Here is a 57,236-nt window from a genome sequence, read left to right as displayed (position 1 = left end):
TGAGGCACGCCACATCAGTGCCTCGGACAGTGCTCGACATTTCGAAGTATTTCGGCACCCCTCGACATCGGACGATCCCCCGATGTCGCAAGACGCCGCTCGAAAACCCCTCGATGCCAGGAGGTGCTTGTCATGACGGTCCAAGAGCTGCCCGGCGCGGCCGCTTACCGGCCCACGCCGCCCCCGGCCTGGAAGCCGCTCACCGATCCCGCGCCGCTGCTCCCGGACCCCGAGCCGTACCGCGTGCTCGGTACGGATGCCGTGGCCGATGCCGACCCCGAACTGCTGCTGCGGCTCTACACGGAGCTGGTGCGCGGACGGCGGTACAACGCGCAGGCCACTGCTCTCACCAAGCAGGGCCGGCTCGCTGTCTACCCGTCGAGCACGGGGCAGGAGGCCTGCGAGATAGCGGCCGCGCTGGTGCTGGAGGAGCGGGACTGGCTCTTTCCCAGCTATCGCGACACGCTGGCGGCCGTGGCACGCGGCCTGGACCCGGTCGAGGCACTGACGCTGCTGCGCGGCGACCGGCACACCGGTTACGACCCGCACGAGCACCGCATCGCTCCGCTCTGCACCCCCCTCGCCACCCAGCTGCCGCACGCGGTGGGGCTGGCACACGCGGCGCGCCTCAAGGGCGACGACGTGGTGGCGCTGGCCATGGTCGGTGACGGCGGGACCAGTGAGGGTGATTTCCACGAGGCGCTGAATTTCGCGGCCGTCTGGCGGGCCCCGGTGGTCTTCCTCGTACAGAACAACGGCTTCGCGATCTCCGTACCGCTGGCCAAGCAGACCGCCGCTCCGTCCCTGGCGCACAAGGCCGTGGGATACGGGATGCCGGGCCGGCTGGTGGACGGCAATGACGCGGCCGCCGTGCACCAAGTTCTCGGTGAGGCGGTCGCGCGGGCCCGGAGCGGTGGCGGTCCTACGCTCGTCGAGGCGGTGACGTACCGCATGGACGCCCATACGAACGCCGACGACGCCACGCGCTACCGGGTCGACAGCGAAGTGGAGGCGTGGCGTGCACACGATCCCATTCAGCTCCTGGAGCGGGAGCTGACCGGACGGGGGCTGCTCGGCGACGACGGGATCGAGGAGGCGCGCGTGGCCGCGGAGCGGATGGCTGCCGCTCTGCGCGAGCGGATGAACGCCGATCCGGTGCTCGACCCGATGGATCTCTTCGCCCATGTCTACGTGGAGCAGACCACGCAGCTACGCGAACAGGCCGCCCGATTGCGTGTCGAGCTGGAGGCCGAGCAGGGCCGGCACGGCCACAACGACCTGGAGGAAGGGCGATGACCACCGCAGCGGCGCCGGCCGGAGAGCGGACGGCGAAGGCCAAACCCGCCACCATGGCGCAGGCGCTCGGGCGAGCACTGCGCGACTCGATGGCCGAGGACCCGACGGTGCATGTCCTCGGCGAGGACGTCGGCACGCTCGGTGGGGTCTTCCGGATCACCGACGGTCTGGCGAAGGAGTTCGGCGAGGACCGTTGCACGGACACCCCGCTGGCCGAGGCGGGCATCCTCGGCGCGGCAGTCGGCATGGCTATGTACGGGCTGCGGCCCGTGGTGGAGATGCAGTTCGACGCCTTTGCCTACCCGGCGTTCGAGCAGCTCATCAGCCATGTCGCAAAGATGCGGAACCGGACGGCCGGTGCCATGCCGTTGCCGATCACGGTCCGGGTGCCGTACGGCGGCGGGATCGGCGGGGTCGAGCATCACAGCGACTCCTCGGAGGCGTACTACATGGCGACGCCCGGCCTCCATGTCGTCACGCCTGCCACAGTCGAGGACGCGTACGGGCTGCTGAGGGCCTCGATCGCCTCCGACGATCCTGTGGTCTTCCTGGAGCCGAAGCGGCTCTACTGGTCGAAGGCGGACTGGTCGCCCGAGGCGCCGGTGGCCGTGGAACCGATCGGACGGGCTGTCGTCCGCCGGCCCGGGCGCAGCGCGACGCTGATCACGTACGGGCCATCGCTGCCGGTCTGTATGGAGGCTGCGGAAGCGGCCGTCGAAGAGGGCTGGGATCTCGAAGTCGTCGATCTGCGCTCATTGGTGCCGTTCGACGACGAGACCGTCGCCGCTTCCGTGCGACGTACGGGGCGCGCCGTCGTCGTCCATGAGTCCTCCGGTTTCGGCGGTCCGGGCGGCGAGATCGCGGCCCGGGTCACCGAGCGCTGTTTCCACCATCTGGAGGCGCCGGTGCTGCGGGTCTCCGGGTTCGACATTCCGTATCCGCCGCCGATGCAGGAGCGGCACCATCTGCCGGGCGTGGACCGGGTGCTCGACGCGGTCGCCCGCCTGCAGTGGGAGGCGGAGAGCTGATGCCCCAGGTATTCGAGTTCAAGCTGCCGGACCTCGGCGAGGGGCTCACCGAGGCGGAGATCGTGCGCTGGCTGGTGGAGGTCGGCGATGTCGTCGCCATCGACCAGCCGGTCGTCGAGGTCGAGACGGCCAAGGCGATGGTGGAGGTGCCGTGCCCTTACGGGGGCGTGGTGACCGCGCGGTTCGGTGAGGAGGGAACGGAACTTCCGGTCGGGGCGCCGCTGTTGACAGTGGCGGTGGGGTCCGAGGGGGCCTTGGGATCAGTGGGACCGGCGGACGCTGGGGCGGGCTCGGGCTCGGGCTCGGGCTCGGGCACTGGGGCTGGGGCTGGGCCGGTGGTATCGGCTGTGGGATCGGGGACCGTTTCAGGCGGGGCGGGTTCCGGGTCCGGTGAGGCGGAGGCGTCCGGCAATGTGCTGGTCGGGTACGGGACGGGCGCACCGGTTGCGCGCCGTCGACGAGTCCGTCCCGAGGCGATGGCGGCGACTGTTGCCGCACATGTGACGGCTGCGGCTGCGGTTTCTGCGGCTGTTCCGGACGCGGTGCAGGGGCCGGTGGCCGTCGTCTCCCCACTGGTGCGGAAGCTGGCGCGACAGCATGATCTTGATCTGCGGCAGCTGGCGGGTTCCGGGCCCGACGGGCTGATCCTTCGGGCCGATGTCGAATCCGCCATCAGGGCAATCACAGAGGGGGCGGCCGCTCCCACGCCGGCCTCGGCCGCGGTCTCGGTGCCGGAGTCGGTTTCGGAGCCGACGTCGCTGCCTCCGGTACAGCCGTCGGTGCCTCGTATGCAGCCGTCGGTGGCGCAGCCGGCTGCGGGTCCGGCCGTGGAGCGGATTCCGTTGCGCGGTGTACGGGGCGCGGTCGCCGACAAGTTGGCGCGCAGTCGACGGGAGATCCCCGATGCCACGTGCTGGGTCGACGCCGACGCCACCGAGCTGATGGCGGCCAGATCCGCGATGAACAGCGCCGGTGGCCCGGCCGCCGGGCCAAAGGTGTCGGTGCTCGCCCTGCTGGCGCGTATCTGCACCGCTGCGCTGGCCCGGTTCCCCGAGCTCAACTCCACGGTGGACCTGGAGGCGCGGGAGATCGTGCGGCTGCCGGAGGTCCACCTCGGGTTCGCGGCCCAGACCGAGCGGGGCCTGGTTGTCCCCGTTGTACGGGACGCGCAGGTCCGGAACGCGGAGTCGATCGGGGCCGAGATCGCCCGGCTGACCGAGGCGGCCCGGACCGGGAGGCTGACCCCGGCGGAGCTGACGGGCGGCACGTTCACGCTGAACAACTACGGGGTGTTCGGAGTCGACGGTTCGACTCCGATCATCAACCACCCGGAGGCGGCGATGCTGGGTGTCGGCCGGATTGTGCCCAAGCCGTGGGTGCACGAGGGCGCGCTGGCCGTACGCCAGGTCGTCCAGCTCTCGCTGACCTTCGACCACCGGGTCTGCGACGGCGGTACGGCGGGTGGCTTCCTGCGCTACGTGGCCGATTGCGTGGAGCAACCGGCGGTGCTGCTGCGCACGTTGTAGGCGTAAAGGGGCGCGCGGGCTCCCGTCGATCCTCCCCTCACTGATCCACTGGATTGCGGACGGGGAGGATCGACGGGATGCTGCGGCCCGCATACTCGGATGCATGACCGCGTATGACGCCATCGTCCTTGCCGGAGGGGCCGCCAAGCGGCTCGGCGGCGCCGACAAGCCCGGAATCCGGGTCGGTGGCCGTGCGCTGCTCGACCGGGTGCTGGCGGCCTGCGCCGATGCTTCGACCACCGTGGTGGTGGGCGGGCGGCGGCCCACCGTGCGCGCAGTGACCTGGACGCGGGAGGAACCACAGGGCGGCGGCCCGTTGGCCGCGCTCGATGCCGGGGTCCGGCGCACCGCGGCGGACTGGGTTCTCGTACTCTCCGCCGATCTGCCGTTCCTCGGGGAGAGCACGGTCGGAGCGCTGCTGGCCGCCGCCGGTGAGGGGCAGCAGGAGGGGGCCCTGTGCACCGATCAGGGCGGTCGTGACCAGCCCCTCGTCGCCGTGTACCGTGCCGAACCGCTGCGCCGCGAGCTCGCCCTGCTCGCCACCGAGCACGGCAGTCTGTCCGGACTCCCCTTGCGGTTGCTGACGAATGAACTCGACCTTGCCCGGGTGGAGGCCGGCCCGCTCGCCTCCTTCGACTGCGACACCTGGGAGGACATCGCGTCGGCCCGGGCCCGTATCAGAGAGCATGGGACCGTGCTGGACGAATGGATCAACGCAGTCAAGAACGAACTGGGCATCGAACTCGAAGTCGACACCGACGTCCTGCTCGATCTCGCCCGTGACGCCGCCCACGGCGTCGCCCGGCCCGCCGCGCCCCTGACGACCTTCCTGGTCGGGTACGCGGCGGCGAAGGCGAGCAGCGATGGCGACGGACCGGCGACGGTGGCCGAGGCCGCCCGCAAGGCTGCCGCGCTCGCACTTCGGTGGGCGGACGAGAACGAGACGCAATGACAGCCCATAACGGCAGGTCCGACCCACCTCCGGCGGCCGACGTCGCGTCGATGGACGTCGGGCCCCCGGCGGGCGTAGCGCCCTCGGCAGGTGCCGGGCCTTCGGCCCGTGACCATCCGGCGTCGATCGACCGAGGGCTGGATGTGGGCGATCGGTCGTCGGCCACCAACTCATCCTCGACGGTCAGTCCGTCTTCGGCGGCCAACCTGTCGTCAGGGGACAATCTGCCCTCGGCGAGCGACCGTCCCGCAACAGCGGGTCGGGGCCCGACTCCGGAGGAGCTGCGGGCTGCCGAGGAGGACCGGGCTGTTGAACAGGCCCTCGCTCTGGTCGGGCGCCAGTCGTCGGGTGAGCCCCACCCCGCACGTCGACCTCAGTCCGCGGATCAGCTCCACTTCGCGAATTCGGATCAGCTCCACTTCATGGACTCCGGCTCCTCGGGGCAGCCGAACGCCAAGGACCGGCCCGCGGAAAGATCTGCGTCCGCATCCCAGTTCCCGTCCCCGAACCGGGGCACCGGCCGGCCCCACGAGCGTGACCGGCACAGGCGGGCTGCACCCTGGCGGGAGGCGCGCGCCCTCGCCGCACGGTCGGGCCGGAACGCTCCCGCCCACGTCCGGCGACTGCCCCTCGACCAGGCGCTCGGACACGTACTCGCCGAGCCGCTCGTCGCGCTCACCGATCTGCCGTCCTTCGACACCTCCGCCATGGACGGCTGGGTCGTCACCGGACCGGGTCCGTGGACCATTCGCGAGGTCGAAGAAGCAGGAAAGGAGAAGGGTTGCGGGGACACGGGTGTGGGTCCGCGCCCTGGTCAGGATCTGGGCATCCTTGCCGGGCACAGCACCCCCGCCACGCTCCCCGACGGTGATGCCGTACGGATCGCCACCGGCGCACGCATCCCGGCGGATGCCAACGCCGTGATCCGCAGCGAACACGCTCACGTGGACGAGGCCAAGGGGCTGCTCCATGCGAAGCAGCGGGTGCTCCCCGGACAGGACATCAGGCCTCGTGGTCAGGAATGCCGTTCCGGCGATCAGCTCCTGCCCGCCGGGGCCCTGGTGACGCCCGCTGTCCTCGGTCTGGCCGCCGCCGCCGGATACGACGAGCTCGTCGCTGTCCCCCGCCCGCGCGTCGATGTCCTCGTCCTCGGTGACGAACTGCTGACCAGCGGTCTGCCGCACGACGGGTTGATCCGCGACGCGCTGGGCCCGATGATCGGCCCCTGGGTGCGAGCGCTGGGCGCCGAGGTCTCCGCCCCGCAGCGCCTCGGCGACGACGCGTCGGCCCTTCGGCGCGTCCTCACCACCTCGGACGCCGATCTGGTCATCACCACCGGCGGTACCGCCTCGGGCCCTGTCGACCACGTCCACCCGGTCCTTGCCGAGATCGGGGCCGAGTTGCTGGTCGACGGCGTCGCGGTCCGCCCCGGTCACCCGATGCTGCTGGCCAGGCTCAAGACGGAGGGCTCAGGCGGGGGCCGGTATTCAGACGGGGGCCGGTATCTCGTCGGACTGCCCGGCAATCCCCTGGCCGCCGTCTCGGGGCTCCTCACGCTCGCTGAACCGCTGCTCCGCGGGCTGGCCGGCCTTGCGCCGGAGGCGCCGTACCGGGTCGTCGTACGCGACGAGGTGCACGGGCACCCGCACGACACCCGTCTGGTGCCTGTTGTCCACCGCACAGGCAGCACCGGCGACAGCGCCGGCTGCCTCGGCGACGCGGGAACCGGCAGCGGTGCCGAGCACGTCATACCGCTGCACTACAACGGTCCGGCGATGCTCCGGGGAATTGCCGCGGCGGACGGACTGGCCGTCGTACCACCGGGCGGGGTACGGTCCGGCACCGAGGTGGAGATCCTCGACTTGCCGTGGGCCTCGGCGACGCCGTGGACGGAAGGGTGTTTCACGTGAAACTTCCCGGCCATGATGCGATGGCCAGGCGCGCCGACGAGCATGTCGTGCCCACGCGGGTGCAGCTCCCGCGCAGGGTCGTCCACGGACCGGCGCGGCAGGTCGCCAAGCGGCTGATGATGGCGTTGATAGTGCTTGCCGCCACCGTGCTGATCGTCTGGCTCGACCGCAGTGGATATCACGACGCCGCCGATGGCAACGTCGACCTGCTGGACGCGGTGTACTACGCGACGGTCACCCTCTCCACCACCGGCTACGGCGACATCACCCCGTACGGAGACAGCGCCCGGCTCACCAATGTGGTGCTCGTGACACCGCTGCGGGTGCTCTTCCTGATCATCCTGGTCGGCACCACTCTCGAGGTCCTTACGGAACGGACCCGGGAGGACTTTCGGCTGAAGCGTTGGAGAACCAACTTGCGTGACCACACCGTTGTCGTCGGCTTCGGCACGAAGGGCCGTTCGGCCGTCCAGACCTTGCGGGCCACCGGCCTGAAGAAGGAACAGATCGTCATCGTCGACCCGGCGACCAAGGTGATCGAGATCGCCAACGCCGAAGGGTTCGTGGGTGTGGTCGGCGACGCGACGCGCAGTGAGGTGCTGTTGCGGGCCGAGCTCCAGAAGGCGCGTCAGATCATCATCGCCACCCAGCGCGACGATACGGCGGTACTGGTGGCGTTGACGGCGCGGCAGCTCAACCGCGGCGCGAAGATCGTGGCCGCGGTGCGCGAGGAGGAAAACGCTCCGCTGCTCCGGCAGTCCGGCGCCGATGCTGTGATCACCAGCGCCAGCGCGGCGGGCCGGCTGCTCGGCCTCTCCGTCCTCAGCCCCAGCGCGGGCACGGTGATGGAGGACCTGATCCAACAGGGCAGCGGTCTCGATCTCGTCGAACGGCCGGTGATAAAGGCCGAGGTGGGCAAGAGCGTCCGGGAGACCGACGACCTTGTGGTCAGCGTGTTGCGGGGGCATCGGTTGATCGGATACGACGATCCGGCTGCCAGCCCGCTGCAGTTGACGGACCGTTTGATCACCATCGTGCGTGCCTCCAACGAACCACCGCTGAGCAACCCGGCTACGGGCAAGCCGCGTCCGTAGCGGGCCTCGCGCCGCGTCCGTGGCCCAGGCATCGTGCCGGCACGGTTCGCTTCCGTCGGCCCCGCCTGCCACGGTGCTGCCCGGCCCGCCGCCCAAGGCATCGCCCGGCCAGTCCATATGGTGTCGCCCGGCCTCCCGGAGCCATGGCGTCGCCCGGCCCGCGCCACGGAGTAGCCTCGCCGCCATGTATGCGATCACGATCCCCGAACCCGGTGGCCCCGAAGCGCTCGTATGGGCCGAGGTGCCAGATCCGGTGGCCGGCGAGGGCGAGGTTCTCGTTGATGTCGTGTCCAGCGCGGTCAATCGCGCCGACGTGCTGCAGCGGCAGGGGTTCTACGAACCGCCGCCCGGCGCCTCCCCGTACCCGGGCCTGGAGTGCGCGGGCCGCATCTCGGTGATCGGTCCCGGTGTCATCGGCTGGTCGGTCGGTGACGAGGTCTGTGCGCTGCTCGCAGGCGGCGGTTATGCGGAGAAGGCCGCCGTGCCTGCCGGGCAACTGCTGCCCGTACCGGACGGAATCGACCTGACTCTGGCCGCGGCACTGCCCGAGGTGACGGCCACGGTCTGGTCGAACGTGTTCATGGTGGCCCATCTGCGCCCCGGCGAGACGCTGTTGGTGCACGGCGGGTCCAGTGGCATCGGCACGATGGCGATCCAGCTCGGCAAGGCGGTGGGCGCAACGGTCGCGGTGACGGCGGGCGGACCGGAGAAGCTCGCGCGCTGTGCGGAGCTCGGGGCCGACATCCTGATCGACTACCGGGAGCAGGACTTCGTCGAGGAGCTGCGCAAGGCGACGGGCGGGGGCGGTGCGGATGTCATTCTCGACATCGTCGGTGCGAAGTACCTGGACCGGAACGTGAAGGCCCTCGCCGTCAACGGTCGTCTTGCCATCATCGGCCTCCAGGGCGGCGTCAAGGGCGAGCTGAATCTGAACGCACTCCTGCACAAGCGGGCCGCCATCACCGCGACCTCGCTGCGTGGCCGTCCGCTCGACGAGAAGGCCGCCATCGTCGCTGCCGTACGCGAGCACGTCTGGCCGCTGATCGCCGACGGTGTCGTCCGGCCGATCGTGCACTGCACGCTGCCTATGCCCGATGCCGCCGAGGCTCACCGGGTGCTGGAGTCCAGCGCACACATCGGCAAGGTGCTTCTGCAGACCCCCGCGGGCTGACACGCGCCCCGCCACCGAGCACACGCAACGGGGCCCGGCACACAGGTCGTCGACCATGTGCGCCGGGCCTCGGTGTTGCTACGTGATCGAGGTGTACGAACCAATTGCGATGTACGGGCTAGAGATACGGGCCCGACCGGATGGCCCCGTGGTGGTCCCCGCTGCCGTCCTCGTCCTCGTGCCCGCTGCCCGGCGGAAGGGCGCGGCGCATCTGCTCCAGCTGGGCCCGCGCCGCCATCTGCTGGGCGAACAGCGCCGTCTGGATGCCGTGGAAGAGGCCCTCCAGCCAGCCCACCAACTGGGCCTGTGCAATCCGGAGTTCCGCCTCGGAGGGCACCGACTCCTCGGTGAACGGCAGGGAGAGCCGCTCCAGCTCCTCCACCAGCTCCGGTGCGAGGCCGTCCTCCAGCTCCTTCACGGAGCTTGCGTGGATCTCCTTGAGCCTGACTCGGCTCGCCTCGTCGAGAGGAGCCGCCCTGACCTCCTCCAGGAGCTGCTTGATCATGCTGCCGATGCGCATGACCTTCGCGGGCTGTTCGACCATCTCCGTCACCGGGACCTCACGCGATTCGTCGTCAGTGCCACCGCCGCCGATCGCCATGCCGTCCTGCCCCACCACGAGGACTTGGGGGTGCTCCTGCGACCGTTCATTCCTCGGCATCTCCATGGCGCCATTGTCTCGCACACCTGCCGTACAACACGGTGGTGCCCCCGTAAACGGTTGATCCACCGTTTTCGAGGGCACCAAATCAGCCGGTCAGGCCACTGACCGCACCGCCCGCGTCATCATCCGGCCCGTCGTGCCAGCGCCAGGCGCGAGCGCGTGAGCGCCGCCGCGAGCACCCCGGCCAGCAGCGGAATGCACACGACGAGCAGACCGATGGTCGTCCAGGGCAGCACGATCGGCGTGTACGCCGACTGCGTGGGATCGAGCCGCATCGTCTTCAGCGCTTCCCGCAGGTCGACGAGGCGCAGCGCCACCGCGGGCACCAGGCCTGCCAGCGTGCCGAGAACCACACCCGTGAGCGCCACCACCACGCACTGGAAGCCGGACAGCTTCCGCCGCACGCCCGGTGGCGCGCCCACCGCGCTCAGGGTGTTGAGGTCGGCCTCCGCGTCCGCCTTGGCGAGGCCCGTCGTGATCGCGGCCGCGCCCAGGGTCACCACCCCGGCGAACAGGGTCAGGATCAGCAGTACGGTGTTGTCCTGCCGGCCGGGGCCGTGATCGGACTGCACCCACATTCCGCCGCCGGCCTGCGCGATGGCACCGGAAACCCGCTGGTCCTCGGCGTTCGTCGGGGCATGGGCGACGGCATACACGCTTCCGGCCGCCCTGGTGTGCAGGCCGAGCCGCGCCGCGGTCCGCTTCGGAAGAATCATGCGGATTCCGGGGGTGGCGGCGTACTTGGCGGGGGCCACGTACACCTTCAGCTTGTCCACGGTGGTCCGCGCCTTGCCCGGGTGCTGCTTCCAGTTCTTCTTGTCCTTCTCGCTGTATTGGTGGACCGCCTTGACGGTGACCTCGCCGTTCTCCGCGTACACCGGGTTGAGCAGTACCGGTGTGCCCGCGGCCAGCGCCTCGGCGGCCGCGGGGTCGTCGAGCTTCACATACGTGTCGAGCAGGGCCGCGTCCGCGACGACGATGTTGCTCTCGTCCGTGTTGAAGAGACCCGATGTCATCCGGTCGTTCAGGCAGGCGGGGGAACGCATCAGCTTCTTGTGTTCGTCGGCGGAGAGTCGCGCGGCAAGTTCCTTGGCCCCCTTGCGGGTGAGCGGACAACTGTGTGCTTTGCCGCCGGGCTTGATCAGTTCCAGCGTGCCGCAGTGGTTCTCCTCGTAGGAGTTGCAGTCGCTGCCCGCCCAGACCCGTCGGAAGTCCGCGTGTCCGCCGGTGACGGCCATGTTCCGCTCCACGGCCGTCCGAGCCAGCGGGAGCCGCTCGGCCGACTCCTCGTCGAAGGACGAGACGACGATGGTTCCCTCGGTGAGCGAGGGGGCGTAGTTGTACTCGTACTCGGCCGAGTAGCTGGACATGTAGGTGGCGATGCCCACCGAACCCGCGACGGCCGCCATCACCGCGGCGACGGCGGGAGCGGTACGACCGCGGTTGCGGGCCGCGTCGCGCAGCGCCATCCGGGGCGAGAGAGGCAGCCTCCTGCCGAGCCGCCCGAGGAAGCCGACGATCACCGGGATGCAGGCGAGCAGCCCGAGTTCGGCGACCATCGAGCCGCCGGCGACCAGTGTCGAATTCCCGCTGGTGCCCCCGTAGAGGGCGATCGCGGCACCGAAGGCCAGCACGCAGGCGCCCAGGACGGGCAGCACCCGTGAGGAGCGGCGGACGCCGCGTCGTCCGGTGAGCGACTCCAGTACGGACTGCCGACTCGCCACGATCGCCGGGGCGAACGCTGCCAGCAAACCGGTGATCAGGCCGATCGCGGCGATGAGCAGCAACTCCAGCGGCGGCATCGAGAGAGAGCCGAACCGGTGTCCGGCCCAGTTCTCGATCAGGGGCTGGAGGGCCGCGGTGAGCCCGAGGCCGACCGCGACACCCGCCACCGCTCCGATGCCACCGAGCACCAGACCGCCACCGAGCACCACGGCCCTGATGTGGCGCCTGTCTCCGCCGCAGGTGCCGAGAAGGCCGAGCTGGCGGCGGGAACGGCGTGCGCCGACCGCGAAGGCCGGCCCGGCGAGCAGCACGATCTCCAGGACCGCCATGGCGATCACGGTGACGAGTGCAGTGCTGAGCTCTCCGGAGCCGCTGTCGGCGATCTGCGGGTTCCTGGCCATCAGCGGGACCTCGGAGTCCGGCGGCGGGTCGAGGGCGACCTGCCGGGACGTGACGAGCACGCCCGACTTGTTGGCCTCCATGATGTGCGGCCAGGTCACACCCACCCCTGCGGGGCCTTTGACCAGCCAGTCCGTGGACCCGGCGTTCGGCGGAAGCACCTTCTTGTCGCGGTCGGCGCTGTCCTTCCATGGCGCGATGACCGCACCGGGGTCGGCGTAGAGAGCCTCGGTCTTCAGCTCGCTGGGCAGCTCGACCACACCGGTGATGGTGTATGTCCGGCCGGAGTTGCGCACGGTGGTGGTCGAGCCGACGTGCAGTCCGGTCGCCTTCAGGAACGGCCCGGTGGCGGCCATCTCGCCCTTGCCGTGCGGGTAGGCGCCGCGCACGAGGTCGATCTTGCCGCGGGCCATCGTGTCCGACGTCCGGATCTCGACGATGTCGGTGTTCGTGACGCCGTACCGGGTGGTGACACTCGCCGGGACGGACTGGATGCTGATCGCCCGCGAACCCTTGGGGAACGTCGTCCTGATGTCGAGCGGGTCGCCGTCTTCCACGGGCGGTGCGTCGTCCACGCCCATGTAGATGTGGCTCACCGCTCCATCGGGGAGTTGCTCGATGGGCCCCATCATCTCGTCGCTGAACAGTGCGTCGGCGGAGCCCATATTGCTGGTCAGCTGCTCGGCGACGGTCGGCGCCATGCTGCGGTACGTCACATCGAGGGCCGTGACGCCGAGCACCGGTATCGCGATCATCGCGACCACCAGGGCGCTACGGCCCTTGGCGCGCATCGCGTCGCGCCTGGCTATGCGGAGGGAGGCGCGCCAGCCCGTGAAGAGGCTCACTTGGCGCCCTCGGCGGCCAGCAGTGAGTCGGCGCCGTCGGTGAGCGACTGGTCGACGATCGAACCGTCCCGGAGGAACACGACCCGGTCCGCCCAGGCGGCGTACCGCGGCTCGTGTGTCACCATCACCCCGGCCGCACCCTGGTCGCACCGGTTGCGCAGCAGGGCGAGGACGGCCTCACCGGTCTCGGAGTCGAGTGCCCCGGTCGGTTCGTCGGCGAGCACCAGGCGCCGGTCCCCCACCAGCGCGCGGGCGATCGCGACGCGCTGCTGCTGGCCGCCGGACATCTCGTCCGGGAACCGGTCGGCGATCTCCAGGAGCTTCAACTCCTCCAGCGCCGCCCGCGCCTCCTTGCGGGCCTTGCGCACGGAGACCCCGTCGAGCTCGCGCGGCAGGGCGATGTTCTCGGCCGCGGTCAGCGCCGGGATCAGGTTGTAGTCCTGGAAGACATAGCCGACGCTGCGGCGGCGCAGCGCGGCGACGCCCTTGCGGCCGAGGCCGGCGATGTCCTGGCCCTCGATGATGACCTGGCCGCTGGTCGCGGTGTCGAGACCGCCCGCGATGGTCAGCAGGGTGGACTTGCCGGAGCCGGAGGGGCCCATCACGGCGACGAGTTCCCCCGTGTGCACGGAGAGGTCGATGCCACGCAGGGCGTGCACCTCGGCGATGCCGGTGCCGTGGGTGCGGGTGAGCGCTCGGAGTTCGAGCACCGGTGCGTCGACCGGCAGCGGCGAACCGGACGAGGACGCGGATCGGGACGGGGCGCGCGAGGACATGGTGGGTGGTTCCCCCTTGGAACGGGTCTGTGGGACCGGCGCCGGACACCGAAGCGGTTCGTGGCCGGTGCCGGGTGCGTACGCGGCAGTCCGTCGTCGGCGCCCGGTGCGCACGTGGATTGTCTGAGGGCAGTGCCGGTTTCCGGGTGGTCGGTGGTCAGCGCCGGGTGCGTGGGCGGGCGGTACGGGCCGGGGCGCGGCTGGCCGTACGTACCTCGGGCTCCGGCTCCGTGGCGGCGGCCTCGGCGAGGCGGACCAGCCGGGACTCGCAGTGATCCAGCCAGCGGGCCTCGGCCTCCGCCTGGAAGATCAGCTGCTCGACTACGAGCAGCCAGGCGACCTCGTCGCGGTTGGCCGGGACATCGGCGAGGGCCTGCGCCTTGAGGCGGGTGTAGTCCTGCATCGCCTTCACGGTGTGGCGGCGCTGGGACTGGATGACGGCCCGGATGTCGACCCCGGGCGCGCCGACCGCCATGGCGAGCTTGATGGCCAGCTCGTCGCGGGGCGGGTTGCTGCGGTCGACGGGCGTCTCGAACCAGTTCCGCAGCTCGGTGCGGCCGTCGTCGGTGATCGCGTAGAGGGCGTGCCCCTGGTCGTCCTCGTCGTCCTGGGCGACCAGGCCGTCGCGCTCCAGCCGGCTCAGCGTCGTGTACACCTGGCCGACGTTGAGCGGCCAGGTGGAGCCGGTGCGCGACTCGAATTCGGTACGGAGCTGGGAGCCGTATCGGGGCCCCCGCTCCAGTAGGGCCAGTAGCCCGTGGCGGATCGACATACTGAGTATGTATACCGAGTATGTTGTTCGATGCAAGCCTCGGCCGGAGCGTGTGGGAGCTGGTGGGAGGTCTGCGGGTCGTCTCAGTTCGGGCGGCGTAAACGGAATGCCAGGAAGCCCAGCCCCAGTCCTATCAGTGCGATTCCCGCGCCCAGCGACACCCGCTGCACCCGCTGTACCCGCTGCACGGACGGCCCGTCGAGGGCCTGTGGAGCGAGCCGGCCGGCCTCGGGGGACGTGCTCGCCGCCGGTGTCGCGGCGTTCACCGGCGCCGGGTCGGTCGCCGCAGGCCGCGCGTCGGGCTCGTCGAACGAACTGTCCGCGGGGGTGAGCTCCGACGACGGGAGCTGCCGCCCGGGCCGCAGCCGCCCCTCCCCGGCCTCGCGCCCGGCGAGCGGGGGCTGCGCTTCGGGAGGCGGCGACCCGGCGTTCGCGGCGGCGGAGGGGGGCGAGGCCGAGGGGGAGCCGGAGGCCTGGGAGGAGGGCGGAGAGGACGCCGGAGGGGATGCCGGAGGTGCGGGGGCGGCCGAAGCACTCCCCGAGGGAATGGTCGTCGGTACGGTCGAAGCACTCCCCGAGGAAGTGGTCGTCGGTACGGTCGAAGCACTCCCCGAGGGAGTGGTCGTCGGTACGGCCGAAGGAGTGGCCGAACCCTTGCCTGACGGTTCGACACGGGGGGTGGTGGAAGGCGGGGCGGAAGGTCCGGCCGATGCGGTCGTGGGCGGCGTCACCGAGGCGCTCACCGCCCCCGGCGTCCTGCCGGGGGCGCGCCGGTCCGCGTGCGCCACGCCAGTTGCGCCCCCCAGTGCCGCGCCCGCCGTCAATATGAAGCAGGCCGCACACCTTGTGGACCGTGAGGGGAGAAGTCCTTGAGCCATGCGGTCAGCGTCACATGTGACGATATGTCCGGCATCTCGGATGTGTGGTGACCCCAGGAGGTGCCGTCACGCGTATGAGGGCCGGGCAGCCCGCCCTCACATGTACCGGGCCGTCACTTCCGTGTACCCGCGTACGCCTCGGGTCAGGCCGGATCGCCCGTCGCGATGCGCAGCTCGAAGTGGGCGCCCTTCTGGTCCACGGCCGTTCCGGAGGTGGGGAACTGGTCGATGACCTGGTCCTCCGCGTAGGCGTTTCCCGGCACCTTGATCGGCTTGATGGTCCAGCCCGCCGCGTCCGCGCACGCCTTCGCCGAGAGGATGTCCTTGTAGAGGAAGCTCGGTGCGGTGACCTTGCTCGGGTCGTCGCTGTCCTCTATCGGGTCCGTGCAGTCCTCGGTCTTCATCGTCCGGTTCCGCTCCGGATCCTTGTGCTCGCTCGCGGCCGGCGATTCACTCGCGGAGTTGTTGTCGTCCGTACCCGGGTCGTCCTTCAGCGAGAGCACCGTGATCAGCCCGCCGATCGCGATCAGCGCGACCACGATCGAGCCCACGATCACCGGCATGTTCCGCTTGGAGCCGCCCGCGCCGGAGCCGGAGTGCGTCTGCGGCGCGATCGTGTAGGGCGGCGGCGTCTGCTGCTGCATCGGGGACATCGGCGCCTGGCTCTGGTACGCCGGAGCCGACTGCGGATAGCCGTACGACGGAGCGGGCGCCGGGGTCGGCGGACCGTACGGCCCCGACTGGGCGCCCGACTGGTACGGGCCCGGCTGGTACGGCGTCTGGACGTTCTGCGGCGCCGGGGTGGACTGGTCGACCGGCGGGAAGACCGCCGAGCCGACGCCCGATCCGCTGTTCGACGGTGCGCCGCCGCCCGCGACGATCACCGGGGCGCCCGTCTGCCCGCTCGCGTTCAGCACGCGCGCAATCTCGTCCTGCATCGCCGCGGCGCTCGGGAAGCGCTCGTTCGGGTTCTTCTTCAGTGCGCGGGCGACGAGTGCGTCCATCGCCGGGGTGATCGACCGGTTGATGGTGGAGGGCGCGACAGGCTCCTCCTGGACGTGCGCGTACGCGATGGCGAGCGGCGAGTCCGCGTCGAACGGGATGCGTCCGGTCAGCAGCTGGAACAGCATGATGCCGACCGAGTACAGGTCGGAGCGCGCGTCCACCCCGCGGCCCAGGGCCTGCTCGGGGGAGAGGTACTGCGGGGTGCCGACGACCATGCCGGTCTGCGTCATCGATGTGACGCCCGACTGCATGGCGCGGGCGATGCCGAAGTCCATGACCTTCACGACACCGCGCTTGGTCACCATCACGTTGCCGGGCTTGATGTCGCGGTGGACCAGGCCCATCTCGTGGCTGGTGTCCAGCGCGGCCAGTACGTCGGACGTCACCTTGAGCGCCCTGTCGGCCGGCATCGCACCGTAATTCCGGATGTCCGCCTGGAGCACGGAGCCGAGCGGCTGCCCCTCCACGTACTCCATGACGATGTACGGCATCAGCGCTCCGCCGAGCTCGTCCTCGCCGGTGTCGAAGACCGAGACGATGTTGGTGTGCTGCAATTTGGCAACGGCCTGCGCCTCGCGCCGGAACCGCTCACGGAAGGACTGCTCGCGGCCCAGCTCCGTGTGCAGCGTCTTGATCGCGACCTGGCGGTCCAGTGCGGAGTCGTACGCCAGATATACGGACGCCATCCCGCCCTCGCCGAGCAGGTCGCGAAGCTGGTACCGGCCGCCGGCGACCGAACCGCCCGCATAGCGCCCCTGAGCGCCGTGTGCGCCGTCCTGGCTCATGACTTGCTTCCCCCTCGGCGCGCGACTGACGCGATGATCCCTATTTACGCGCCAAGTCTGCCCGAGGGGTACGACACGTCAAGCCAGGTGCCCGTTCCGTGACCCTACGCACAAGAAGCGTCTCGGAAGCGTTACAGGAACCGCATGGAATTTGCGCGCGCGGCACGCCGGCCGGTTGGATGACCCGTCCCTCTCGGAAACGGTGTGTCCGGCAAAGGCTGTAGCGTGACGTGGCAATGCAGCTAGACACCGTGAGAACCCGCGGACGCGCGGACAGATACGACGGCGAGGACTGATGGCACCCGATTCCGAAGCAAACGGCGGCGGAGTTTCGGATGGCACCGACTCCTGGGGCATCGGCGGCGTCGTCGGTGACGGACGCTACCGGATGACCCACCGGCTCGGCCGGGGCGGCATGGCGGAGGTCTTCGCGGCCGAGGACGTAAGGCTGGGACGTACGGTCGCGGTCAAGCTCCTGCGTTCCGATCTCGCCGAGGACCCGGTCTCCAAGGCCCGGTTCACGCGCGAGGCACAGTCGGTCGCGGGCCTCAACCACCATGCGATCGTCGCCGTGTACGACTCCGGCGAGGACGTCGTGGGCGGCCAGACCGTCCCCTACATCGTGATGGAGCTCGTCGAGGGCCGCACCATCCGCGATCTGCTGCTCAATGCCGAGGCCCCGCCGCCCGAGCAGGCGCTGATCATCGTCTCGGGGGTACTGGAAGCCCTCGCGTACTCGCACCAGCACGGCATCGTGCACCGTGACATCAAGCCCGCCAACGTGATCATCACGGACTCGGGTGCGGTCAAGGTGATGGACTTCGGCATCGCCCGTGCGCTGCACGGCGCGCAGTCGACGATGACGCAGACCGGCATGGTCATGGGCACGCCGCAGTACCTCTCCCCCGAGCAGGCGCTGGGCAAGGCCGTCGACCACCGCTCCGACCTCTACGCCACCGGCTGCCTGCTGTACGAACTCCTCGCGCTGCGGCCCCCGTTCACGGGTGAGACGCCGCTCTCCGTGGTGTATCAGCACGTACAGGACATTCCGGTCCCGCCGTCCGAGGTCCTGGACGCGGTGCCGCCGGAGCTGGACGGGCTGGTCATGCGCTCGCTCGCGAAGGACCCGGACGACCGGTTCCAGAGCGCCGAGGAGATGCGCGGCCTCATCCAGTACGGCCTGCAGATGCTTCAGGTGCAGGGCGGCCACACGGGTACGTGGAACACCGGCCCGGTCGCGATGCACGAACGCGGACACACCCCGGCCATGGGCATCGCCGGGGGCACGATGGCGATGGGCCACCCGCAGCACGGGGACACCTCGCAGGGCCCGATCCTGCCGCCGATGAACCCCGACGACGGTGGCTACGAAGGCGGACACCAGGGCGGTGGCGGCCGCGGCAAGCTGTGGCTGTTCGTCGTGCTCGCGCTGATCGCGATCGGGGCCGGTGTCGCCATCGCCGTCAGCGCGGCGAACAGCAACGACAACCAGCAGGAGAAGACGCCCACGAAGACCTCCAGCTCGCCGTCCGAGTCGGAGAGTTCGCCCTCGCCGAGCGACGAGCAGAGCGAGCAGAGCCAGGAGCCGGAGAACTCCACCGGCAACCAGCAGGACACCCCGCCGCAGCAGCCCTACACCCCGCCGGTCGAACCGAGCAAGTCGTCCGAGCCGCCGCCGACCAAGCCGTCCACACCGGCCACAGGCGGCAGCACCGACGCAGGCACGGGTGCGGCCGACGGCGGTACGGGTGCGGCCGATGGCGGTACGGGTGCGGCCGATGGCGGTACGGGTGCGGCCGATGGCGGTACGGGTGCGGCCGATGGCGGTACGGGTGCGGCCGATGGCGGTACCGGTGGCGCCGCCACCGGGGCCACCACCGGCACGTCCGCGGGGGCCGGGGCCACCACGGCGGGCACCCCTTAACCCGGACGGCCCGCACGGGGCGGCCTCACCCTGTGAACGCCTCGCACACCGCCTCGTACTCGCGCGTCCACCAGACCGCCAGGGCCGACACCGCAGGGAACTGCGGGTCGGCCCTTCGGTCGTGCAGGCAGTACCGCCAGCGCAGTATCCAGAAGTCGTTGAGCCGCTCCCACCACACCCGGTGCACCGCCGCGGCCAGTTCCGCCGCCCCCGCCCCGGCCGCCCGCCGGTAGGCCCCCGCGTACGCCCGTACCTTCTCCAGCTCCAGCTTCCCGGCCGGCTGCACGAAGAAGATCGCCGCGGCCCGTACCGCCTCCTCCGCGCGCGGCTGGACCCCCAGCCGGTCCCAGTCGAGGATCGCGACCGGGTCCGTGCCCCGGTAGAGGACGTTCAGCGGGTGGAAGTCGCCGTGCACCCAGCCGGTGGCCGGGATGCCGGGGGTGGGCGGCCTGCGGTCGGCGTGCTGTTCCAGCAGGGTGCGCCGCTCCAGGAGACGGTGCTCGGCCAGCTCGTCGAAGGAGTCCCGGGGGTGGCGCCCGCGCGCGGCCGCCAGCAGGTCGTCGATCAGCGCGAAGGTGTCGGCGGGGTCGGGGCTCCGGTAGCCGCCGGACCGCCCTGCGAGTCCCGTGCCCGCCTCCATGACCTGTTCGAGCCCGGTGTGCACGGCCCCGAGCAGCGCTCCGAGCCGCTGTGACTGGGCTGCGGTGAGCTGGGCGCCGGCCCGGTGCAGTCCGTCGACCCAGGGGTGCAGGGCGTAGCACCGGCCGCCGATCTCCGCGACCGTGTCGCCCTCGGTGTCCTCCACGGGCGGCGCGACGGGCACGCCGAGTGACTGCAGCCGCTGGGTGGCGCGGTGCTGGCGGACGATCGTGGCGCGGTCGCCGGTGGAGTCGTCGAGGTGATGCTTGAGGAAGTAGGAACCGCGGGTGGTGGAGACGCGGTAGCCGTGATTGAGCAGGCCCTGGGTGACGGGCTTGCAGGTGAGGGGCTCACCGGCATCCGGGTAGCGGCGCAGCACCTCGTCCACCGGAGGAACGGGCGGACGGGGCACGGCCGAACGGGGCGCGGACGGGCACAGCACCTCGCCGGCCGGCGGAGCGGACGGAAGAGTTACAGATGAGCGCGGCACTCGCCAGATGTTAGATCACGCTGCGTTGCGGATCAGTTGACTTGCGTGGAAGCCCAGAGTGTGCACGGAGACGAAGTGCGGGTCGACCCCGAGGTAGGCAGGGGCGAAGGGCTCCCCGTTCACCTGGTCGGGCGCGGCGCCGAAGCGCTCCCGCTGTTCGGGGGTCGGGTACACGATCTCGGCGGGGCCGGTGAACTGCACGGACCACAGCTCGCCGTCGTCCCCCGAGGGCGCGGCGTTGAAGTTGTCCGCTCCGTACGCCACGACCGTGCCGTCGCAGGCCTCGTGGTAGCCGAGGCCGCTGTGCATCCGCAGGACGACATGGCCGTCGGCCACGATGTGGCGGGCCACCGCCAGTATCGGGAGGGCCCGCATGCTCGTCGCCAGCCGGCCGTACTGGACGCGGCCGAGCAGTCCGATCGCGTGGAGTTCCTCAGAGGGCATGTTCTCCACTCTCCGCCACCGGGGAGGCCGTAAAAAGAGGCCGCGGCCCCAGGTGGTCCGGGACCAAAGTCCCGAAAGATCACCGAGGACCGCAGCCGCTCCGTGCACGTCCCGGCCCTGTCACCACGCGGCGCTCAGCCCTTCTCCGCCTGCAGCCTGGCCACGTACGCGGCGGCCTGCGAGCGCCGTTCCATGCCCAGCTTGGAGAGCAGACTGGAGACATAATTCTTGATCGTCTTCTCGGCGAGGTGCAGCCGCTCACCGATCACCCGGTTCGTCAGCCCCTCCCCGATCAGATCGAGGATCTTGCGCTCCTGATCGGTGAGACCGGCGAGCTTGTCGTCACCCCGGCCCTTCTTGCCGTCGCGCAGCCGCTCCAGCACCCGGGCGGTCGCCACCGGGTCCAGCAGCGACTTCCCGGCCGCCACGTCCCGTACCGCGTTCAGCAGTTCGTTGCCGCGGATCGCCTTCAGCACATATCCCGACGCGCCCGCCATGATCGCGTCGAAGAGCGCCTCGTCATCGGCGTACGAGGTCAGCATCAGGCATTTGATGTTCTCGTCCTGGGAACGGATCTCCCGGCAGACCTCCACCCCGCTCCCGTCCGGCAACCGCACATCGAGCACCGCCACATCGGGCCGGGTCGCCGGGATGCGGACCAGTGCGTCCGCCGCCGTGCCGGCCTCGCCGACGACCTCGATGTCGTCCTCGACCGAGAGCAATTCATGGACTCCGCGCCGGACGACTTCGTGGTCGTCCAGCAGAAAAACAGTGATTTTTCCTTGTTCGCGCACAAAACGCAGTCTCACACACTCGCCTCTTCCCTGCCGCCGAACGGCGGGATAACGTGCCGTTGTTCCGGCGGCCTGCAAGGCTGTTCCCAGTGCTGTGACCAGCGAGAGTTCCCGACTTTTTCGATTTACTTGGAAATCCAAGCAAAATCGCAGGTCAGATGGGGTTTCGCAGTTATGCGGCGTACTGGGTAACGTGCTTTTGGCAGGGCGCTCGCCGGGGCACCTGTCACGCCTGTTCCCGGACCGAGCGGCACCCACCCCGTGCACGGGTACGGACACAGGCGAGCCGCACTGGCTTCCCGGCAGACCCCGGGGGCCGGACCGACGGAGGAGCACGCACGTGACCGTGGAGAGCACTGCCGCGAGCAAACCGCGACGCAGCAGTAAGCGGACCAGCGCCGTGAAAACGCCCGCTAAGACGTCCGCCAAGACGTCCGCCAAGACGCCGCAGACTTCCGAGCCCGAGCTCGTACAGCTGCTGACGCCCGAGGGTGAGCGGGTGGAGCATCCGGACTACCAGATCGACCTGACCGCCGAAGAGTTGCGCGGTCTGTACCGGGACATGGTCCTGACCCGCCGCTTCGATGCCGAGGCCACCGCCCTGCAGCGCCAGGGCGAGCTGGGCCTGTGGGCCTCGCTGCTCGGCCAGGAGGCCGCCCAGATCGGCTCCGGCCGGGCCCTGCGCGACGACGACTACGTCTTCCCGACCTACCGCGAGCACGGCGTCGCCTGGTGCCGGGGCGTCGACCCGACCAATCTGCTCGGGATGTTCCGCGGTGTGAACCACGGTGGCTGGGACCCGAACACCAACAACTTCCACCTGTACACGATCGTCATCGGCTCGCAGACCCTGCACGCCACCGGCTACGCCATGGGCGTCGCCAAGGACGGCGCGGACTCGGCCGTGATCGCGTACTTCGGCGACGGTGCCTCCAGCCAGGGCGACGTCGCCGAGTCCTTCACCTTCTCCGCGGTCTACAACGCCCCGGTCGTCTTCTTCTGCCAGAACAACCAGTGGGCGATCTCCGAGCCGACCGAGAAGCAGACCCGCGTCCCGCTCTACCAGCGCGCGCAGGGCTTCGGCTTCCCCGGCGTCCGGGTCGACGGCAACGACGTACTCGCCTGTCTGGCCGTCACCAGGTCGGCGCTGGAGCGGGCCCGTCGGGGGGAGGGGCCCACGCTCGTCGAGGCGTTCACCTACCGCATGGGCGCGCACACCACCTCCGACGACCCGACGAAGTACCGGGCGGACGAGGAGCGGGCCTCCTGGGAGGCCAAGGACCCGATCCTGCGGCTGCGTACCCACCTGGAGAAGCAGCAGGCCGCCGACGAGGCATTCTTCACCGCGCTGGAGGAGGAGAGCGAAGCCCTCGGCAAGCGGGTGCGTGAGGCGGTACGGGCGATGCCCGATCCGGACCCGATGGCGATCTTCGACCACGCCTACGCCGACGGGAATCCGCTCGTCGACGAGGAGCGTGCCCAGTTCGCCGCCTACCAGGCATCGTTCGCCGAGGAGGGCAACTAGCCATGGCCATGGAAAAGATGTCCATTGCGAAGGCTCTCAACGAGTCGCTGCGCAAGGCCCTCGACACCGACCCCAAGGTCCTCATCATGGGTGAGGACGTCGGCAAGCTGGGCGGGGTCTTCCGGATCACCGACGGACTTCAGAAGGACTTCGGCGAGGACCGGGTGATCGACACCCCGCTCGCCGAGTCCGGCATCGTCGGTACGGCGATCGGCCTGGCCCTGCGCGGCTACCGGCCCATCGTGGAGATCCAGTTCGACGGCTTCGTCTTCCCCGCGTACGACCAGATCGTCACGCAGCTCGCGAAGATGCACGCCCGGGCGCTCGGCAAGATCAAGCTGCCGGTCGTCGTGCGGATTCCGTACGGCGGCGGCATCGGCGCCGTCGAGCACCACAGCGAGTCCCCCGAGGCCCTGTTCGCGCACGTCGCGGGCCTGAAGGTGGTCTCGCCCTCGAACGCGAGCGACGCCTACTGGATGATGCAGCAGGCCGTCCAGAGCGACGACCCGATCATCTTCTTCGAGCCGAAGCGCCGCTACTGGGACAAGGGTGAGGTCGAGACCGACTCCATCCCCGGCCCGCTGCACCGGGCCTCGGTGGCGCGTACGGGCTCCGACCTCACGCTCGTCGCGTACGGCCCGATGGTGAAGGTCTGCCTGGAAGCGGCCGCGGCCGCCCAGGAGGAGGGCAAGTCGATCGAGGTCCTGGACCTGCGCTCGATGTCCCCGATCGACTTCGACACCATCCAGACCTCGGTCGAGAAGACCGGCCGGCTCGTCGTGGTCCACGAGGCGCCGGTGTTCTACGGCTCCGGCGCCGAGATCGCCGCCCGGATCACCGAGCGTTGCTTCTACCACCTGGAAGCACCGGTGCTCAGGGTCGGCGGCTATCACGCCCCGTACCCGCCGGCGCGGCTGGAGGACGAGTACCTGCCGGGTCTCGACCGTGTGCTCGACGCCGTCGACCGCTCGCTGGCGTACTGAGGACTGGGGCGTGACAACGATGAACGACACTTCCAACGCTGCTCGCTTCCGTGAGTTCAAGATGCCCGATGTGGGCGAGGGACTGACCGAGGCCGAGATCCTCAAGTGGTACGTACAGCCCGGCGACACCGTCACCGACGGCCAGGTCGTGTGCGAGGTCGAGACGGCCAAGGCGGCCGTGGAGCTGCCGATTCCGTACGACGGGGTGGTGCACGAGCTGCGCTTTCCCGAGGGCACGACCGTCGACGTCGGCCAGGTGATCATCGCGGTGGACGTGGCGCCGGGCAGCGGTGACGCGGCCCCGGCTCCTGAGCCGGCCGCGCAGCCGGAACCGGAGCCCGAGGCTCCCAAGGGCCGTCAGCCCGTCCTGGTGGGGTACGGCGTCGCCGAGACCTCCACGAAGCGGCGCGCCCGCAAGGGGACCAAGACGGCTGTACCCGCAGCGGCGGCCGCGATCCAGGGCGAGATGAACGGCCACAGCGCCGTGGCCGTTCGGGAGAGCCGGCCGCTCGCCAAGCCGCCGGTGCGCAAGCTGGCCAAGGACCTGGGCATCGACCTGGCGACGGTCGTCCCGACCGGCGAGGGCGGCATCATCACCCGCGAGGACGTGCACGCGGCGGCCACGCCCGTACCGGCACAGGCCCCGGCGCCGGTCGCGGCGGAGGCCGCCCCCGCTCCCGAGGCGCCGGCCGTCGTCACCACGGTGGGCGCCCGCGAGACCCGCATCCCGGTCAAGGGTGTACGGAAGGCCATCGCCCAGGCGATGGTGGGCAGCGCCTTCACGGCTCCGCACGTCACCGAGTTCGTCACCGTCGATGTGACGCGCACGATGAAGCTGGTGGCGGAGCTCAAGGAAGACAAGGACATGGCGGGGGTCCGGGTCAACCCGCTCCTGATCATCGCCAAGGCGCTCCTCGTCGCGATCAGGCGCAACCCGGACGTCAACTCCGCCTGGGACGAGGCGAACCAGGAGATCGTGCGCAAGCACTACGTCAACCTGGGCATCGCCGCCGCCACCCCGCGCGGTCTGATCGTGCCGAACATCAAGGACGCGCACGACAAGACCCTGCCGGAGCTCGCGGCGGCGCTGGGCGAGCTGGTCTCCACGGCACGTGAGGGCAGGACGTCCCCCGCGGCCATGGCGGGCGGCACGGTGACGATCACCAACGTCGGTGTCTTCGGCGTCGACACGGGGACGCCGATCCTGAACCCGGGCGAGTCCGCGATCCTCGCGGTCGGTGCGATCAAGCTCCAGCCGTGGGTCCACAAGGGCAAGGTGAAGCCACGTCAGGTCACCACGCTGGCCCTCTCGTTCGACCACCGCCTGGTCGACGGCGAGCTCGGCTCCAAGGTCCTGGCGGATGTCGCCGCGATCCTGGAGCAGCCGAAGCGGCTCATCACCTGGGCGTAGGGGTTTTAGCGGTACGTGTACGAGGTGGGCCCGCGCGGAGTTCGCGCGGGCCCACCGGCGCGTCCGGCCCTTGCCGTACGGCGAGTTCGGCGAAGACGGTCTTGCCGACGGTGCGTGGCTCGACGCCCCAGTGGTCCGCGATCCGCGCGACGATCACGAGGCCCCGCCCGTAGCACTCGTCGGCCTCGGCCTCACGCAGGCCGGGCAGCCGCTCGCCGCGTGCATCGCTCACCGCGATACGGAGCGTGGTCGCGGTGAGCGTGAGGTGGACGCGGAAGAGGCGGCCCCGGATGGCGCCGTGCAGTAACGCGTTGGTCGCCAACTCGCTGACCAGCAAGGCCGCGTCGCCGGCCAGGCCCGGATGCCCCCACTCCCGAACGAGCCGCGCGGTGCGGCGCCGGGAGAAGGAGACGCTGCGGGCGGTGGGGGTGTAGTCGAGCCGGTCCTCTCGGAGAACGGGCTCGGGGGCGGGGATCTCCTGGGCTGGGGTCATGGATGCGTGCCTCCGTGGGGTGCGGGCGGTGGCGATGCCGCGCCTGCGGTGGGCCGGGGCCTGGTTCGGTTCCGGTGCGGGGCAGGGCGGTGCACTTCCGCCGGTTTCGGCTCCGCTGTGCGAGCGGTGGAACACCGACGGTAGCGGTGTGATTGCGTGTACAGCAATAAGTTCGGGCAGAAAGTTCTCTGCCCTAGTTGGTGTTCGAGGAGAATGAGTCCGAGACTTGGGCGACTCGGCGGAAGGATGCGACGTGGCAGGTAACAGCCCTGATCGGGGCCGGACGGTTTCGACTGTGCTCGGGCGCCGTCTCGGTGGGGAGTTGCTGCGCATGCGCGAGGGGCGCTCCCTGCGGCAATCGCACGCTGCGGAGGCGCTGACGGCGTCGGTTGCCAAGGTTGCGAAGATCGAGCGAGGCCTCGTACCGATACGGGACCCCGACATCAGGGCCTTGTGCCACCTGTACGGCGAGGTTGACGCCGATTTCATCGATAGGTTGCTGGCACTCGCCAAGACCGACCGCGAACGACGCAAGGCAAGTGGTTGGTGGAATCAGTACCCGGGACTTCAGTCTATGGCCGAGTACGTGGCTCTGGAGGACATCGCAACCAGCCTTCGCACCTGGCAAGTCGCCATCGTGCCCGGACTGTTGCAGACCCCGGACTACGCCAGAGCGCTCGCCGTGGGAAACGGGTCCTGGGAGGACCCCGACGAGATCGAACCCTTCGTCGAGTCCCGGATGGCGCGGCAGGCGCGGTTGAGTGGCGACCGACCGCTTGAGCTGCGGGTGGTGGTGCACGAAGGCGCCCTGCGTCAGTTGGTTGGCGGACGCGAGGTGATGAGGAAACAGCTCGGCAGGCTGCTGGACGTGGCGCGGCAGCCGAACGTGAAGCTTCAGGTGATGCCGTACATCGCGGGTGCTCACCCCGGCATGACAAGCGCCTTCACCATCGTGTCTTTCGCTGAACCAGGAGCGCTCGACGTGGTTCACATGGATACGACCTCGACCACTCTCTGGCTGGAGAGCGATACTGATGCCGAGCGCCACGGCAGCCTTTTCGACCGCATCTCGCGTCTGGGGCTTGCGCAACACACCTCGGTCAGACTCATCAACGCCATCCTCAGGGAGCTGTAAACCGCGTGCCCGGGTACAAGTTCGTCAAGTCCAGCTACAGCGGTGGCAACGCGGGCCAGGAGTGCGTCGAGGTCGCCCGCAACATCCCCCGCACCGTAGCCGTCCGTGACTCCAAGCGGCCCGACGGCCCCGTCATTGTGCTCGGCCCCGCCGCCTGGGACACCTTCCGGGCGGGGCTGGTGGGGTCGGACTGAACCGGAACGGCGAGCAACTCCCCAAAGGGGAGGCGTCGATATCGGTTCACCCTCTGCGATCGCACGGCACAGAAGCGTTGGCAAGGGCAATCCGCTGGCCAACGCACGAATCCTCACCGGGAATTGGACTGCGGAGGCTCGCTGTTAGGCTGATCCGATGGCATCGGTCAAGAAGTTCCAAGTCACCTTCGACTGCGCAGAACCCGGGCGCGTCGCTCGTTTTTGGTGCGAGGTGTTGGGGTACGTCGTAACGCTGCCTTCTGAGGGTCAGGATTCATGGGCTGTGTGCTCCGATCCCACGGGTGAGGGCCCGCGCATGTATTTCCAGCGCGTTCCCGAAGGCAAGGTCGCCAAGAACAGGGTGCACGTCGATGTGAGGGCCGGCACCGGGCTCGTGGGTGCGGAGCGGCTGGCCGTGCTTGAGGCCGAACGCGATCGGCTGGTGGCGCTCGGCGCGGTGTGCACGAACGTGCTGTATGCCGACGAGAACAACGAGTCGTGCATCAATATGCAGGACGTCGAGGGCAACGAGTTCTGTCTCGACTGAGCGCCCTCCGGGACGGCGAGGTGGGGAGCCGTCCTCGGACGGCAGGCCCCAGGGGCGTCCAGGAATTTCAGGGGGCCGGGGAGGCCCCGTGGCAGCGAGAGGGGGCCCGCGTGGTGCGAGCCCCCTCTGTGCGTGCGTTGCCGGGCCGGACTACTTCTTGAAGGAGTAGTCCATGATCTTCTTCATGTCCGCGGAACGGGTGGTAGCGCTCGTGGAGGACAGAACGGTGCCGATGACCGTCTTGCCGTTGCGGGTCGCGGCGAAGACCAGGCAGTACTTGGCCGTCGGGCCGGAACCGGTCTTCACGCCGATGGCGCCGCTGTAGCTGCTGAGCATCGCGTTGGTGTTGGACCACGACATGTAGCGGTAGCCACCGCTCTTCGTGGTGACCTTCTGCTTGGTCGACTTGGTCTTCACGACCGTGCGGAACGTGGAGTTCTTCATCGCGCTGCTGGCGATCTTCGTCAGGTCGCGCGGCGTCGAGTAGTTCGAGCCGTTCCCTATGCCGTCGAACGAGTCGAAGTGGGTGTTCTTCAGCCCGAGGGACTTGGCCTGGGCGTTCATCTTGCCGACGAACGACTTCACGCGGGCCGCGCGGGTGGTGCCGGAGCCGAACTTGTCGGCCAGCGCGTACGCGGCGTCGCAGCCGGACGGCAGCATCAGGCCGTACAGCAGCTGGCGGACGGTGACCTTGTCGCCCACGATCAGGCGGGCCGACGAGGCCCCCTTGGAGACGATGTAGTCGCTGTACGCCTTCTGGATCGTGACCTTGGAATCCAGGTTGAGATTCTTCTGGGACAGGACGACCTTGGCGGTCATGATCTTGGTGGTGGATCCGGTGGAGCGACGGGTGTCCGCGGCCTTGGTGAACAGGGTCTTCGCGGTGCCGTTGTTCATCACGTAACCGCCCTTGGCGGTGATCGTGGGGGTGGGCGGCGTGGCGGCCTGCGCCGTGGAGGCGAACACGCTGCCCGCGATGACGGCACCCGCGGTGAGGGCCACGGTGGCAGTGGCCGAAACGCGGTTTATGCCCTTAATGCCAATTTTCAACTTGAACGCTCCAAATGCCCCTGGAATGCGGCCACATGAGGGTGCCGCTCGGTGGTGAGACTCATGAGGCCGGGGGAAGGATGTGCTGATTCCTGAGGCAATTTCGGAGCTAAGGCCGACCGGCAAATGGGGGGTGGGAGAAGGAGCGGGGCTGGGTGCGTGCAGCTGCAAGGCGGAGGAGGAAAACAACGCGAATGGGGTCTCCCCTGCTCGAGCGAAGCCGAGAGCTTGGGGAAGTTGATGACCGACGACAGCGCTGGAGGGGCCCCTGGCCCTTAAGGCCTTGGGGGAGTGTGTGCCCAGCCCCGCGACGCCGCCCCCCCATATGCCGGTCGGCCTGAGGGTGGTTCCGGGTCACGGGGCGGCGCACATCCCGAACCTGTCCGGATCCCGGACGGGTTTCATCATGCACACATGTTGTATCTATGCTGTGTACATGCCTGCCGCACCCCCAGCCGTGAAGCCCCCTGCGAAGTCCGCTGCGCAGTCGACCGTGAAGTCTTCCGTCAAGCAGCCCCCCGCCGCCGAGCGCGTCTACGCCCATATCAAGGAGGCGGTCCTGGGCCGCCGCTACGAAGGCGGCACGCTCCTCACCGAAGGTGATCTCGCGGAGGCCGTCGGTGTCTCCCGTACGCCCGTGCGTGAAGCGCTGCTGCGGCTGGAGGTCGAGGGGCTGATCAAGCTGTATCCGAAGAAGGGTGCCCTTGTTCTCGCCGTCTCCGCGCAGGAGATCGCGGATGTGGTGGAGACCCGGCTGCTCGTCGAGGAGTTCGCGGCCCGCAAGGCCGTTCCCGCCTCCGCGCAGTTGATCGGACGGCTCGAGGAACTTCTTGAGGAGCAGCGGCAGTTGGCCGAGGCCGGGGACCTGGCCGCCGTGTCCGTGAAGGACCGCTGCTTCCACGCAGAGATCGTGCGCAACGCGGGCAACGACATTCTCTCGCGCCTCTACGACCAGCTGCGCGACCGGCAGTTGCGGATGGGCGTCGCCGTGATGGAGGCGCACCCGGGCAGGATCGCCGCCAACATCACCGAGCACGGTGAGCTGCTGGAAGCGATCAGGTCCGGTGACGCGGACGGTGCCGCACAGGTCGTGCGGCGTCATGTCAGCCGGGTCAAGGTGCTGGTCAGAGGTGAGGACCGGTGAGTTCTGCCGCCGCTCCCACCCTGTCCCTGCCCGGAGATCCACCCGGCGGCCGGCGTGCCGCGTGGGTCTGGGGCATCGGTGTCGCCGTCTACTTCGTCGCCATCATCTTCCGTACCAGCCTGGGTGTTGCCGGACTGGACGCCGCCGACCGGTTCCACGTCAACGCCTCCGCGCTCTCCACGTTCTCCATCCTTCAGCTGCTCGTCTACGCGGGCATGCAGATACCCGTCGGCCTGATGGTCGACCGGCTCGGCACCAAGAAGGTCCTCACCCTCGGGGCCGTTCTGTTCACCCTGGGGCAGCTCGGTTTCGCACTCTCCCCCTCGTACGGCATGGCGCTGGCGTCCAGGGCGCTGCTCGGCTGCGGCGACGCGATGACCTTCATCAGCGTGCTGCGGCTCGGTGCCCGCTGGTTCCCGGCCCGGCGCGGTCCGCTGATCGGGCAGGTCGCCGCGCTCTTCGGGATGGCGGGCAACCTCGTCTCGACGCTCTTCATCGCGAGGGCCCTGCACGGATTCGGCTGGACCACCACCTTCCTGGGCAGCTCCGCCGCCGGGGTTCTCGTCCTCGTGCTTCTCCTGCTGTTCCTGAAGGACCACCCCGAGGGCCACGAGCCGCCGCCCGTCGAGCACGCGGGCGCCGCCTACGTACGCAAGCAGATTGCCGCCTCCTGGCGAGAGCCCGGCACCCGGCTCGGTATGTGGGTGCACTTCACCACGCAGTTCCCGGCCATGGTGTTCCTGCTGCTGTGGGGGCTGCCGTTCCTGGTGGAGGCGCAGGGGCTGAGCCGGTCCACCGCCGGTGAGCTGCTGACCCTGGTGGTGCTCTCCAACATGGCGTTCGGGCTGGTCTACGGGCAGATCATCGCCCGCCACCACGCGGCCCGCGCCCCGCTGGCCCTCGGGACGGTCACCGTGACGGCCCTGCTCTGGGCGTCGACCATCTTCTACCCGGGCGACCGTGCGCCGATGTGGCTGCTGATCGTCCTGTGCGTGGTGCTCGGAGCGTGCGGTCCCGCCTCGATGATCGGCTTCGACTTCGCACGGCCCGCCAACCCGCCGGAGCGCCAGGGCACCGCCTCGGGCATCGTGAACATGGGCGGCTTCATCGCTTCGATGACCACGCTGTTCGCCGTCGGCGTGCTTCTGGACGCGACCGGCGACAACTACCGGATCGCGTTCGCCTCGGTCTTCGTACTGGAGGCGCTCGGGGTCGTACAGATTCTGCGGCTGCACTCCCGGGCCACGCACCGCGAGCGGGACCACCATGTGATCAGCCGCGTGGAAGCCGTACACGTACCCGCGTAACGCGCCTGTCGCGCCCTGATCGGCGGCGCGCCCGTCCACGCACGACGGGCGCCGCCGACCACGGTGGCGCGGCGCCGTGGCGCTACGGCGTCACGGCGAAGTTCTGCAGGATCGCCTCCGCCAGATCCTGGTCGCCCTCGACCTTGATCCGGTCCGCGACCGCGCCCGCCCGCACCCGCCCGCAGGCGAGGCGGAAGTACGTCTCCCAGTCCAGCGCCAGCGTCACCGCGGGCCCGAGCGACGGCGAACCGTCCACCGAACCACGGCCCTCCGCATCGACCCTGACCGTGCGCAGGAACTCCATCGGCCCGTGCACATCGAGCACGACCGCCGAATTGGCGGGTGCACCCGCGTCCTTGGCGACCACCTTCGGCAGCGCGGCGAGCAGGGTGTCCCGGACGACAGAAGCGCCGGGGGAGTCCAGATTGCCGGGCTGCCCCAGCGTCGCCCGTAGATCCTGCTCATGCACCCAGACGTCGAAGGCCCGCATCCGCAGTGCCAGTTCGAGGGTCTGCTCGGCGCCGAGCGGCGCCCGGACCATGGTCTCGGGGTCACGGGTCTCGTTGCGCAGCTGACGTGCGCGGCGAATGATCGTGTACTCCAGCTCGGAGGTCATCTCCGGCGCGGTGTGGTGGCGCCGCACATCGACCTGCATCTCCATGTAGCGGGCGAAGTCGTTCTGTACATGGTAGAGATCGCGCGGCAGCGTGTGGATCGGACGCGGATCGCCGAGCTGCTCGCACTCCATGCCGATGACGTGCGAGACGATGTCACGCACCGACCAGGCGGGGCACGGCGTACGGCGGTTCCACTCTCCCTCGGCGAGCGGCTTCACCAGCTCGGCTATCGACTCGATGGAGTGGGTCCAGGCATCGGCGTAGGTCTGGAGGCTGGGATGGACGGTCACGGGACCCCTCGTGCGGTTCTGCGGTGCATGGGCTGGAGTGCTGGGCGCGGGCGGTGGGCTGCGTGGGAGGTTCGTTCGCTAAGTTACGCTGCGAGCAGGCACCCCGGCAGTGCTTTCGTGTGACGATCGTAGGCCTGTGTTGACGGCTCGAATGCCAGGACGGTGGTAGTGTGCGCGCCTCCCTCATCCAGATCGCAGTAGACCCGGACGAATCCGTCAATTCCCGTAGGCAACGCGTGGCTTCGCTGATCGCGGCCCAGCGCGGTGCGGATCTGGTGGTTCTTCCCGAACTCTGGCCGGTCGGCGCGTTCGCGTACACCGCCTTCGCGGACGAGGCCGAGCCGCTCCAGGGGCCCACCCACGACATCATGGCGAAGGCCGCAGCCGACGCCGGAGTCTGGCTGCACGCGGGCTCCTTCGTCGAGCGCGCGGCCGACGGCACCCTCTACAACACCGCGCTCGTCTTCACGCCCGAGGGCGAGCGGGCCGCCGCGTACCGCAAGATCCACCGCTTCGGCTTCGACAAGGGCGAGGCGGTCATGATGGGAGCCGGCGAGGAGCTGGTCACGGTCACCCTGCCGCAGACCACCTTGGGCCTCGCCACCTGCTATGACCTGCGCTTCCCGGAAATGTTCCGCGGTCTGGTCGACGCGGGCGCCGAGACGCTGATCGTCGCCGCGGGCTGGCCGGAGCGCCGTCGCGCCCACTGGACGCTGCTGGCCCAGGCCCGCGCCGTCGAGAACCAGTCGTACGTCCTGGCCGTCGGCACCGCGGGCACCCACGCCGGAATCCAGCAGGCCGGACACAGCATCGTCGTCGACCCCTGGGGCGAGGTGCTTGCCGAGGCGGGCGCGGACGAGGAGGTGCTCACCGTGGAGTTCGACCCGTCGAAGGTCGCCGCCACGCGCGAGCAGTTCCCGGCGCTCAAGGACCGGCGGCTGGGGCTGGCGCCGCCCGAGACGGGCGAGTAGGCACGTTTCACGTGAAACCGGGTTCGATGTCATCGCCGGACCCACCCGCTGATCGTTTTGTCCTCAAGTGCCGGACGGGCTTGGTTTTCGAGCCCGTCAGTCCTCGTGCTCCTTGTCCGCGAGCACGAGGACGCACACCGATACGGCGATGAGCAGTGCCGCGTCGGCGTCCTCCCGTACGACATCGATCCCGTACGTGTCCCGGACGGTCAGCCAGCGCCGTGAGATCTGGGCCAGCAGTTCCCCGTCGTAGTCGATGGCGAACTCGCGGTCCAGGATCTTGCCGCTGACATCGAGCTCGGTGCCGTCCACCAGCGTCACCCGGTAGTGGTTGCGCAGCAGCGACAGCCGCTTGCGCTTGATCGTGGCGAGCTGTTCGCCGTCGCGCTCGATGAGCATCGTGTCGCGCAGGCTGAGCAGCTTCTGCCGGATCTCGACCAGGACCCGGCCCTGTGCGTCCTTCAGCTCGAAGGTGTCACGCACCCGCATGGCCTTGCCGTCCACGAGGAACACCTTGCGGCCGTCCGCGTCCTCGATCCAGTAGTCGTCACCGACAGCGAAGAGCCGTTCACGCACCAGGAATCTCATGGCTCACAGGTTCCCCCAAGACCCTCCGGAATGCGTGGGGGCCACGGTGATGTTGACTGTCGACATGGCAACACGTGCGCGCGTCAGGGCCCCCGAGCTGGTCGGCAAGGGCGGCTGGCTCAATACCGGCGACCAGCAGTACACCCTCGCTGACCTGCGAGGGCGCGTCGTCATTCTGGATTTTTGGACGTTCTGCTGTGTGAACTGTCTGCATGTCCTCGATGAGCTGCGCGAGCTGGAGGAGAAGCACCGCGACACCGTCGTGATCATCGGTGTGCACTCGCCGAAGTTCGTCCACGAGGCCGAGCACCAGGCCGTTGTCGACGCCGTCGAGCGGTACGAGGTCCACCACCCGGTCCTCGACGACCCGGAACTGGCGACCTGGAAGCAGTACGCCGTACGGGCCTGGCCCACGCTCGTCGTCATCGACCCCGAGGGTTACATCGTCGCCCAGCACGCGGGCGAGGGCCATGCGCACGCTATCGCGAAGCTGGTCGAGGAGCTGGAGGCCGAGCACGGCGCGAAGGGCACGCTGCGCCGAGGCGACGGCCCCTACGTCGCGCCCGAGCCGGTCGCCACGCATCTGCGTTTCCCGGGCAAGGCCCTGCTCCTGCCCGACGGCGGGTTCCTCGTCTCCGACACCACCCGCCACCGCCTGGTCGAGATCGAACGTGGCGGTGAAACGGTCAGCCGTCACGTCGGTACGGGGGACAGGGGGTTCGCCGACGGCGGGCCCGAGGAGGTCCGGTTCTCCGAGCCGCAGGGGCTGGCCGTGCTGCCCGACGGCCGGATCGCGGTCGCCGACACCGTCAACCACGCCATCCGCGCCCTCGACCTCAGCACCGGGATGACGACGACCCTCGCCGGTACCGGCCGCCAGTGGTGGCAGGGTTCGCCGACGACCGGCCCGGCCCGCGAAGTCGATCTCTCCTCCCCCTGGGACGTCGCCTGGTTCGCGGACCGGCTGTGGATCGCCATGGCGGGCGTGCACCAGCTGTGGACGTACGACCCCGCGACGGAGACCGTGCAGGTCGCGGCGGGCACGACCAATGAGGGCCTGGTCGACGGGCCGGCCGACGAGGCCTGGTTCGCCCAGCCATCGGGGCTCGCCACGTCGGCCGACGGGGAGCGACTGTGGGTCGCCGACTCGGAGACGTCCGCCCTGCGGTACGTCGAGCGCGACGGCACCGGCTTTGCCGTCCGTACGGCCGTCGGCACCGGCCTCTTCGACTTCGGACACCGCGACGGTGCCGCAGATCAGGCCCTGTTCCAGCATCCGCTGGGCGTGACCGCGCTGCCCGACGGGTCCGTCGCCGTGTGCGACACGTACAACCACGCGCTGCGGCGCTACGACCCCGCGAGCGGTGAGGTCACCACCCTGGCCACGGATCTGCGCGAGCCCAGCGACGCCGTGCTGGCCGACGGCGATCTCGTCGTCGTCGAGTCCGCCCGGCACCGGCTGACCCGGCTGCGGCTCCCGGAGGAGGCCGTACGCGTCGCCGGCCAGGCACACCACACGCAGCGCGCGGCCACCGAGATCACCCCGGGCACGCTCCGGCTCGATGTGGTCTTCCAGGCGCCCGCCGGGCAGAAGCTGGACACCCGGTACGGTCCCTCGACCCGCCTGCTGGTCTCGTCGACCCCGCCCGAGCTGCTGGCGGAGGGCTCAGGTCCGGGCACCGATCTCTTCCGCGACCTGGTGCTGGCCGACGGTGTCACCGAGGGGGTCCTGCACGTGTCCGCGATGGCGGCGTCCTGCGACGACGACCCGGCGAACGAGTACCCGGCCTGCCATGTCCACCAACAGGACTGGGGCGTCCCCGTCCGCGTGACCGCGGAAGGAACGCCCCGGCTGCCGCTGGTGCTGGCAGGGATGGACGAGCAGGCCTGACGGCGCGCGGAGCCCCGGACACGGAGGGCCTTCTGCGCCGGGTGAGGTGTGTGCGGCGGGGTAGGGGCCACGTCCCGCGGGGCTCGTCGTACGGCCCGGCTCAGAGCCTGTCGGGTGACCTCCGACCGGGCGGCCACGCCCTGGCACGCACGCTTCCCGCGTTGTCGTCAGTCACCGACTCCCCCATAGCCGAAGGCATGGGGGGACCCCCTTCGCGTCGACTCCCTCCTCCGCCTTGGAATCGCACGCACCAGACCGCGTCCGCTATCCGATCGGAGATCACCCGACAGGCTCTCAGCGGGTCAGGAGGTGCCCGCCTGCTTCATGGAGCTCACGGCTTCGGCGACCGTGCTCCGGTACAGGCCGAGCTTCGGGTCGCGCACCTTCACATCGGGGCCGAGCTCGAAGTTCTGCGTCTCCGCGTTGGGCATGTGGTCGCCGTCGGCGAGCACGTTCATCTCGTCGATCCAGGTCAGGCCGTTCGCACCGCTCGGGTTGAGGTCGATCACGGCGATGGCGGCCGTCTTGGGCTTGACCGGGTACGCGGGTGCGCCGCCCAGGCCGCCGGGAACGGTCGGCTGGATGTCGGAGCTGTGGTCCGAGGCCTTCGCGGCGCCCAGGCTGACCCGCGGGAAGTAGCTCAGGCCGCAGGAGTTCGCGCCGACGTTGTTGACCTCGATCACCTGCTGGGTGGCCGAGCCCTCACGGGGGTACACGCGCACCGACAGGTCCCCGCTCTTGCACGGGTGCTTGTAGGCGTAGCTGTCGCTGGTGTCGCCGCCCGTCTTGGCGCTGCCGTTGGACGTGCCGGTCTTAGAGGTGCCCGTCTTCGTGGCTCCGGTGTTCTGCCCGGCACCGCCGGTCTTCGCGGTGCCCGTGGTCGTCGCGTCGGTGGCGTCCGTCGAGGCGGCAGCCGCTGCGGCGTCGCTCGCCGGGCCGGCGGACTTCGTGCCGGAATCGTCGCCGCCGCAGGCGGTGAGGGCCAGGGCGAGCACAGCGGTGGTCGCGGCGGCAAGGACGGTGGTGCGGTTGCGGAGCGTACTCATGGAAATTCCCCCGAGTGTGACGGTGAGGCGAACGCCGGGTCATCTGGCGAGCGCCTCTGACCTGCTGACATTCATGAGTCTGGGGTCCGCCGCTCATGTTCTGCTGCCGTCCCGCTAACGTCCGGCTGACGCCCCCGCCCCTCACTCTCACGTCGCTGCGCGGGGGGCGCGGCTCACCCTTCGTCGGCGAGCCGCCGGACCGCCTGTTCGTACCGCTCGCGGTACTCCGACCCCGCCGTCACCCGCAGCAACGCTTCGAGGGCCCGTACTGCTCCCTCGTCGTAATCGGCGCGCTCCGCCTCCTCGGCCGCCCGGTCCAGCAGCCGGATGCCTTCGCTCTCCTCGCCGAGCGCCAGACGGGCCTCGCCGCTGGTGGTCAGCAGCAGAACCCGGCGTGTGACCTCCTCGTGCTCGGGCCCGAGGTCGAGCGCCGTCCGGGCGGAGTGCAGGGCGTCCTGCGGGCGGCCGGCGGTGAGCTGCATCCGGGCGAGGTGCTGCAGGGCGAGCATCTCGGTGTGCGCGTCGGATTCCTCGCGGGCCAGGCCGACGGCCCGTTCGCAGCCCTCCAGCGCCAGGTCGAGCCCGCCCTGTTCGGCGTGTACGACGGCCAGGTTGATCAGCGCGGTCGCCTCGCCGAGCCGGTCACCGGCCTGCCGGGCGAGGCCGGGCGAGCGTTCCAGCAGGGTGACGGCCTCGGCGGTCCTGCCCTCCGCGGTCAGCACCCAGCCCAGCAGATTGATCACCCGCGACTCGGCGTACGGATCGCTCTCGGTGCGGGCGGAGTCCAGCGCCAGTTCCAGCAGCGGGGCCCAGTTGTCCCGTACCCGCCACACCACCTGCGGCCACTGGAGCAGGATGATCCGCCAGGCCCGGTCGTCGAGCCCGGCGGCCCGGGCCGCGACGGCGGCCAGGGCCAGGTCGTCGCGTTCGGTGGCCAGCCAGCGCATCGCCGCCGCCCGGTCGGTGAAATCTCTTGTAGCGGCGGGGCGGTGGTGGTCGTCCGGCAGGACGAAGCAGGGCTCGCCGCCGGGTTCGGCCGTGTCGGCGGCGGCGAGCGCGGTGGCGATGTAGTGGTCGAGGACACCGACGAGGGCCTCGGACCCGGACGCGGGGTCCAGACCGCGGGCGTAGAGGCGTACCAGATCGTGCAGCACCCAGCGCCCGGGCGCCGTCTCGGTGACGAGGTGGGCGGTGGCCAGCCGTTCCAGCGCCGCTGCCGCGACGACCGGGTCCGTACCGGCGAGTGCGGCGGCCGTGTACGGGTCGAAATGGCTGCCGGGGTGGTGGCCGAGCCGGGCGAACTGGTGGACGGCGTCCGGCGGCAGCTGCTGCACGGTCAGCCGCAGCGCGGCCGAGACACCGGTGTCGTCCACGTCGAGGTACGTCAGCCGGCTGCGCTCGTCGGCCAGTTCGTCGGCCAGTCCTGCCAGCGTCCACTGCGGACGCCCCGCCAGCCGGGCAGCGGTGACCCGCAGGGCGAGCGGCAGGCCTCCGCAGAGCCCGGCGAGCCGGCGGGCCGCCACCGGTTCGGCGAAAACCCGTTCCTCGCCGAGGACACCGGCCAGCAGGGCCGTGCTGTCCTGCGGTTCGAGTATGTCGAGCGGAACGGGACGGGCCGCGTCCGAGGCGATGAGGCCTTCCAGCCGGTACCGGCTGGTGACCAGCGTGACGCAGTCGGTACCGCCCGGCAGCAGTGGCCTGACCGTCGCGGAGTCGCGGGCGTTGTCGAGGACGACGAGCAGCCGGCGCCGGTCGGTCAGGGAACGGAAGAGCGCCGCTGCGGCGGGGACGGACTCGGGGACGCGGCGCGGCGCGACGCCGAGCGACAGCAGGAACTCACGCAGCACCTCGATGAGCGCGGGCTCACCGGTGTCACTGAATCCGCGCAGATCGGCGAAGAGCCGTCCGTCCGGGAAGGCGGCGGGGTTGCGGTGCGCCCACTGGACGGCCAGCGCGGTCTTTCCCACGCCGGCCGGTCCGGTGACCAGGCAGACGGGCGCCTCGCCGGCCGCGGCCCGGGTGAGCGCGGCCAGTTCGGCGCCCCGCCCGTGGAAGCCGCGGGGTGCACGGGGCAGCAGATCGGTGGGGTGCGGCTCGCCGACGAGGGGCGGCGGGGGGAGCGGACGGGGAGACGGCAGGCGGCCGGGGGCGGAGTCCGCACCGGCTCCCGCCCCGTCCCCCGTGCCGCTGATCAAGTGGCACGGTCGGTCGGCCGGTTCGGCCCCCGTATCCGGCCCGGCCCGACGCTCGGCCACCGGACGGGCCACGGACACAGCCCCGCTGCCGTTGGCGATGCCCGTGCCGTTGCCGTGACCGCTCCCGCCGCCCGCGCCACTGCCGATGCGTGGCCGGACCGGACCGCGCAGCGGCGCTGCCGGGCCGTCGGCCGTGTTCCGTCGGGCTTCCGGTGCGGTGTCCCGTCCGGCGTCCGGCCCGGGGTCGCCGCGCAGGATCAGCGCGTACGCGTCGGCGAGCTCGTGCCCCGGATCGACCCCCAGCTCATCGGCGAGCAGCCGCCTCGTGCGGTGGAACCAGTCCAGTGCCTCCGACTGACGACCCGCCCGGTACAGCGCCGTCATCAAGGCCGCCGCCAGCGACTCCCGCATAGGATGCGCAACCGCTTCCGCCCGTAGCACCGAAGCCGCCCGGCTGTGCTCCCCCAACACCGTATAGGCGAGCGCCAGTTGCTCGACCGTCGCCAGTCGTGACTCCTCCAGCGAGTGCGCGGCCGCCTGGAGCGGCGGACCGGCGAACGCGCCGTTGAGCGCCGGTCCCTGCCACAGTGACAGGGCATCCTTGAGCATCAGTACGGAGTCGGCGGGGCTGCGCTGCTCCCGCGCCAGCATCAGCAGTTCCTCGAACCTCTGGGAGTCCAGCAGGGTTTCCGGTACCCGCAGCAGATACGCGTCGCCGAGGGTGACCAGCTCCACCCCGTACGCCTCCGCGTCCGCGCCCACCAGGAGCGCGCGCAGCCGGGACACATGCCCCTGGATGACGCCACGGGCGTGCAGCGGCGGTGTGTCGTCCCACAGGCAGTCCGTCAACCGGGCGATGGAGACCGGTGTGTTGGCGGACAGCAGGAGCGCGGCGAGCAGGCTGCGGCGTTTGGCGGGGCCGAGTGGCAGCGGCCCGGTGAGTGTGTCGACGGAGACGGTGCCGAGCAACCGGAACTCCACGAGTGTCTCCCCTTCCGGGCGGGATGCGCCCGAGGTGGGGCTCGGGACAAGTCCCAGAATATCGGGGGTTCCGAGGGGCCGACGACGGGTCACGCCCGGTCGGCGGGGCGCGAGCTGACCGGCGCCGTGGGTCAGGGGTGGCGGCGCTCGTCCCCGGACACGACAGTGGTGCTGGGCGGCACGACCATCCGGCGACGCCGCGCGGTGCTCGCGTGGACGAAGACCCCGATGATGCCGACGGTCATCATGATCCAGCCGGCCAGGCCGACGTTGACGGTGTCCATCTTCCCGTCGGTGGCGAAGGCCGGTATCGCCCCGGCACCGATGAGGATGACGCACCCTCCGAGTCCCATGAATCCCGCCGCCTCGACGGCCCGGTGGTTCCGGGCCGGTGTACGGATCGCGTACCCGGCCCGGCAACGACCATGCCCGGGGCTGCGGTCGGGGCGGGGGAGACTCAGCCGGCCAGGAACGCCGTCATCGCGTTGGCCAGCAGATACGGGTCGTCCGCGCCGCACAGTTCACGGGCGCTGTGCATGGACAGGATCGCGACGCCGACGTCCACGGTCTGAATGCCGTGCCGGGCGGCGGTGATCGGGCCGATCGTGGTGCCGCACGGCATCGAGTTGTTGGAGACGAACGTCTGCCACGGCACGTCCGCCTTCTGGCACGCGGCCGCGAAAACGGCCCGGCCGCTGCCGTCGGTCGCGTACCGCATATTGACGTTGACCTTGAGGATCGGTCCGCCGTTGACCACCGGGTGGTGGGTCGGGTCGTGGCGCTCGGCGTAGTTGGGGTGGATCGCGTGACCGGTGTCCGAGGAGAGACAGACGGTCCCGGCGAAGGCGCGGGCACGGTCCTCGTACGTACCGCCGCGGGCGAACACCGAGCGTTCCAGGACCGTGCCGAGCAGCGGTCCGTCGGCGCCGGTGTCGGACTGCGAGCCGTTCTCCTCGTGGTCGAAGGCGGCCATGACCGGGATGTACGGAAGTTCGGCGTCCGGCTGCCCGGCGACGGCGGCGAGCGCGGCGGTCGCGGAGTGCACGGAGAGCAGGTTGTCCATCCTGGGCCCGGCCAGCAGCTCACGGTCCCGGCCCAGGTAGGCGGGCGGCTCGACGGGGTGCGGCATCAGGTCCCAGCCGGTCACGTCCTCGGCGTCGACGCCCGACTCCTCGGCGACGAAGCGGATCAGGTCGCCCTCCTCGACGTCCCCGAGCCCCCAGATCGGCTGCATGTGCTTCTGCCGGTCGAGCTTCAGGCCGTCGGGGTTGGCGGAACGGTCCAGATGCACGGCCAGTTGCGGTACGCGCAGGAGCGGCCGGTCGATGTTCACCAGCCGGTGCGTGCCGTCGCGCAGCGAGATCCGGCCGGCGAGACCGAGGTCCCGGTCGAGCCAGGTGTTGAGGAGCGTCCCGCCGTAGATCTCCACGGCGATCTGCCGCCAGCCGTACGCCCCGGTGTCGGGCAGCGGCTTGACCCGCAGATTCGGCGAGTCGGTGTGCGCCCCGACGATCCGGTACGGAGTGTGCGCCGCGGCGCCCTCCGGCACGTACCAGGCCACGATCGCACCGCCGCGCAGGACGTACTTCCCCCCGCTGGTGCCGTCCCAGGCCGCGGTCTCCTCGACCTGTCGGAATCCGGCCTTCTCCAGCCGCTCGGCCGCGGTGGCCACGGCGTGGTACGGGGAGGGGGAGGCCATCAGGAAGGCCATCAGATCGTCGGTGTGACCGCGGTCGAAGCGGAGGGAGGAACTCATGTTCTTCACTGTAACGAGGCCGGACCGGGAGGTTTCACCGTCGTCCCGCGGCCGGCGCCCGCTCAATGTCCGGGGAGTGTCGCGGGGGGCTTCTCGCCGTTCCGGGCCACCAGGACTACAGCTTGTCGGTGGCGGTCAGGTCGATGTCGTACGGGGCGGAGAGCTTCAGCCGGTCGTGGTGGACGCCGGTGGAGACGTATGTCTTGTCGACCGGGTCGAGTGTGTATGTCCGGACCACGGGCCGGTCGTTCTCGCCGGCCATTTCGACGAGCCAGAAGTGCTCGATGCCTGCGCCCGCGTACTTGTGCGGCTTGGTGTCGCGGTCGCGGTGTAGCCGTCCGGCGGCGGGACCGGCCACTTGGAGGCGTCGCGCCGCGGCTGCAACGCTTCGGGCAGTGCCTCGCCGGTGATGGTTCCTCCCACGGGCGGGATTCTCGCCCGTGCACTCGGCGTACCCAGCTGATACGACAGCACCGCCACCCGAAAGCGTGTCCGGGTGACGGTGCGTGTTCACGATCTCGGGCGGAGAAGGCCTAGAACGCGGCCTCGTCCAGCTCCATCAGCGAGTTGTCGACGGACTCGGCGAGTGCGCGCTCGGCGGAGACGCCCGGCAGGATGTTCGCGGCGAAGAACTTCGCGGCGGCGATCTTGCCCTGGTAGAAGGCGACATCCTTCGCGGAGGCGGCCGGCAGCTTCTCGGCCGCCACGGCCGCGCCCTTCAGCAGCAGGTAGCCGACGACGACATCGCCGGAGGCCATCAGCAGGCGGGTGGTGTTGAGGCCCACCTTGTAGATGTTCTTGACGTCCTCGCCGGTCGCCGTGAGGTCGGTGATCATCGTGCCGACGATCGCCTCCAGGTCCACGGCCGCCTTGGCGAGCGAGTCCAGCGCACCGGACAGTTCCTCGTTGCCCTGGGCACCCGCGAGGAACTTCTTGATCTCCTCGGAGAGGGCATTGAGCGAGGCACCCTGGTCGCGGACGATCTTCCGGAAGAAGAAGTCCTGGCCCTGGATCGCCGTCGTGCCCTCGTACAGCGTGTCGATCTTGGCGTCACGGATGTACTGCTCGATCGGGTACTCCTGGAGGTACCCGGAGCCGCCGAACGTCTGGAGCGACTGCGCCAGCTGCTCGTACGACTTCTCGGAGCCGTAGCCCTTCACGATCGGGAGCAGCAGGTCGTTGAGGCCGTGCAGCGCCTTCGCGTCCTCGCCCGCGGCCTCCTTCTCCTGGATCGCGTCCTGGACGGAGGCGGTGTACAGCACGAGGGAGCGCATGCCCTCCGCGTACGCCTTCTGCGTCATGAGCGCGCGGCGCACATCGGGGTGGTGCGTGATGGTGACCTTGGGGGCGGCCTTGTCCATGAACTGCGACAGGTCCGTGCCCTGGACGCGCTCCTTGGCGTACTCCAGCGCGTTCAGGTAGCCGGTCGACAGGGTCGCGATGGCCTTCGTGCCGACCATCATGCGGGCGAACTCGATGATGCGGAACATCTGGCGGATGCCGTCGTGCTTGTCACCGATCAGCCAGCCCTTGGCAGGGTGCTGGTCGCCGAACGTCATTTCGCAGGTGTTGGAGGCCTTGAGGCCCATCTTGTGCTCGACGTTCGTCGCGTACACGCCGTTGCGCTCGCCCAGCTCGCCGGTGGTCCAGTCGAAGTGGAACTTCGGGACCATGAAGAGCGAGAGGCCCTTCGTGCCCGGACCTGCGCCCTCGGGGCGGGCCAGCACGTAGTGGATGATGTTCTCGGACATGTCGTGCTCGCCCGAGGTGATGAAGCGCTTCACACCCTCGATGTGCCAGGAGCCGTCCTCCTGCTCGACGGCCTTCGTGCGGCCCGCGCCGACGTCCGAACCGGCGTCCGGCTCGGTCAGCACCATCGTCGAGCCCCACTGCTTCTCGACGGCGATCTCGGCGATCTTCTTCTGCGCCTCGTTGCCCTCGTCGAAGAGGATGCCGGCGAACGCCGGGCCCGAGGAGTACATCCAGACGGCCGGGTTCGATCCGAGCAGCAGCTCCGCGTAGGACCAGATCAGGGAGCGCGGGGAGGTGGTGCCGCCGATCTCCTCGGGCAGGCCCAGACGCCAGTACTCGGAGTCCATGAACGCCTGGTACGACTTCTTGAAACTCTCCGGTACCGGCGCGGTGTTGGTCTCCGGGTCGAAGACCGGCGGGTTGCGGTCGGCGTCGGCGAAGGATTCGGCCAGCTCGTTCTCCGCGAGGCGGGCGACCTCGTCGAGGATGCTCTTCGCCGTCTCGACGTCCATCTCGGCGAACGGGCCGGTGCCGTACGTCTTGTCGCGCCCGAGCACCTCGAAGAGGTTGAACTCGATGTCGCGGAGATTCGACTTGTAGTGCCCCATGGGAAGGCTCCGTAATCAATAGCAGTGGCATGCAGCACCCCGGGAAGGGGTGTGGGCCGGGCGGGCGACGAGCTGGCGGTGCGTATATCAGCTGACCTCTCCGATGATGCTACCCGCCAGTAATAAGACGCAACCCCTCAAGGTCCTGATGTGTCCGATTACTCTTTGCGGTATGTACGGCTACGACCAGAACCCGGGCGCACAGCAGCAGATGGGTGGCGGCTACGGCGAGCAGCCGCTGTATCCCGAGCCTTCGCCGCCGTCCCTGGGGGATGCGGTACGGGCCTTCACCACCGGCTCGCTGTCCGCCGAGGACTTCCAGCAGATCTTCGCGACGTCGAAGGTCTACTGCCCGCGCGGTGACAACCCCGGATTCCTCGCGCTGCACAACACTCAGCAGCCGGTGATCCCGATGTTCACCACGCTCAAGGAGTTGCGGCTGTACGCGGGCAAGGAGTCCAAGTACTTCGTGATCACCGGGGCCGAGGTGATCGACCTGCTGCCGACCGGCTACGGCTTCGTCCTCGACATGGAGGGTGAGCACCGGATGGTCTTCGACGCCAAGGCCGTGGAACAGATGGTCGACTTCGCGATGCGCCGTATGTACGGCTGACGTCCGAGTCCTCCGGAAGGGGCCCGTACCTGTCGGTACGGGCCCCTTCTCGTTGTCGTGGGCGGTGCGGGAATGAACGACGCCTTGCAGGATGTTCACCATTCAACTAAATTGAGCTCAGGACAATCCCGGAGGTGGCTCCCATGCCCGCAGTGACCGTCGAAAACCCACTGACCCTGCCCAAGGTCGCCGCCTCGGGCGACGCCACGGCCCGTCCCGTGCTCGCCGTCACCACGGCGCCGAGCGGATTCGAGGGCGAGGGCTTCCCGGTTCGCCGTGCGTTCGCCGGGATCAACTACAAGTACCTCGACCCGTTCATCATGATGGACCAGATGGGCGAGGTGGAGTACGCGGCCGGAGAGCCGAAGGGCACCCCCTGGCACCCGCACCGCGGCTTCGAGACCGTCACGTACCTGATCGACGGAACCTTCGTCCACCAGGACTCCAACGGTGGCGGCGGGACCATCCGCAACGGCGACACCCAGTGGATGACCGCCGGGTCCGGCCTCCTCCACATCGAGGCCCCGCCGGAGTCCCTCGTGATGTCGGGCGGTCTCTTCCACGGCCTCCAGCTCTGGGTGAACCTGCCCAAGGCCGACAAGATGATGGCCCCCCGCTACCAGGACATCCGCGGCGGCCAGGTCCAGCTCCTCGCCTCCCCGGACGGCGGCGCGCTGCTCCGCGTCATCGCCGGTGAGCTCGACGGGCACGAGGGCCCCGGCATCACCCACACCCCGATCACGATGATCCACGCCACCGTCCGCCCCGGCGCCGAGGTGACCCTGCCGTGGCGCGAGGACTTCAACGGACTCGCGTACGTGCTCGCCGGGCGCGGCACCGTCGGTGCGGAGCGCCGCCCCGTCCACATGGGGCAGACCGCGGTCTTCGGCGCCGGTTCCTCGCTGACCGTCCGCGCGGACGAGAAGCAGGACGGCAACGCCCCGGACCTGGAGGTCGTCCTGCTCGGCGGCCGTCCGATCCGCGAGCCGATGGCGCACTACGGGCCGTTCGTGATGAACAGTCAGGCCGAACTGAAGCAGGCCTTCGAGGACTTCCAGGCCGGTCGCCTCGGTACGGTGCCCGCCGTCCACGGAATGTGACACCCGCGGACGGAGTGGACATCACACCTGCGCCGTGATCGGGTGGGAGGGTGCAGACCCCAAATCCCCTCCTGCCCGAAGGCGCGCGGCGCACAGCCGCCTGGTGCGGTGTCGTTCTCCTCGTCACCGGGGTCGCCGCCGTCGCGGTCTGGCTGTGCATCATCTTCAAGACCGCGGTCACCCCCGTTCTGCTCGCGCTGCTCGGTACGGCGCTGCTCGGCCCGGTCCACCGCCGGCTGACCGCCCGCGGGATGAACCGCTCGCTGGCCGCGGGGCTCACCTGCGCCCTGCTCGTCGCGGTGGTCGGCGGCGCCGGATACATCGTCGTCACCGCGCTCGTCGACACCGGCGACCAGATCATCCGGTCGCTGAAGGACGCCGGGCAGTGGATCATCGATCACTTCGGGATCAGCAAGAACACCAATGTGGACGACCTCGTCGCCAACGCACAGAAGCTCGTCGAGAAGTTCGGTGCGAGCGCCGCGGGCGGAATCCTGTCCGGGATCAGCCTGATCGGCTCGCTGATCGCGACCAGCGTCCTCGCCCTCCTGCTGACCTTCTTCTTCCTGCGCGACTCCGACAAGGCCGTGCAGCTCGCCCACTCCGTCGCCCCGCGCGGTACCGGGGACCTGGTCGAGGCCATGGGGCGGCGGGCGTTCGAAGCCGTCCAGGGCTTCATGCGCGGCACCACGTTCATCGCGCTGATCGACGCCGTCTGCATCACGGCCGGTCTGCTGATCCTGCGGGTGCCGGGCGCGGTGGGGCTCGGTGCGCTGGTCTTCGTCGGCGCCTACATCCCCTACCTCGGGGCGTTCCTCTCCGGTGCGGTCGCGATCCTGGTCGCGCTCGCCGACCGGGGAATCGTGATCGCACTGTGGGCGCTGGGGGTCGTGCTCGCCGTACAGGTGCTGGAGGGCCATGTGCTCCAGCCGATGATCCAGAGCCGTACGGTCCAGATGCACCCCGCCACCATCATGATCGCGATCACCGCGGGCGCCAGCGTGGCGGGCCTGCTGGGCATGCTGCTCGCGGTACCGGCCTGCGCGGCGGCCTTCGGCATCCTCGGCGAACTGCGCGGAGAGCGTTCCAGCCCGTCCGGCGCTTGAGGACGCAACCGTCCACGCGCGAGGCGCGAACCCGACGACCCGGTTCATTCCCCTGCCCCCGACTCGTACAGCTCGAACCAGATCGACTTCCCCGCCCCCCGCGGATCCACTCCCCACGCATCGGCGAGCATCTCCATCAGCAGCAGCCCCCGTCCGCTGGAAGCCATCTCCCCGGGCCGCCGCCTGTGCGGCAGCTCGTCGCTGCCGTCGGCCACCTCCACCCGCAGCCGCCGCTCACCGTGCTCCCCCGTCGCCTGGGCGACCATCAGCGCGTCCCCGTCCGTGTGGACGAGGACATTGGTGGCCATCTCGGAGATCATCAGCACCGCCGCGTCGACCTGCTCCGGATCTGCCCAGTCATGCAGCAGCTCCCGCAGCTGCTGCCGGGCCGCCGCGACCCGCGCCGGCTCGGCCTGGGCGATGGTCAGCGCGGTGCGCCTCGGCGCCGTCTCCCTCGGCGCCCCACCGTCGCGCCTCAGCAGCAGCAACGCGATGTCGTCCTCCCGGCGGTCCGCCAGCGGCCCGGTGGTGTAGTGCGACGTCGGCCCGTGCACGGCCTCGACGAGGGCGTCGGCGAGCTTCTCCAGATCGGACGTGTCCCGTTCCAGGACCGGCCGCAGCCGGACCCAGCCGGTCCACATGTCATGGCCGCCGGTCTCGATCAGCCCGTCGGTACAGAGCATGATCGTTTCTCCGGCCTCCAGGGTGAGCCGGGTCGTCGGATAGTCGGCGTCCGCCTCGACGCCTAGCGGCAGCCCGCCCTCGGTCCGGCGGATCATCGCGGTCCCGTCGGCGGTGATCACCACCGGATCGGGGTGGCCGGCCCGCGCGATGTCGAGGACGCCGGTCTCCGGGTCGGCCTCCGCGTACAGACAGGTCGCGAAGCGCGGCCCGGTCTCCTCCCCGTCCTCGTACGCATCGGTGAGCCCGGAGAGGAACCGCGACGCACGGGAGAGCACCGCATCCGGGCGGTGCCCCTCGGCGGCGTACGCGCGCAGGGCGATCCGCAACTGCCCCATCAGGCCCGCGGCGCGCACATCGTGGCCCTGGACGTCACCGATGACGAGGGCGATACGGCCGTTGGGGAGCGGAATCTTGTCGTACCAGTCGCCGCCGACCTGGAGCCCGCCGCCGGTCGGGATGTAGCGGGCGGCGACCTCCATCCCCGGGATGTCGGGGCCGAGGGAGGGCATCATCGAGCGCTGCAGCCCCAGCGACAGCTCCCGCTCGGTCTCGGCGACCCCGGCCCGGGTCAGCGCCTGGGCGAGCATCCGGGCCACGGTCGTCAGTACGGACCGCTCGTCCGGTGAGAACGACACCGGGTGCCGGAACCCCGCCATCCAGGCGCCCATGGTGCGCCCCGCCACGATCAGCGGCAGAAAGGCCCAGGAGCGGTGCCCGAAACGGCCGGCGAGCGACCAGGTGGCCGGGTAGCGGCGGCTGTAGTCCTCGGGGGAGGGCAGATAGATGGCCCGCCCCGTCCGTACGACCTCGGCGGCCGGATAGTCGGTCTCCAGCGGCATGTCGTCGAACGGGCCCTCGTCGCCCAGCCGGTGCCCATGGTGCCCGATGATCGTCAGCCGTTCGCCCGCGATGCCGAAGACCGCCAGGCCGTCCGGCGAGAATCCGGGCATGGAGAGCGAGGCGGCGACCCGCAGCACCTCCTCGGTCGACCGGGCCTCGGCCAGCGCCCGGCCCGCGTCCAGCAGGAACGCCTCGCGGGAGCGGCGCCAGTCACCGGTGATGGGGGTGTGCGCCCCGGTGGTGCCGGGCTGTGGCTCGGCGACCTCCTGAAGGGTGCCGACCAGCACATAGGCCGTGCTGCCCGGCTCCTCGGGTGGGAGCGGCTTGGAACGGCTGCGTACGGTACGCAGCACCCGGCCGTCTTCGTCCACGATCCGCAGCCGGGCCTCGGCGAGGGTGCCCTCGGCGACTGCGAGATTCACCACCCCGTAGATCTCGTTCCAGTCGACCGGATGAAAACGGGAACGCACCGCGGACTCACGGAAGACACCGGCAGCGGCGGGCAGCTCGAGCAGCCGGGCCGCCTCCGCGTCGAGCGTGACGGTCCCGGTTCCGTTGTCCCAGCGCCACAGGCCGGTCGCGGTCGCGGCCAGGACGTCCTCGGTGCGCATTGCCCCAATTTAAGAAGATCTCCTCCGTGGACGCCACCGAGGAATGCCGTCCAGGGCCCGGCCGGACACGGTCCACCACCCGCCCGTCGCGCTTCGGATGATCTTGAAATGTCAATGTCAATGATTTGGTGCGGGTCCGGGCGGTAGCCTGGGGAGGCTGAATCCACCCCGAACCGCGAAGACTGGATGAACGAGAATGCATCGGTACAGGTCCCACACCTGCGGCGAGCTCCGCGCCTCTGACGTCGGCACCGACGTCCGGCTGAGCGGCTGGCTGCACAATCGCCGAGACCTGGGCGGCATCCTCTTCATCGATCTGCGCGACCACTACGGTCTGGTGCAGCTCGTCGCCCGTCCCGGCACCCCCGGCAACGAGGCCCTGGCGAAGCTCACCAAGGAGACCGTCGTACGGATCGACGGCAAGGTCTCCGCGCGCGGCGCCGACAACGTCAACCCGGAGCTCCCCACCGGCGAGATCGAGATCGAGGTCACCGAGGTCGAGGTGCTGGGCGAGGCCGCCCCGCTGCCCTTCACGATCAACGCCGAGGACGGGGTCAACGAGGAGCGGCGCCTGGAGTACCGCTTCCTCGACCTGCGCCGCGAGCGCATGCACCGCAACATCATGCTGCGCTCGGCCGTCATCGCCTCCATCCGCGCCAAGATGGTGGCCCTCGGCTTCAACGAGATGGCGACCCCGATCCTCACCGCGACGTCCCCCGAGGGCGCCCGTGACTTCGTCGTCCCGTCCCGCCTGAACCCGGGCAAGTTCTACGCCCTGCCCCAGGCCCCGCAGCAGTTCAAGCAGCTGCTGATGATCTCCGGCTTCGACCGCTACTTCCAGATCGCGCCGTGCTTCCGCGACGAGGACGCCCGCGCCGACCGTTCGCCCGGCGAGTTCTACCAGCTCGACGTCGAGCTGTCGTTCGTCGAGCAGGAAGACGTCTTCCGGCCGATCGAGAAGCTGATGACCGAGCTCTTCGAGGAGTTCGGCAACGGCCGCCACGTCACCTCGCCGTTCCCGCGCATCCCGTTCCGCGAGGCGATGCTGAAGTACGGCAACGACAAGCCGGACCTGCGTGCCAAGCTGGAACTGGTCGACATCTCCGACATCTTCGCCGACTCGGAGTTCAAGGCGTTCGCCGGCAAGCACGTCCGCGCCCTCCCGGTCCCGGACACCGCGGGCCAGTCCCGGAAGTTCTTCGACGGCCTCGGCGACTACGCCGTCCAGCACGGCGCCAAGGGCCTGGCCTGGGTCCGCGTCGGCGAGGACGGAACCCTTGCCGGTCCGATCGCCAAGTTCCTGACCGAGACCGACATCAAGACCCTCACCGAGCGTCTGTCCCTCGTCCCCGGCCACGCGGTCTTCTTCGGCGCGGGCGAGTTCGACGAGGTCTCGAAGATCATGTCCGCCGTCCGCGTCGAGGCCGCCAAGCGCGCCGGCCACTTCGAGGAGGGCGTCTTCCGGTTCTGCTGGGTCGTCGACTTCCCGATGTACGAGAAGGACGAGGACACCGGGAAGATCGACTTCTCCCACAACCCCTTCTCGATGCCCCAGGGCGGCATGAAGGACCTGGAGGAGAAGGACCCCCTCGACATCCTCGCCTGGCAGTACGACATCGTCTGCAACGGCATCGAGCTGTCCTCCGGCGCCATCCGCAACCACGAGCCCGACGTGATGCTCAAGGCCTTCGAGATCGCCGGCTACGACCGCGAGACCGTCGAGCACGAGTTCGCGGGCATGCTCCGCGCCTTCCGCCTCGGCGCTCCGCCGCACGGCGGCATCGCCCCGGGCGTCGACCGCATCGTGATGCTCCTGGCCGACGAGCCCAACATCCGCGAGACGATCGCCTTCCCGCTCAACGGCAACGCCCAGGACCTGATGATGGGCGCCCCGACGGAGCTGGACGAGTCCCGCCTGCGCGAGCTAAACATCCAGCTCCGCAAGCCCGCCGCGCCGGCGAAGGAGAAGGCCGAGGCCAAGGACTCGGTAGCTAGGGACACCGGCGCGAAGTAAGCGTCAGCGGTTCCGCTTCTGTTCCACGTGAAACAGCCCCTGGCCGCCGGTCAGGGGCTGTTTTGCGTCGTGGCCACCCTCCACAGCAACGCACAGGCGGCACACACGCCACTCCCAACGATGCCGGGTACGAGGGCGGACACACCTGCCACACCGGGCAGTTCTTCTTCGCGGAGTCCGCGGTCCTGGACTCGGCGGAGGTCGAGCCGTACTCGACCAGCACCACCACCCGAACGACCCTCACCGAGGACACCATCTACGACCGGAGTGGGGTCACGGGCGGACTGATGAAGCTCTCGTACCGCAAGCACCACATGGCGCGTGGCGTCGTCGGCTCGATCACGATGGGCGTGGACCCGGACGAGACGCACGACGGCACGGATCTCTGACCTGCCCTCAGATCTGCGTACCCCCGCGGAGATGAAGGGACCGGAACCTACACTCACGAAACGGGTCCGGGCTCTTTCCGCGGGCGTGCCCGGCGGGCGGTACAGCCGTATGGCCCTCGTGCGGATTCGCGCTCGCGTGTCGCGGCGTTAACTGGGTTCAGCGGGACGAGGCGTGACGGGGAGCTCGCCCGTGCTGCCTTCGCCCACGACGCTGAGGAGTACCTGTGTCCGTGTTCCGTCCGTCGGCTGCCCGGCGTCCCCCGTACGCCGTCTGCGCCGGAACGTGTGCCGCCGCGATTCTGCTGCTCACCGCCTGCGACAACATCACCCATACTGCCACGGGAACCCGCGATGTCCGGGTAGGCGCCACGATCTCCGCCGGTGTCGCGGGTCCCCAGGCCGACGGCGTGCGGGGACGGGCCGCCCCCGGTCCGTACGCGCCGCGCATCAGCCCCCGCGAGATCCCCGCGCTGGGACCGAGGACCAGGTTCGCGATCCCGGCCGATTCGCGGCAGGCACTCGTCGTCACCGGCGACGCCTACGACTCCAGCCTGTCCACCGCGGTCCTGTACACCCGCGACGGCCCCGCCCAGGGCTGGCGCGCGGCCACGGAACGCTGGCCGGCCCGCAACGCCCTGAACGGCTGGACGGACGAGCACTGGGAGGACGACCTCCGCACCCCGACCGGTGTCTACGGACTGACGTCCGCGGGCGGCCTGCTCGATCCCCCGGGGACCATGCTCCCGTACAACCAGAGCCCGGCGTTCGCGGTGAGTGGCGAGGGGCTCGACGGGGAGTCGCTGGAGGGTTCTTTCGACTATGTCATCGCCATCGACTACAACCGGATCCCCGGCGCCTCACCCCTGGACCAGAAGCGTCCGCTCGGCCAGGAGCGGGGCGGCGGCATCTGGATCCATGTGGACCACGACGGCCCGACCCAGGGCTGCATCTCGCTCCCCGAGGACCGGATGAGGGAACTGCTGCGACTCCTCGACCCGGCGAAGAAGCCGGTCGTCGTGATGGGGGACGCACAGGGGCTGGAGCGGTGAATCCCGCGTACGGCCCGGCGTCGGGCCCGTACGCTGAAGGGAGCCCGTTTCCTTCAGAAGGCAGTGATGAGTGTGGTCGAGGAGGGTGTGCTGACCCAGGAGGTCTTCGAGGACCTTGCCCGTCACGCCATACGCGCCGAAGAGGCACTGCGTCTGGAGTTCGTGAACGGGAAGCTGGGGGTCAAGGCTGCGCCGGACGGGGATCACGGGCGGATCATCGCCTGGCTGACGCAGATCTGCATGCAGTCGGGCCGGGGTAATTGGCTCTTCGCCGAACAGGGACTGCACATCGAGACGTACCGCAAGGGCAACGCGCGCCCGGACGGTGCACTCGCCCCGCTCGAAAACTTTGTCGGCCAGGGCGAGTGGGCCAGCCCCGACGGCGTCCTGATGGTCGTCGAGGTCACCTCGTACGACGAGGACACCGACCGCCGGGACCGCGTCGAGAAGCCGCGTGCGTACGCCGAGACGGGCATTCCCGTCTACCTGCTCATCGACCGCGGCACCTGCGAGGTCAAGGTGCACTCGCAGCCCGACGGCGTGCGGTACGAGCAGGTGGTGACGGTTCCGTACGGGAAGACCGTCGAACTGCCCGACCCGGTGGGCATCGCACTGGACACCGAGCCACTGAAGAACTGGGTCCGCTGACCCCAAGGCGGCAGAGCACGGCGAAGGGCCGGGACCGATCGTGCGGTCCCGGCCCTTGCCGTGCGTACGTGCGCCGGCTTACGCCGGCTTCTCCTCCAGGCGGGGGAAGAGCACCGCGCCCTTCGTCACCGTTGCGCCCACCGGGAGCCGGCCCCAGGTGCCCGCGTCCTGCACGCGCTGGTCGGACAGCGCGCCCAGGGACGCCTCGGCGCCGAGGGAGTCCCACAGCTTCTGGGAGGTCTCCGGCATCACGGCGTTCAGCAGGACCGCGACACCGCGCAGTGACTCGGCGGCCGTGTAGAGGATCGTCGCGAGGCGGGCCTGGCCCTCGGGGGAGGTGTCCTTGGCGACCTTCCAGGGCTCCTGCTCCGTGATGTAGCCGTTGACCTGCTTCACGAAGTCGAAGACCGCCAGGATGCCGGCCTGGAAGTCCAGCTCCTCGCCGATCTTCCGGTCGGCCGTGGCGACGGCCTTCGCCAGCCCCTCCTGGACCGCCTTCTCGGCGTCGCCCGCGGCGGTGGCCTCCGGGAGCGCCCCGCCGAAGTACTTGCCGACCATGGCGGCGACACGCGAGGCGAGGTTGCCGTAGTCGTTGGCGAGCTCGGAGGTGTAGCGGGCGGAGAAGTCCTCCCAGGAGAACGAGCCGTCGCTGCCGAACGCGATGGCGCGCAGGAAGTACCAGCGGTACGCGTCCACGCCGAAGTGGGAGGTCAGGTCCTGCGGCTTGATGCCCGTCAGGTTCGACTTCGACATCTTCTCGCCGCCGACCATCAGCCAGCCGTTGGCCGCGACCCGGCCCGGCAGCGGCAGACCCTGCGCCATCAGCATCGCGGGCCAGATCACCGCGTGGAAGCGGAGGATGTCCTTGCCGACCAGGTGGACGTCGGCGGGGAAGGTTCCGTCGAACTTCTCCTGGTTGGCGCCGTAGCCGACCGCCGTGGCGTAGTTGAGCAGGGCGTCGACCCACACGTAGATGACGTGCTTCTCGTCCCACGGCACCGGGACGCCCCAGTCGAAGGTCGAGCGGGAGATGGAGAGGTCCTGCAGGCCCTGCTTGACGAAGTTCACGACCTCGTTGCGGGCGGACTCGGGCTGGATGAAGCCCGGGTTGTTCGCGTAGAACTCCATCAGCTTCGGGCCGTACGCGCTCAGCTTGAAGAAGTAGTTCTCCTCCTTGAGGATCTCCACCGGCGTCTTGTGGATCGGGCACAGCTTGACGCCGTTCTCGTCCTCGATGAGGTCGCCGGGGAGCTTGTACTCCTCGCAGCCCACGCAGTACGGGCCCTCGTAGCCGCCCTTGTAGATCTCGCCCTTGTCGTACAGGTCCTGCACGAACTCCTGCACCCGGTCGGTGTGCCGCTTCTCCGTCGTACGGATGAAGTCGTCGTTCGCGATGTTCAGGTGCTCCCAGAGGGGCTTCCATGCCTCCTCGACGAGCTTGTCGCACCACTCCTGCGGAGTGACGTTGTTCGCCTCGGCAGTGCGCATGATCTTCTGACCGTGCTCGTCCGTGCCGGTGAGGTACCACACCTTCTCGCCGCGCTGGCGGTGCCAGCGCGTGAGCACGTCGCCTGCGACGGTCGTGTAGGCGTGGCCCAGGTGAGGAGCGTCGTTGACGTAGTAGATGGGGGTCGAGACGTAGTACGCCGTCGCCCCCTGCTTCTCGGATCCAGTGGCCGCCATGGTCGAAATCCTAACGGCCTGCGGAAGATCAACTCACACCGATAAACCGGGCCCAGTGCGCGGAGACCTTTGCGAAACATTCCTTCCCGTAACAAAGACGCATCCTGGGAGGGAGTGGACACGCATGCACGAGGCAGGGGACATCACGATGCGGGTACTGGTCGCCGAGGACGAGGAGATCCTGGCGGAGCTGGTCGCTACCGGGCTGCGGCGGGCGGGGTTCGCCGTCGACACGGTGTACAGCGGCGACGCCGCCCTCGCCTACCTGGGGCTGCACGACTACGACGTCGTCGTCCTCGACCGCGACCTGCCGCGGGTGCACGGCGACGACGTGGCGCGGGGGCTGGTCGCCTCCGGCTCGCGGACCAGGATCCTGATGCTCACCGCCGCCGGTTCCATGGAGGACCGGGTCGCCGGCCTCGACCTCGGCGCCGACGACTATCTGGGCAAGCCGTTCGAGTTCCCCGAGCTGGTGTCGCGGGTACGGGCGCTGCGGCGGCGCAGCGCCCGCCCCGTACCGCCGCAGCTGGAACGCCACGGCATCCGGCTCGACACCGTACGGCGCACCGCTTCCCGGGAGGGGCGGGAGCTGGATCTCTCGCCGAAGGAGTTCTCGGTGCTGCAATTGCTGCTGGAGGCCGACGGCGGGACCGTCAGCGCGGAGGAGCTGCTGGAGCGGGCCTGGGACGCCAACGCCGATCCGTTCACCGGCGCGGTCCGCGTCTGTATGAGCAAGCTGCGCGGGAAGCTCGGGGAACCGGCCCTGATCCGTACGGTGCAGGGTGTGGGGTACGCCCTGTGAAGCGCCTGTTGCGCGTTCCGCACGTCCAGCACTCCACGATCCGGACGAGGATCGCGCTCGTGTACGGCGGGGTGTTCCTGGTGCTCGGGACGGCGATGCTCACCACCGTCAACCTTGCCGCCCGCGCGGGTACGGACTCCCAGGCGCGCGCCATCGCCCGCACGGCCGTGGTCGTCCAGCCCGGATACGCGGTGAACGGCCCTCTCATCACCCGGCGCAGCCTCGGGCCGCCCACCGTCTACGACCTCACCGACGACGTCAGCGACGCGGCCGGTCATCAGCTGCTCGTGTGGTCCGCGGCCTCGCTGCTCGTCATGACGGCCTGCGCGGTCGGCGTGGGGTGGTGGACCGCGGGGCGGGTCCTGCGGCCCGTCCACGCCATGACCGCGAAGGCGCGCCGGCTCTCCGAGCACACCCTGCACGAACGGATCGCGTCCAGCGGCCCCGACGACGAACTGAAGGAGCTCGGCGACACGCTCGACGCGCTGCTGGCCCGGCTGGAGAAGGCGTTCGACAGCCAGCGGCGGTTCATCGCCAACGCCTCGCACGAGCTGCGGACGCCGCTCGCCACCCAGCGGGCCGCGATCCAGATCGGCCTCGACGATCCGTCCCAGGAGGATCTCGTACGGACCCGGCAGACGCTCCTGGACAACAACCGGCGCAGCGAGCGGCTCATCGAAGGGCTGCTGGTCCTGGCGCGCAGCGAGCGCGGGCTCGCCGCGGGCGAGCGGGAAGCGGTGGACCTTGCCCAGGTGGTGGCGGAGGAGGTGTCCCGGCACCCGGGAGCGAAGGTCGATGCCGGGCCCTGTGCGGTACGGGGGAACCGGCTGCTGCTCGCCCAGCTGGTGGCGAATCTGCTGGCCAACGCCGTCACGTACAACGTGCCCGACGGGACGGTGGAGGTGTCCCTGGTGACGGCGGGCGACGGGGTGCTGCTGGAGGTGCGCAACACCGGGCCGGTGGTGGACGCGGCGGACATCCCCGGGCTGTTCGAGCCGTTCCGGCGCGGCGAGGGCAAGGACCGGATGGGGCGCGGATCGGGGCTCGGTCTCTCGATCGTTCGTTCTATCGCTGTGGCGCACGGCGGTACGGTCACGGCGGTGCCGGGCCCCGAGGGCGGGCTCGCCGTGACCGTACGTCTGCCGGTGGATCAGTTCTCGGCCGCAGCTTCGCGGGCCGTGATCCAGGCGGGGAGGGCGGCGAGGACCTCGCGGTAGAACGTGGTGTCCGCGACCTCGCGGGGGGCGGGGCCCGCGTGGAAGAACCCGGCGTTCGGGACGTCCAGCTTCCGCAGGAAGTCGAAGCCCTTCGCGTCCTCGTCGCCGAACGCGACGAACTGGAAGAACAGCGGCAGCCGCGCCGCCTCGGCCAGCGCCTGCTTGGCGGGCTGCTTGGCGTCCGGCGGGCCGTCCGTCTGGAAGATCACCAGGGCGGGGCCGGTGGCCTCCGACTTCTCGTAGTGCGCGACTACCTCTTCGACGGCGCGGTGGTAGTTCGTACGGCCGAGGCGGCCCAGGCCCGCGTTCAGCTCGTCGATCCGGCCCTCGTGCGACGTGAGGTCGACCGTGCCGGTGCCGTCGATGTCGGTCGAGAAGAAGACGACGGGGACGGTGGCGTTCTCGTCCAGGTGGGCGGCGAGGGCCAGGGTGCGGTCGCCCAGGTGCTGGGCGCTGCCGTCCTTGTAGAACGGCCGCATGGAGCCGGAGCGGTCGAGGACCAGGTAGACGGTGGCGCGCAGCCCGGTCAGCCGGTGCGCCTCCAGCCCGGCCTGGGCGGCCTTGTACGAGTCGACGAGCACGGGCGCGTGGGACTCGACCTGGGCGAGGGGGAGGGCGGGCTCGGGGGTCGGGGTCGCTTCGGGGGCCGTGCCGGCCGGGATTTCGGCCTTCGGCTCGACCTCGGCGGGGGCCTCGACGGCGGCGGGCTCGGGCTTCGGCTCGACGGCGGCGGGCTCGGGCTTCGGCTCGACCTTGGTGGCGGGCGCGGCCACCGGTTCCGGCTCGGCCTCGGCGGTGACCGGTTCCGGCTCGGTCTCGGCGGTGGGTGCGACCACCGGCTCGGCGGGGGCGTCGGCCTCGACGGCAGTGGACGTCGCC

General features: G+C 70.0%; 47 protein-coding genes and 2 pseudogenes. 28 read left to right on the top strand and 21 right to left on the bottom strand.

The annotated features are described in order from the left end of the window. The first annotated feature begins 132 nt into the window (after positions 1–132). The 7 genes from pdhA (ACIPEK_RS17575) to ACIPEK_RS17545 all read left to right on the top strand — a co-directional run bounded on the left by pdhA (ACIPEK_RS17575) (position 133) and on the right by ACIPEK_RS17545 (position 8,977). Positions 133–1,296: a pyruvate dehydrogenase (acetyl-transferring) E1 component subunit alpha gene (pdhA, locus tag ACIPEK_RS17575; protein ID WP_383069789.1), complete on the top strand. Its 1,164-nt coding sequence runs from the start codon at positions 133–135 to the stop codon at positions 1,294–1,296. Further along, positions 1,293–2,324 (top strand): alpha-ketoacid dehydrogenase subunit beta, encoded by a 1,032-nt coding sequence (locus ACIPEK_RS17570; protein WP_383069791.1) that lies wholly within the window; start codon positions 1,293–1,295, stop codon positions 2,322–2,324. The genes pdhA (ACIPEK_RS17575) and ACIPEK_RS17570 overlap by 4 nt, the downstream gene beginning before the upstream one ends. Continuing rightward, entirely contained in the window at positions 2,324–3,850 is a 1,527-nt protein-coding gene (locus ACIPEK_RS17565; protein ID WP_401996711.1) for a dihydrolipoamide acetyltransferase family protein, read from the top strand. The genes ACIPEK_RS17570 and ACIPEK_RS17565 overlap by 1 nt, the downstream gene beginning before the upstream one ends. Before the next feature lie 103 nt (positions 3,851–3,953). Continuing rightward, positions 3,954–4,802 (top strand): NTP transferase domain-containing protein, encoded by an 849-nt coding sequence (locus ACIPEK_RS17560; protein ID WP_401996708.1) that lies wholly within the window; start codon positions 3,954–3,956, stop codon positions 4,800–4,802. A gap of 50 nt (positions 4,803–4,852) precedes the next feature. Then, complete coding sequence (locus tag ACIPEK_RS17555) at positions 4,853–6,712, top strand: molybdopterin-binding protein (RefSeq protein ID WP_401996898.1); 1,860 nt, start codon at positions 4,853–4,855, stop codon at positions 6,710–6,712. Then, a complete protein-coding gene (locus ACIPEK_RS17550; protein WP_401996705.1) occupies positions 6,670–7,806 on the top strand; it encodes a potassium channel family protein in 1,137 nt (378 codons plus the stop codon). The genes ACIPEK_RS17555 and ACIPEK_RS17550 overlap by 43 nt, the downstream gene beginning before the upstream one ends. Before the next feature lie 184 nt (positions 7,807–7,990). Then, positions 7,991–8,977 (top strand): NAD(P)H-quinone oxidoreductase, encoded by a 987-nt coding sequence (locus ACIPEK_RS17545; RefSeq protein WP_401996702.1) that lies wholly within the window; start codon positions 7,991–7,993, stop codon positions 8,975–8,977. Positions 8,978–9,095: 118 nt separating this feature from the next. On the opposite strand, the gene ACIPEK_RS17540 is transcribed toward ACIPEK_RS17545, so the two are convergent. From ACIPEK_RS17540 to ACIPEK_RS17525, 4 genes are all read right to left on the bottom strand, one after another. After that, positions 9,096–9,644, bottom strand: coding sequence for a bacterial proteasome activator family protein (locus ACIPEK_RS17540; RefSeq protein ID WP_114245465.1), 549 nt, complete (start codon positions 9,642–9,644; stop codon positions 9,096–9,098). A gap of 119 nt (positions 9,645–9,763) precedes the next feature. Beyond that, a complete protein-coding gene (locus tag ACIPEK_RS17535; protein ID WP_401996698.1) occupies positions 9,764–12,610 on the bottom strand; it encodes an FtsX-like permease family protein in 2,847 nt (948 codons plus the stop codon). After that, entirely contained in the window at positions 12,607–13,386 is a 780-nt protein-coding gene (locus ACIPEK_RS17530; RefSeq protein WP_401996695.1) for an ABC transporter ATP-binding protein, read from the bottom strand. Before ACIPEK_RS17530 ends, ACIPEK_RS17535 begins: the two co-directional genes overlap by 4 nt. Positions 13,387–13,543: 157 nt before the next feature. Continuing rightward, positions 13,544–14,158, bottom strand: coding sequence for a PadR family transcriptional regulator (locus tag ACIPEK_RS17525; protein ID WP_401996692.1), 615 nt, complete (start codon positions 14,156–14,158; stop codon positions 13,544–13,546). Between the two features lie 237 nt (positions 14,159–14,395). Between ACIPEK_RS17525 and ACIPEK_RS17520 the strand changes: the two genes are divergently transcribed. Beyond that, complete coding sequence (locus ACIPEK_RS17520; RefSeq protein WP_401996689.1) at positions 14,396–15,031, top strand: hypothetical protein; 636 nt, start codon at positions 14,396–14,398, stop codon at positions 15,029–15,031. A gap of 148 nt (positions 15,032–15,179) precedes the next feature. Here ACIPEK_RS17520 and ACIPEK_RS17515 read toward each other — a convergent pair whose 3' ends face one another. Next, positions 15,180–16,826: a protein kinase gene (locus ACIPEK_RS17515; RefSeq protein WP_401996686.1), complete on the bottom strand. Its 1,647-nt coding sequence runs from the start codon at positions 16,824–16,826 to the stop codon at positions 15,180–15,182. Between the two features lie 295 nt (positions 16,827–17,121). Between ACIPEK_RS17515 and ACIPEK_RS17510 the strand changes: the two genes are divergently transcribed. Beyond that, a complete protein-coding gene (locus ACIPEK_RS17510) occupies positions 17,122–18,750 on the top strand; it encodes a protein kinase (RefSeq protein ID WP_401996683.1) in 1,629 nt (542 codons plus the stop codon). Positions 18,751–18,775: 25 nt separating this feature from the next. Here the strand turns inward: ACIPEK_RS17510 and ACIPEK_RS17505 are convergent, their stop codons facing one another. The 3 genes from ACIPEK_RS17505 to ACIPEK_RS17495 all read right to left on the bottom strand — a co-directional run bounded on the left by ACIPEK_RS17505 (position 18,776) and on the right by ACIPEK_RS17495 (position 21,117). Further along, positions 18,776–19,768: a phosphotransferase gene (locus tag ACIPEK_RS17505; protein ID WP_383070019.1), complete on the bottom strand. Its 993-nt coding sequence runs from the start codon at positions 19,766–19,768 to the stop codon at positions 18,776–18,778. 126 nt (positions 19,769–19,894) lie between these two features. Beyond that, on the bottom strand, positions 19,895–20,323 hold the full coding sequence (locus ACIPEK_RS17500) for a pyridoxamine 5'-phosphate oxidase family protein (protein ID WP_401996680.1): 429 nt from the start codon (positions 20,321–20,323) through the stop codon (positions 19,895–19,897). Between the two features lie 134 nt (positions 20,324–20,457). After that, positions 20,458–21,117 carry a response regulator gene (locus ACIPEK_RS17495; RefSeq protein WP_401996894.1) on the bottom strand — a complete coding sequence of 220 codons (660 nt, stop codon included), beginning with the start codon at positions 21,115–21,117 and terminating at the stop codon, positions 20,458–20,460. 340 nt (positions 21,118–21,457) lie between these two features. Between ACIPEK_RS17495 and pdhA (ACIPEK_RS17490) the strand changes: the two genes are divergently transcribed. Genes pdhA (ACIPEK_RS17490) through ACIPEK_RS17480 form a run of 3 tightly spaced genes read left to right on the top strand, consistent with a single transcriptional unit; the run spans position 21,458 to position 25,036 of the window. After that, the gene (gene pdhA / locus ACIPEK_RS17490) at positions 21,458–22,642 is read left to right on the top strand and encodes a pyruvate dehydrogenase (acetyl-transferring) E1 component subunit alpha (protein ID WP_401996677.1); all 1,185 of its coding nucleotides are present in this window, start codon (positions 21,458–21,460) and stop codon (positions 22,640–22,642) included. A gap of 2 nt (positions 22,643–22,644) precedes the next feature. Next, positions 22,645–23,625, top strand: coding sequence for an alpha-ketoacid dehydrogenase subunit beta (locus ACIPEK_RS17485; protein WP_114245456.1), 981 nt, complete (start codon positions 22,645–22,647; stop codon positions 23,623–23,625). A 10-nt stretch (positions 23,626–23,635) separates the two neighbouring features. Next, positions 23,636–25,036, top strand: a complete 1,401-nt coding sequence (locus ACIPEK_RS17480; protein ID WP_401996673.1) for a dihydrolipoamide acetyltransferase family protein — start codon at positions 23,636–23,638, stop codon at positions 25,034–25,036. Here the strand turns inward: ACIPEK_RS17480 and ACIPEK_RS17475 are convergent. Then, a complete protein-coding gene (locus ACIPEK_RS17475) occupies positions 25,023–25,529 on the bottom strand; it encodes an ATP-binding protein (protein ID WP_401996670.1) in 507 nt (168 codons plus the stop codon). The genes ACIPEK_RS17480 and ACIPEK_RS17475 overlap by 14 nt on opposite strands. Positions 25,530–25,782: 253 nt before the next feature. Between ACIPEK_RS17475 and ACIPEK_RS17470 the strand changes: the two genes are divergently transcribed. From ACIPEK_RS17470 to ACIPEK_RS17460, 3 genes are all read left to right on the top strand, one after another. Next, complete coding sequence (locus tag ACIPEK_RS17470) at positions 25,783–26,664, top strand: helix-turn-helix domain-containing protein (protein ID WP_401996667.1); 882 nt, start codon at positions 25,783–25,785, stop codon at positions 26,662–26,664. Positions 26,665–26,669: 5 nt separating this feature from the next. After that, on the top strand, positions 26,670–26,858 hold the full coding sequence (locus ACIPEK_RS17465; RefSeq protein WP_401996664.1) for a DUF397 domain-containing protein: 189 nt from the start codon (positions 26,670–26,672) through the stop codon (positions 26,856–26,858). Between the two features lie 157 nt (positions 26,859–27,015). Beyond that, positions 27,016–27,405 (top strand): VOC family protein, encoded by a 390-nt coding sequence (locus ACIPEK_RS17460; protein ID WP_401996661.1) that lies wholly within the window; start codon positions 27,016–27,018, stop codon positions 27,403–27,405. A 150-nt stretch (positions 27,406–27,555) separates the two neighbouring features. Here ACIPEK_RS17460 and ACIPEK_RS17455 read toward each other — a convergent pair whose 3' ends face one another. Then, on the bottom strand, positions 27,556–28,455 hold the full coding sequence (locus ACIPEK_RS17455; protein ID WP_383069835.1) for a D-alanyl-D-alanine carboxypeptidase family protein: 900 nt from the start codon (positions 28,453–28,455) through the stop codon (positions 27,556–27,558). Between the two features lie 436 nt (positions 28,456–28,891). Here ACIPEK_RS17455 and ACIPEK_RS17450 point away from each other — a divergent pair, with 436 nt between their 5' ends. Further along, entirely contained in the window at positions 28,892–29,599 is a 708-nt protein-coding gene (locus tag ACIPEK_RS17450) for a GntR family transcriptional regulator (RefSeq protein WP_401996657.1), read from the top strand. Then, a complete protein-coding gene (locus ACIPEK_RS17445) occupies positions 29,596–30,906 on the top strand; it encodes a nitrate/nitrite transporter (protein ID WP_401996654.1) in 1,311 nt (436 codons plus the stop codon). Before ACIPEK_RS17450 ends, ACIPEK_RS17445 begins: the two co-directional genes overlap by 4 nt. 82 nt (positions 30,907–30,988) lie before the next feature. Here the strand turns inward: ACIPEK_RS17445 and ACIPEK_RS17440 are convergent, their stop codons facing one another. After that, positions 30,989–31,813, bottom strand: a complete 825-nt coding sequence (locus tag ACIPEK_RS17440; RefSeq protein ID WP_383069841.1) for a maleylpyruvate isomerase family mycothiol-dependent enzyme — start codon at positions 31,811–31,813, stop codon at positions 30,989–30,991. Between the two features lie 170 nt (positions 31,814–31,983). Between ACIPEK_RS17440 and ACIPEK_RS17435 the strand changes: the two genes are divergently transcribed. Then, positions 31,984–32,784, top strand: coding sequence for a carbon-nitrogen family hydrolase (locus ACIPEK_RS17435; protein WP_401996651.1), 801 nt, complete (start codon positions 31,984–31,986; stop codon positions 32,782–32,784). 96 nt (positions 32,785–32,880) lie between these two features. On the opposite strand, the gene ACIPEK_RS17430 is transcribed toward ACIPEK_RS17435, so the two are convergent. Beyond that, complete coding sequence (locus ACIPEK_RS17430; RefSeq protein WP_401996648.1) at positions 32,881–33,372, bottom strand: LURP-one-related/scramblase family protein; 492 nt, start codon at positions 33,370–33,372, stop codon at positions 32,881–32,883. Positions 33,373–33,436: 64 nt separating this feature from the next. Here ACIPEK_RS17430 and ACIPEK_RS17425 point away from each other — a divergent pair, with 64 nt between their 5' ends. Continuing rightward, positions 33,437–35,263 carry an NHL domain-containing thioredoxin family protein gene (locus ACIPEK_RS17425; protein WP_401996645.1) on the top strand — a complete coding sequence of 609 codons (1,827 nt, stop codon included), beginning with the start codon at positions 33,437–33,439 and terminating at the stop codon, positions 35,261–35,263. Between the two features lie 302 nt (positions 35,264–35,565). Here ACIPEK_RS17425 and ACIPEK_RS17420 read toward each other — a convergent pair whose 3' ends face one another. The 6 genes and pseudogenes from ACIPEK_RS17420 to ACIPEK_RS17395 all read right to left on the bottom strand — a co-directional run bounded on the left by ACIPEK_RS17420 (position 35,566) and on the right by ACIPEK_RS17395 (position 43,601). Continuing rightward, positions 35,566–36,309 carry a DUF4232 domain-containing protein gene (locus ACIPEK_RS17420; RefSeq protein ID WP_401996642.1) on the bottom strand — a complete coding sequence of 248 codons (744 nt, stop codon included), beginning with the start codon at positions 36,307–36,309 and terminating at the stop codon, positions 35,566–35,568. 173 nt (positions 36,310–36,482) lie between these two features. After that, a complete protein-coding gene (locus ACIPEK_RS17415; protein ID WP_401996639.1) occupies positions 36,483–39,485 on the bottom strand; it encodes a BTAD domain-containing putative transcriptional regulator in 3,003 nt (1,000 codons plus the stop codon). A gap of 131 nt (positions 39,486–39,616) precedes the next feature. Next, entirely contained in the window at positions 39,617–39,838 is a 222-nt protein-coding gene (locus ACIPEK_RS17410; RefSeq protein ID WP_401996636.1) for a DUF6458 family protein, read from the bottom strand. A 104-nt stretch (positions 39,839–39,942) separates the two neighbouring features. Next, a complete protein-coding gene (locus ACIPEK_RS17405) occupies positions 39,943–41,241 on the bottom strand; it encodes a M18 family aminopeptidase (RefSeq protein WP_383069855.1) in 1,299 nt (432 codons plus the stop codon). 115 nt (positions 41,242–41,356) lie between these two features. Beyond that, positions 41,357–41,569: pseudogene (locus ACIPEK_RS17400) on the bottom strand (Uma2 family endonuclease); the annotation flags it as partial. A gap of 205 nt (positions 41,570–41,774) precedes the next feature. After that, entirely contained in the window at positions 41,775–43,601 is a 1,827-nt protein-coding gene (locus ACIPEK_RS17395) for an acyl-CoA dehydrogenase (RefSeq protein ID WP_401996633.1), read from the bottom strand. A gap of 172 nt (positions 43,602–43,773) precedes the next feature. On the opposite strand from ACIPEK_RS17395, the gene ACIPEK_RS17390 reads away from it, so the two are divergent. The 3 genes from ACIPEK_RS17390 to ACIPEK_RS17380 all read left to right on the top strand — a co-directional run bounded on the left by ACIPEK_RS17390 (position 43,774) and on the right by ACIPEK_RS17380 (position 46,420). After that, on the top strand, positions 43,774–44,214 hold the full coding sequence (locus ACIPEK_RS17390; RefSeq protein WP_072487501.1) for an SseB family protein: 441 nt from the start codon (positions 43,774–43,776) through the stop codon (positions 44,212–44,214). A 143-nt stretch (positions 44,215–44,357) separates the two neighbouring features. Continuing rightward, on the top strand, positions 44,358–45,314 hold the full coding sequence (locus ACIPEK_RS17385) for a pirin family protein (protein WP_327274223.1): 957 nt from the start codon (positions 44,358–44,360) through the stop codon (positions 45,312–45,314). 50 nt (positions 45,315–45,364) lie between these two features. Beyond that, positions 45,365–46,420 (top strand): AI-2E family transporter, encoded by a 1,056-nt coding sequence (locus ACIPEK_RS17380; RefSeq protein ID WP_401996630.1) that lies wholly within the window; start codon positions 45,365–45,367, stop codon positions 46,418–46,420. 44 nt (positions 46,421–46,464) lie between these two features. Here the strand turns inward: ACIPEK_RS17380 and ACIPEK_RS17375 are convergent, their stop codons facing one another. Beyond that, on the bottom strand, positions 46,465–48,555 hold the full coding sequence (locus ACIPEK_RS17375) for a SpoIIE family protein phosphatase (RefSeq protein WP_401996627.1): 2,091 nt from the start codon (positions 48,553–48,555) through the stop codon (positions 46,465–46,467). 196 nt (positions 48,556–48,751) lie between these two features. On the opposite strand from ACIPEK_RS17375, the gene aspS reads away from it, so the two are divergent. From aspS to ACIPEK_RS17355, 4 genes and pseudogenes are all read left to right on the top strand, one after another. Beyond that, the gene (gene aspS / locus ACIPEK_RS17370) at positions 48,752–50,569 is read left to right on the top strand and encodes an aspartate--tRNA ligase (protein ID WP_383069866.1); all 1,818 of its coding nucleotides are present in this window, start codon (positions 48,752–48,754) and stop codon (positions 50,567–50,569) included. 119 nt (positions 50,570–50,688) lie between these two features. Beyond that, a pseudogene (locus ACIPEK_RS17365) lies at positions 50,689–50,958 on the top strand (dioxygenase); the annotation flags it as partial. Between the two features lie 224 nt (positions 50,959–51,182). Further along, positions 51,183–52,007 (top strand): L,D-transpeptidase family protein, encoded by an 825-nt coding sequence (locus ACIPEK_RS17360; protein ID WP_401996623.1) that lies wholly within the window; start codon positions 51,183–51,185, stop codon positions 52,005–52,007. A gap of 66 nt (positions 52,008–52,073) precedes the next feature. After that, on the top strand, positions 52,074–52,655 hold the full coding sequence (locus ACIPEK_RS17355; RefSeq protein ID WP_401996620.1) for a Uma2 family endonuclease: 582 nt from the start codon (positions 52,074–52,076) through the stop codon (positions 52,653–52,655). 78 nt (positions 52,656–52,733) lie between these two features. Here the strand turns inward: ACIPEK_RS17355 and metG are convergent, their stop codons facing one another. Further along, positions 52,734–54,338 carry a methionine--tRNA ligase gene (gene metG, locus ACIPEK_RS17350; protein ID WP_401996617.1) on the bottom strand — a complete coding sequence of 535 codons (1,605 nt, stop codon included), beginning with the start codon at positions 54,336–54,338 and terminating at the stop codon, positions 52,734–52,736. Positions 54,339–54,486: 148 nt separating this feature from the next. On the opposite strand from metG, the gene ACIPEK_RS17345 reads away from it, so the two are divergent. Together ACIPEK_RS17345 and ACIPEK_RS17340 are read left to right on the top strand one after the other, a co-directional pair. Next, positions 54,487–55,140, top strand: a complete 654-nt coding sequence (locus ACIPEK_RS17345; RefSeq protein ID WP_198677111.1) for a response regulator transcription factor — start codon at positions 54,487–54,489, stop codon at positions 55,138–55,140. Further along, a complete protein-coding gene (locus ACIPEK_RS17340) occupies positions 55,137–56,357 on the top strand; it encodes a sensor histidine kinase (protein ID WP_401996614.1) in 1,221 nt (406 codons plus the stop codon). Before ACIPEK_RS17345 ends, ACIPEK_RS17340 begins: the two co-directional genes overlap by 4 nt. Here ACIPEK_RS17340 and ACIPEK_RS17335 read toward each other — a convergent pair. After that, positions 56,291–57,236 (bottom strand): VWA domain-containing protein (locus ACIPEK_RS17335; RefSeq protein WP_401996611.1); only part of this gene is annotated, 946 nt, incomplete at its 5' end. The genes ACIPEK_RS17340 and ACIPEK_RS17335 overlap by 67 nt on opposite strands.

It is taken from the genome of Streptomyces sp. NPDC088246 (assembly GCF_044741025.1).
Taxonomy (GTDB): Bacteria; Actinomycetota; Actinomycetes; order Streptomycetales; family Streptomycetaceae; genus Streptomyces.
This window is presented reverse-complemented; position numbering and strand designations above follow the sequence as displayed.

Excerpts from the sequence above, each read along its gene's own strand:
- pdhA (WP_383069789.1), top strand. The coding sequence starts at position 133 with ATGACGGTCCAAGAGCTGCCCGGCGCGGCCGCTTACCGGCCCACGCCG.
- ACIPEK_RS17570 (WP_383069791.1), top strand. The coding sequence starts at position 1,293 with ATGACCACCGCAGCGGCGCCGGCCGGAGAGCGGACGGCGAAGGCCAAA.
- ACIPEK_RS17565 (WP_401996711.1), top strand. The coding sequence starts at position 2,324 with ATGCCCCAGGTATTCGAGTTCAAGCTGCCGGACCTCGGCGAGGGGCTC.
- ACIPEK_RS17560 (WP_401996708.1), top strand. The coding sequence starts at position 3,954 with ATGACCGCGTATGACGCCATCGTCCTTGCCGGAGGGGCCGCCAAGCGG.
- ACIPEK_RS17555 (WP_401996898.1), top strand. The coding sequence starts at position 4,853 with ATGGACGTCGGGCCCCCGGCGGGCGTAGCGCCCTCGGCAGGTGCCGGG.
- ACIPEK_RS17545 (WP_401996702.1), top strand. The coding sequence starts at position 7,991 with ATGTATGCGATCACGATCCCCGAACCCGGTGGCCCCGAAGCGCTCGTA.
- ACIPEK_RS17540 (WP_114245465.1), bottom strand. The coding sequence starts at position 9,644 with ATGGAGATGCCGAGGAATGAACGGTCGCAGGAGCACCCCCAAGTCCTC.
- ACIPEK_RS17530 (WP_401996695.1), bottom strand. The coding sequence starts at position 13,386 with ATGTCCTCGCGCGCCCCGTCCCGATCCGCGTCCTCGTCCGGTTCGCCG.
- ACIPEK_RS17525 (WP_401996692.1), bottom strand. The coding sequence starts at position 14,158 with ATGTCGATCCGCCACGGGCTACTGGCCCTACTGGAGCGGGGGCCCCGA.
- ACIPEK_RS17515 (WP_401996686.1), bottom strand. The coding sequence starts at position 16,826 with ATGAGCCAGGACGGCGCACACGGCGCTCAGGGGCGCTATGCGGGCGGT.
- ACIPEK_RS17510 (WP_401996683.1), top strand. The coding sequence starts at position 17,122 with ATGGCACCCGATTCCGAAGCAAACGGCGGCGGAGTTTCGGATGGCACC.
- ACIPEK_RS17500 (WP_401996680.1), bottom strand. The coding sequence starts at position 20,323 with ATGCCCTCTGAGGAACTCCACGCGATCGGACTGCTCGGCCGCGTCCAG.
- ACIPEK_RS17485 (WP_114245456.1), top strand. The coding sequence starts at position 22,645 with ATGGCCATGGAAAAGATGTCCATTGCGAAGGCTCTCAACGAGTCGCTG.
- ACIPEK_RS17475 (WP_401996670.1), bottom strand. The coding sequence starts at position 25,529 with ATGACCCCAGCCCAGGAGATCCCCGCCCCCGAGCCCGTTCTCCGAGAG.
- ACIPEK_RS17460 (WP_401996661.1), top strand. The coding sequence starts at position 27,016 with ATGGCATCGGTCAAGAAGTTCCAAGTCACCTTCGACTGCGCAGAACCC.
- ACIPEK_RS17450 (WP_401996657.1), top strand. The coding sequence starts at position 28,892 with ATGCCTGCCGCACCCCCAGCCGTGAAGCCCCCTGCGAAGTCCGCTGCG.
- ACIPEK_RS17430 (WP_401996648.1), bottom strand. The coding sequence starts at position 33,372 with ATGAGATTCCTGGTGCGTGAACGGCTCTTCGCTGTCGGTGACGACTAC.
- ACIPEK_RS17425 (WP_401996645.1), top strand. The coding sequence starts at position 33,437 with ATGGCAACACGTGCGCGCGTCAGGGCCCCCGAGCTGGTCGGCAAGGGC.
- ACIPEK_RS17420 (WP_401996642.1), bottom strand. The coding sequence starts at position 36,309 with ATGAGTACGCTCCGCAACCGCACCACCGTCCTTGCCGCCGCGACCACC.
- ACIPEK_RS17410 (WP_401996636.1), bottom strand. The coding sequence starts at position 39,838 with ATGGGACTCGGAGGGTGCGTCATCCTCATCGGTGCCGGGGCGATACCG.
- ACIPEK_RS17405 (WP_383069855.1), bottom strand. The coding sequence starts at position 41,241 with ATGAGTTCCTCCCTCCGCTTCGACCGCGGTCACACCGACGATCTGATG.
- ACIPEK_RS17395 (WP_401996633.1), bottom strand. The coding sequence starts at position 43,601 with ATGGGGCACTACAAGTCGAATCTCCGCGACATCGAGTTCAACCTCTTC.
- ACIPEK_RS17390 (WP_072487501.1), top strand. The coding sequence starts at position 43,774 with ATGTACGGCTACGACCAGAACCCGGGCGCACAGCAGCAGATGGGTGGC.
- ACIPEK_RS17385 (WP_327274223.1), top strand. The coding sequence starts at position 44,358 with ATGCCCGCAGTGACCGTCGAAAACCCACTGACCCTGCCCAAGGTCGCC.
- ACIPEK_RS17375 (WP_401996627.1), bottom strand. The coding sequence starts at position 48,555 with ATGCGCACCGAGGACGTCCTGGCCGCGACCGCGACCGGCCTGTGGCGC.
- aspS (WP_383069866.1), top strand. The coding sequence starts at position 48,752 with ATGCATCGGTACAGGTCCCACACCTGCGGCGAGCTCCGCGCCTCTGAC.
- ACIPEK_RS17355 (WP_401996620.1), top strand. The coding sequence starts at position 52,074 with ATGAGTGTGGTCGAGGAGGGTGTGCTGACCCAGGAGGTCTTCGAGGAC.
- metG (WP_401996617.1), bottom strand. The coding sequence starts at position 54,338 with ATGGCGGCCACTGGATCCGAGAAGCAGGGGGCGACGGCGTACTACGTC.
- ACIPEK_RS17345 (WP_198677111.1), top strand. The coding sequence starts at position 54,487 with ATGCGGGTACTGGTCGCCGAGGACGAGGAGATCCTGGCGGAGCTGGTC.